60 protein-coding genes and 1 pseudogene (1 of these 61 cut by a window edge) are annotated in these 55476 nt (G+C 61.9%); 31 read left to right on the top strand and 30 right to left on the bottom strand.

The genetic code is table 11. From position 1 onward, the window contains the following. Positions 1–104 precede the first annotated feature (104 nt). Positions 105–1376, bottom strand: a complete 1272-nt coding sequence (locus NKI58_RS18700) for a tyrosine-type recombinase/integrase (RefSeq protein ID WP_352622847.1) — start codon at positions 1374–1376, stop codon at positions 105–107. Positions 1377–2334: 958 nt separating this feature from the next. Here NKI58_RS18700 and NKI58_RS18695 point away from each other — a divergent pair. From NKI58_RS18695 to NKI58_RS18675, 5 genes are all read left to right on the top strand, one after another. Further along, complete coding sequence (locus tag NKI58_RS18695; RefSeq protein WP_352592633.1) at positions 2335–2646, top strand: hypothetical protein; 312 nt, start codon at positions 2335–2337, stop codon at positions 2644–2646. Further along, positions 2646–3692 (top strand): DUF7146 domain-containing protein, encoded by a 1047-nt coding sequence (locus tag NKI58_RS18690; protein ID WP_352622878.1) that lies wholly within the window; start codon positions 2646–2648, stop codon positions 3690–3692. The genes NKI58_RS18695 and NKI58_RS18690 overlap by 1 nt, the downstream gene beginning before the upstream one ends. Before the next feature lie 313 nt (positions 3693–4005). After that, positions 4006–4941 (top strand): SLOG family protein, encoded by a 936-nt coding sequence (locus tag NKI58_RS18685; protein ID WP_352853583.1) that lies wholly within the window; start codon positions 4006–4008, stop codon positions 4939–4941. Between the two features lie 413 nt (positions 4942–5354). Beyond that, the gene (locus NKI58_RS18680; protein WP_352786857.1) at positions 5355–5594 is read left to right on the top strand and encodes a hypothetical protein; all 240 of its coding nucleotides are present in this window, start codon (positions 5355–5357) and stop codon (positions 5592–5594) included. 195 nt (positions 5595–5789) lie between these two features. Continuing rightward, entirely contained in the window at positions 5790–6119 is a 330-nt protein-coding gene (locus NKI58_RS18675; protein WP_023674291.1) for a DUF736 domain-containing protein, read from the top strand. A gap of 192 nt (positions 6120–6311) precedes the next feature. Here NKI58_RS18675 and NKI58_RS18670 read toward each other — a convergent pair whose 3' ends face one another. Beyond that, a complete protein-coding gene (locus NKI58_RS18670; RefSeq protein WP_023674290.1) occupies positions 6312–6527 on the bottom strand; it encodes a helix-turn-helix domain-containing protein in 216 nt (71 codons plus the stop codon). A 126-nt stretch (positions 6528–6653) separates the two neighbouring features. Between NKI58_RS18670 and NKI58_RS18665 the strand changes: the two genes are divergently transcribed. From NKI58_RS18665 to NKI58_RS18610, 12 genes are all read left to right on the top strand, one after another. Continuing rightward, positions 6654–6932 (top strand): DNA -binding domain-containing protein, encoded by a 279-nt coding sequence (locus NKI58_RS18665; protein ID WP_023674289.1) that lies wholly within the window; start codon positions 6654–6656, stop codon positions 6930–6932. Between the two features lie 167 nt (positions 6933–7099). Next, positions 7100–7273, top strand: a complete 174-nt coding sequence (locus tag NKI58_RS18660) for a transcriptional regulator domain-containing protein (RefSeq protein ID WP_352853589.1) — start codon at positions 7100–7102, stop codon at positions 7271–7273. 46 nt (positions 7274–7319) lie between these two features. Beyond that, positions 7320–7844 carry a DUF2285 domain-containing protein gene (locus NKI58_RS18655; RefSeq protein WP_352452158.1) on the top strand — a complete coding sequence of 175 codons (525 nt, stop codon included), beginning with the start codon at positions 7320–7322 and terminating at the stop codon, positions 7842–7844. Positions 7845–7958: 114 nt separating this feature from the next. Next, complete coding sequence (locus NKI58_RS18650) at positions 7959–8249, top strand: helix-turn-helix transcriptional regulator (RefSeq protein WP_352576619.1); 291 nt, start codon at positions 7959–7961, stop codon at positions 8247–8249. A 438-nt stretch (positions 8250–8687) separates the two neighbouring features. Then, positions 8688–9248 carry a S26 family signal peptidase gene (locus tag NKI58_RS18645; RefSeq protein WP_352592625.1) on the top strand — a complete coding sequence of 187 codons (561 nt, stop codon included), beginning with the start codon at positions 8688–8690 and terminating at the stop codon, positions 9246–9248. Positions 9249–9292: 44 nt separating this feature from the next. Next, positions 9293–9619, top strand: coding sequence for a DUF736 domain-containing protein (locus NKI58_RS18640; RefSeq protein WP_352592622.1), 327 nt, complete (start codon positions 9293–9295; stop codon positions 9617–9619). A 4-nt stretch (positions 9620–9623) separates the two neighbouring features. Further along, entirely contained in the window at positions 9624–10601 is a 978-nt protein-coding gene (locus NKI58_RS18635) for a lytic transglycosylase domain-containing protein (RefSeq protein ID WP_352853581.1), read from the top strand. A gap of 66 nt (positions 10602–10667) precedes the next feature. After that, positions 10668–10919, top strand: a complete 252-nt coding sequence (locus NKI58_RS18630) for a hypothetical protein (RefSeq protein WP_156937256.1) — start codon at positions 10668–10670, stop codon at positions 10917–10919. Beyond that, entirely contained in the window at positions 10916–12658 is a 1743-nt protein-coding gene (locus tag NKI58_RS18625; RefSeq protein ID WP_352592617.1) for a relaxase/mobilization nuclease domain-containing protein, read from the top strand. The genes NKI58_RS18630 and NKI58_RS18625 overlap by 4 nt, the downstream gene beginning before the upstream one ends. Beyond that, entirely contained in the window at positions 12655–13053 is a 399-nt protein-coding gene (locus NKI58_RS18620; RefSeq protein WP_352592614.1) for an ABC transporter permease family protein, read from the top strand. Before NKI58_RS18625 ends, NKI58_RS18620 begins: the two co-directional genes overlap by 4 nt. A 54-nt stretch (positions 13054–13107) precedes the next feature. Further along, positions 13108–13368, top strand: a complete 261-nt coding sequence (locus NKI58_RS18615; RefSeq protein ID WP_352452153.1) for a CopG family ribbon-helix-helix protein — start codon at positions 13108–13110, stop codon at positions 13366–13368. After that, positions 13365–13673 carry a type II toxin-antitoxin system RelE/ParE family toxin gene (locus NKI58_RS18610; protein ID WP_352592611.1) on the top strand — a complete coding sequence of 103 codons (309 nt, stop codon included), beginning with the start codon at positions 13365–13367 and terminating at the stop codon, positions 13671–13673. Before NKI58_RS18615 ends, NKI58_RS18610 begins: the two co-directional genes overlap by 4 nt. Before the next feature lie 189 nt (positions 13674–13862). Here NKI58_RS18610 and NKI58_RS18605 read toward each other — a convergent pair whose 3' ends face one another. The 10 genes from NKI58_RS18605 to NKI58_RS18560 all read right to left on the bottom strand — a co-directional run bounded on the left by NKI58_RS18605 (position 13863) and on the right by NKI58_RS18560 (position 25861). Further along, the gene (locus NKI58_RS18605; RefSeq protein WP_352592608.1) at positions 13863–14912 is read right to left on the bottom strand and encodes an L-idonate 5-dehydrogenase; all 1050 of its coding nucleotides are present in this window, start codon (positions 14910–14912) and stop codon (positions 13863–13865) included. Then, on the bottom strand, positions 14909–16315 hold the full coding sequence (locus NKI58_RS18600) for a TRAP transporter large permease (protein ID WP_352622855.1): 1407 nt from the start codon (positions 16313–16315) through the stop codon (positions 14909–14911). Before NKI58_RS18600 ends, NKI58_RS18605 begins: the two co-directional genes overlap by 4 nt. Before the next feature lie 3 nt (positions 16316–16318). Further along, a complete protein-coding gene (locus NKI58_RS18595; protein ID WP_352455843.1) occupies positions 16319–16891 on the bottom strand; it encodes a TRAP transporter small permease in 573 nt (190 codons plus the stop codon). Positions 16892–17034: 143 nt separating this feature from the next. Continuing rightward, a complete protein-coding gene (locus NKI58_RS18590) occupies positions 17035–18009 on the bottom strand; it encodes a sialic acid TRAP transporter substrate-binding protein SiaP (protein WP_023717039.1) in 975 nt (324 codons plus the stop codon). Between the two features lie 51 nt (positions 18010–18060). Continuing rightward, positions 18061–18780, bottom strand: coding sequence for a FadR/GntR family transcriptional regulator (locus NKI58_RS18585; protein WP_352452148.1), 720 nt, complete (start codon positions 18778–18780; stop codon positions 18061–18063). 147 nt (positions 18781–18927) lie between these two features. After that, positions 18928–19833: a DMT family transporter gene (locus NKI58_RS18580; RefSeq protein ID WP_352592604.1), complete on the bottom strand. Its 906-nt coding sequence runs from the start codon at positions 19831–19833 to the stop codon at positions 18928–18930. Positions 19834–19921: 88 nt separating this feature from the next. Beyond that, positions 19922–22522 (bottom strand): TRAP transporter permease, encoded by a 2601-nt coding sequence (locus tag NKI58_RS18575; RefSeq protein WP_352622856.1) that lies wholly within the window; start codon positions 22520–22522, stop codon positions 19922–19924. 56 nt (positions 22523–22578) lie between these two features. Continuing rightward, positions 22579–23532: a TAXI family TRAP transporter solute-binding subunit gene (locus NKI58_RS18570; RefSeq protein WP_352592598.1), complete on the bottom strand. Its 954-nt coding sequence runs from the start codon at positions 23530–23532 to the stop codon at positions 22579–22581. Positions 23533–23627: 95 nt separating this feature from the next. After that, positions 23628–24959, bottom strand: coding sequence for an aspartate aminotransferase family protein (locus NKI58_RS18565; protein ID WP_352592595.1), 1332 nt, complete (start codon positions 24957–24959; stop codon positions 23628–23630). Then, entirely contained in the window at positions 24956–25861 is a 906-nt protein-coding gene (locus NKI58_RS18560; RefSeq protein ID WP_352622858.1) for a MurR/RpiR family transcriptional regulator, read from the bottom strand. Before NKI58_RS18560 ends, NKI58_RS18565 begins: the two co-directional genes overlap by 4 nt. A gap of 96 nt (positions 25862–25957) precedes the next feature. Between NKI58_RS18560 and NKI58_RS18555 the strand changes: the two genes are divergently transcribed. Both NKI58_RS18555 and NKI58_RS18550 read left to right on the top strand, forming a co-directional pair. Then, the gene (locus NKI58_RS18555; RefSeq protein ID WP_352592592.1) at positions 25958–26806 is read left to right on the top strand and encodes a beta-keto acid cleavage family enzyme; all 849 of its coding nucleotides are present in this window, start codon (positions 25958–25960) and stop codon (positions 26804–26806) included. Between the two features lie 167 nt (positions 26807–26973). After that, positions 26974–27366, top strand: a complete 393-nt coding sequence (locus NKI58_RS18550) for a GFA family protein (RefSeq protein ID WP_352592589.1) — start codon at positions 26974–26976, stop codon at positions 27364–27366. A 33-nt stretch (positions 27367–27399) separates the two neighbouring features. On the opposite strand, the pseudogene NKI58_RS18545 reads toward NKI58_RS18550, so the two are convergent. Further along, positions 27400–28264: pseudogene (locus NKI58_RS18545) on the bottom strand (tetratricopeptide repeat protein); the annotation flags it as partial. A 257-nt stretch (positions 28265–28521) separates the two neighbouring features. Between NKI58_RS18545 and NKI58_RS18540 the strand changes: the two are divergent. Continuing rightward, positions 28522–28764, top strand: a complete 243-nt coding sequence (locus tag NKI58_RS18540) for a DUF1127 domain-containing protein (RefSeq protein ID WP_352592586.1) — start codon at positions 28522–28524, stop codon at positions 28762–28764. 81 nt (positions 28765–28845) lie between these two features. Here the strand turns inward: NKI58_RS18540 and NKI58_RS18535 are convergent, their stop codons facing one another. Beyond that, positions 28846–29178, bottom strand: coding sequence for a DoxX family protein (locus NKI58_RS18535; RefSeq protein ID WP_352592583.1), 333 nt, complete (start codon positions 29176–29178; stop codon positions 28846–28848). Between the two features lie 30 nt (positions 29179–29208). Continuing rightward, positions 29209–29574, bottom strand: a complete 366-nt coding sequence (locus NKI58_RS18530; protein ID WP_352592683.1) for a VOC family protein — start codon at positions 29572–29574, stop codon at positions 29209–29211. A 287-nt stretch (positions 29575–29861) separates the two neighbouring features. Here NKI58_RS18530 and NKI58_RS18525 point away from each other — a divergent pair, with 287 nt between their 5' ends. Continuing rightward, positions 29862–30632 carry a helix-turn-helix domain-containing protein gene (locus tag NKI58_RS18525; protein ID WP_352592580.1) on the top strand — a complete coding sequence of 257 codons (771 nt, stop codon included), beginning with the start codon at positions 29862–29864 and terminating at the stop codon, positions 30630–30632. A gap of 92 nt (positions 30633–30724) precedes the next feature. Next, on the top strand, positions 30725–31156 hold the full coding sequence (locus NKI58_RS18520; protein ID WP_352592577.1) for a VOC family protein: 432 nt from the start codon (positions 30725–30727) through the stop codon (positions 31154–31156). A gap of 145 nt (positions 31157–31301) precedes the next feature. Here the strand turns inward: NKI58_RS18520 and NKI58_RS18515 are convergent, their stop codons facing one another. Genes NKI58_RS18515 through ehuB form a run of 5 tightly spaced genes read right to left on the bottom strand, consistent with a single transcriptional unit; the run spans position 31302 to position 35113 of the window. Continuing rightward, positions 31302–32033, bottom strand: coding sequence for a GntR family transcriptional regulator (locus tag NKI58_RS18515; protein WP_023674261.1), 732 nt, complete (start codon positions 32031–32033; stop codon positions 31302–31304). Next, positions 32030–32809 (bottom strand): ectoine/hydroxyectoine ABC transporter ATP-binding protein EhuA, encoded by a 780-nt coding sequence (gene ehuA / locus NKI58_RS18510; RefSeq protein WP_023717024.1) that lies wholly within the window; start codon positions 32807–32809, stop codon positions 32030–32032. The genes NKI58_RS18515 and ehuA overlap by 4 nt, the downstream gene beginning before the upstream one ends. Further along, complete coding sequence (gene ehuD / locus NKI58_RS18505; protein ID WP_352592574.1) at positions 32806–33465, bottom strand: ectoine/hydroxyectoine ABC transporter permease subunit EhuD; 660 nt, start codon at positions 33463–33465, stop codon at positions 32806–32808. Before ehuD ends, ehuA begins: the two co-directional genes overlap by 4 nt. After that, entirely contained in the window at positions 33462–34190 is a 729-nt protein-coding gene (gene ehuC, locus NKI58_RS18500) for an ectoine/hydroxyectoine ABC transporter permease subunit EhuC (RefSeq protein ID WP_352592572.1), read from the bottom strand. The genes ehuD and ehuC overlap by 4 nt, the downstream gene beginning before the upstream one ends. Positions 34191–34243: 53 nt before the next feature. Beyond that, on the bottom strand, positions 34244–35113 hold the full coding sequence (gene ehuB / locus NKI58_RS18495; protein ID WP_352592569.1) for an ectoine/hydroxyectoine ABC transporter substrate-binding protein EhuB: 870 nt from the start codon (positions 35111–35113) through the stop codon (positions 34244–34246). A 237-nt stretch (positions 35114–35350) separates the two neighbouring features. On the opposite strand from ehuB, the gene NKI58_RS18490 reads away from it, so the two are divergent. The 6 genes from NKI58_RS18490 (at position 35351) to NKI58_RS18465 (ending at position 42774) form a co-directional block, all read left to right on the top strand. After that, positions 35351–36541: a M24 family metallopeptidase gene (locus NKI58_RS18490; RefSeq protein ID WP_352592566.1), complete on the top strand. Its 1191-nt coding sequence runs from the start codon at positions 35351–35353 to the stop codon at positions 36539–36541. A gap of 75 nt (positions 36542–36616) precedes the next feature. Beyond that, on the top strand, positions 36617–37765 hold the full coding sequence (locus NKI58_RS18485; RefSeq protein ID WP_352592563.1) for a M24 family metallopeptidase: 1149 nt from the start codon (positions 36617–36619) through the stop codon (positions 37763–37765). Between the two features lie 10 nt (positions 37766–37775). Next, positions 37776–39032 (top strand): sarcosine oxidase subunit beta family protein, encoded by a 1257-nt coding sequence (locus NKI58_RS18480; protein ID WP_352592560.1) that lies wholly within the window; start codon positions 37776–37778, stop codon positions 39030–39032. 13 nt (positions 39033–39045) lie between these two features. Further along, positions 39046–39327, top strand: a complete 282-nt coding sequence (locus NKI58_RS18475; protein WP_352622860.1) for a sarcosine oxidase subunit delta — start codon at positions 39046–39048, stop codon at positions 39325–39327. Next, a complete protein-coding gene (locus NKI58_RS18470; protein WP_352853579.1) occupies positions 39324–42278 on the top strand; it encodes a sarcosine oxidase subunit alpha family protein in 2955 nt (984 codons plus the stop codon). Before NKI58_RS18475 ends, NKI58_RS18470 begins: the two co-directional genes overlap by 4 nt. Then, the gene (locus NKI58_RS18465; RefSeq protein WP_352592551.1) at positions 42271–42774 is read left to right on the top strand and encodes a sarcosine oxidase subunit gamma; all 504 of its coding nucleotides are present in this window, start codon (positions 42271–42273) and stop codon (positions 42772–42774) included. Before NKI58_RS18470 ends, NKI58_RS18465 begins: the two co-directional genes overlap by 8 nt. Positions 42775–42839: 65 nt before the next feature. On the opposite strand, the gene NKI58_RS18460 is transcribed toward NKI58_RS18465, so the two are convergent. From NKI58_RS18460 to NKI58_RS18415, 10 genes are all read right to left on the bottom strand, one after another. Further along, positions 42840–43304: a cupin domain-containing protein gene (locus NKI58_RS18460; RefSeq protein ID WP_352592548.1), complete on the bottom strand. Its 465-nt coding sequence runs from the start codon at positions 43302–43304 to the stop codon at positions 42840–42842. A gap of 203 nt (positions 43305–43507) precedes the next feature. Next, positions 43508–44383 carry an aldose 1-epimerase gene (locus NKI58_RS18455; RefSeq protein WP_352592545.1) on the bottom strand — a complete coding sequence of 292 codons (876 nt, stop codon included), beginning with the start codon at positions 44381–44383 and terminating at the stop codon, positions 43508–43510. 5 nt (positions 44384–44388) lie between these two features. Continuing rightward, positions 44389–45189 (bottom strand): FadR/GntR family transcriptional regulator, encoded by an 801-nt coding sequence (locus NKI58_RS18450; RefSeq protein ID WP_245274602.1) that lies wholly within the window; start codon positions 45187–45189, stop codon positions 44389–44391. 2 nt (positions 45190–45191) lie between these two features. Then, positions 45192–46193 (bottom strand): ABC transporter permease, encoded by a 1002-nt coding sequence (locus NKI58_RS18445; protein WP_023674247.1) that lies wholly within the window; start codon positions 46191–46193, stop codon positions 45192–45194. Further along, positions 46190–47710 carry a sugar ABC transporter ATP-binding protein gene (locus NKI58_RS18440; protein ID WP_352592536.1) on the bottom strand — a complete coding sequence of 507 codons (1521 nt, stop codon included), beginning with the start codon at positions 47708–47710 and terminating at the stop codon, positions 46190–46192. The genes NKI58_RS18445 and NKI58_RS18440 overlap by 4 nt, the downstream gene beginning before the upstream one ends. Before the next feature lie 97 nt (positions 47711–47807). Then, positions 47808–48791: a substrate-binding domain-containing protein gene (locus tag NKI58_RS18435; RefSeq protein WP_023674245.1), complete on the bottom strand. Its 984-nt coding sequence runs from the start codon at positions 48789–48791 to the stop codon at positions 47808–47810. A 30-nt stretch (positions 48792–48821) separates the two neighbouring features. Next, positions 48822–49598 carry an SDR family oxidoreductase gene (locus tag NKI58_RS18430; RefSeq protein WP_352592529.1) on the bottom strand — a complete coding sequence of 259 codons (777 nt, stop codon included), beginning with the start codon at positions 49596–49598 and terminating at the stop codon, positions 48822–48824. Between the two features lie 5 nt (positions 49599–49603). Then, entirely contained in the window at positions 49604–50776 is a 1173-nt protein-coding gene (gene dgoD / locus NKI58_RS18425; protein WP_352592526.1) for a galactonate dehydratase, read from the bottom strand. A gap of 182 nt (positions 50777–50958) precedes the next feature. Beyond that, positions 50959–52014, bottom strand: a complete 1056-nt coding sequence (locus tag NKI58_RS18420; protein ID WP_352828113.1) for an alpha/beta fold hydrolase — start codon at positions 52012–52014, stop codon at positions 50959–50961. A 338-nt stretch (positions 52015–52352) separates the two neighbouring features. Further along, positions 52353–52937, bottom strand: coding sequence for a glutathione binding-like protein (locus NKI58_RS18415; RefSeq protein WP_352592520.1), 585 nt, complete (start codon positions 52935–52937; stop codon positions 52353–52355). Positions 52938–53401: 464 nt separating this feature from the next. Here NKI58_RS18415 and petA point away from each other — a divergent pair, with 464 nt between their 5' ends. The 3 genes in view from petA to NKI58_RS18400 are tightly spaced (at most 23 nt apart) and all read left to right on the top strand, a layout consistent with a single transcriptional unit that may run on beyond the window. Next, positions 53402–53878, top strand: coding sequence for a ubiquinol-cytochrome c reductase iron-sulfur subunit (gene petA, locus NKI58_RS18410; protein ID WP_352592517.1), 477 nt, complete (start codon positions 53402–53404; stop codon positions 53876–53878). Between the two features lie 16 nt (positions 53879–53894). Continuing rightward, a complete protein-coding gene (locus tag NKI58_RS18405) occupies positions 53895–55190 on the top strand; it encodes a cytochrome b (RefSeq protein WP_352622865.1) in 1296 nt (431 codons plus the stop codon). Positions 55191–55213: 23 nt separating this feature from the next. Continuing rightward, positions 55214–55476 carry the beginning of a mechanosensitive ion channel family protein gene (locus NKI58_RS18400; protein WP_352622866.1) on the top strand. It continues 1255 nt past the right edge of the window, so 263 of the gene's 1518 nt are visible here — the first part of the coding sequence; the start codon lies at positions 55214–55216; its stop codon lies beyond the right edge, outside the window.

Genomic DNA, 55476 nt, shown 5'->3' with positions numbered 1-55476 from the left:
AGCGGGGTGCGGATGGCAGCTTTGAACGTGCGATCCCATCGTCCCGAACGATGTAGATTTACCAGCAAGTCGTTATTGTTCCTGGGCTCCTTCGCCACGTTCGCTCACGACTGGTCGCGTTTCCTTTCGCCGTTTCTGTGGGAAACCTGTGGGATGAGCACACCGCGTTTGTGCCTTGTGATTTGAGTTATACTCGGAACGGTTTGCGGCGACTTGGAGAAAACTGGCTTCTTCGTGATCTTCTCGGCCGCGTCTGCCAAGAAATTAGGATGATGATGGCCGTAAGTTTCGATCAGGACATCCACTGTAATGCCAAGAAAGCCCGCAGCCTGCCACATATCGGTGCCGGCCTGCATCATCCAAGTCGCCGCGGTGTGGCGGAACACGTGCGGAGTAACGTCGGGCCCTAGGCCGGCGATTTCGCGCGCCGTCTTGAAGCTCTTGTCTATCGACTGCACCGGCTTTCCATTCCATTCCACGACAAAATCCTGCGATATCTTGCGACCGATGTTCGCACTTTTGCCGCCCGATTTGGTCTCGATGTGAAGATCAGTGCGCGCCCAGCGCCGGAGGTGCGCCAGCAGCCGCTCGGGCAACGGTACAGGGGGTTGGCGCTTCTTGGTCTTCCTTGTGCCGGTGGCACCGCGATAGAAGATACCGCGGTCTAGGTCCACATGACCGCGCCCTTTCGTTGGGCGCATGGCGGCACCGCAGATTGCGGCCGAGCGCGTTCCTGTATAAAGTGCGACGAGGATGAAGCGCGCGAGATGTCGCCCAGTGCGCCGGCCGCTCTCTTGGCCCTTCCATGTCTGCTTCATACGCCAAGCTGCCCAGATCAGTGCGGCCGCCTCACTGCGGGTCAACCAGCGTTCGCGGGCGGCGGCCTTGTCTGGCAGGGTGATGACCGGTGCGGCGGTTGTATAACCCTCCTTGCGGTAGTAGTTGATGGCGGCACGAAGATCCTCGAGTTGGCGGCGCGCCGCGGCTTCGGTGGGGCGCGACGCAATGTACTCGCGGCAGAGTTTGCCATTGATGGCGGCGAGAGTTTTTTCCCCGAAGTAATCAAGGACCTTGTCCAGCCGAGCCGCCGTCTCTTCTGGTGTCGCGTGCTTCGGTGCAACCTCTTTAAGGTAGAGGTTGACCACATCGGCAATTAAGACGTCCTCGGCTCCCCGCGCTCGGTGGTATTTGCTTCCGATGTAGGCGGCGAGCGCCTTTTCAGCTTCAGTTCCTGGACGGCCTTTTTCGCCGCCGCCAGCGCTGATGAAGCTGGATCCATCGCGGATAAACCATCCAGCTTTGTTTCGGCGCGTTCCATCTTTTTTCCAGCTTTCGTCACGCCATACCAGGCGTGGCCCTTTCGACGTCCGCGGCATAGTTCCCTCATCCTCGCGATTGCCATCAAGCTCACGTATTCCTTTCCGGCGATTAGCTCCGTTTCAAGTCGACCGGCGTCACGTTCCTTGCGTAGGCCTGCTGCGCTCATCGAGCCGTCGGGAAAGGCAATTCGCGCAGCGATTTCGACGCGCAGTGGTGTGGTCTCGTCGAATTGGTCGGGGATTTTCATAAGAAGTCCTCAGCAGTTCTTAGGTCCGAGCTGTTCGCCGACCTCGTTGAGCACTCCGTCCTGTCTCGCCGTTCTGGACATGGTCCTGCCGGAGAACTCTTCTCCAAAAAACCGGCTGCGAAAACCGCCCGCCGGAGGTGCTGCGGCGAAGAGGCGCCTTCGACCTGTCAATCGGAGTGGTTGCGCAACAAGTCTATGGCTGGCCTCTGCTTCCAGTCCGGCCAGACACACTCCTAAAGGGATCCGACCGTCGTTTCAGTATCAATACTGCCGGCAGGGCCTATTGCGTCGCAACGCCCGCGCGCGCCGCGCCGCCTTCAGGCGAGCAGGGCAGCGGAGTATCTCCTTCGCTTCTTGGCTGGCAGCGTCATTGCTGGCGACGATTAGCGGCAGGCCGCCCGTGATGACCAACCACGTCCAAATCGATTTCCCGTCGCAAAAAGCGCTCTGTTCGCTCTCGAACTCAGCCGCATGCCCTCGGTGTCGCACGCCACAGCGCCGAAGGCGTGATGAAGAACGCAGATGCTTCCAATGGGGCGACCGGCCCCGCTCGTCGTTCATCGCCGCGCTGTGGTCCTTAATCGCTACTGCTGCACGTTTGTATGTTGCAGCCGCGTTTGTAAACAGGAACGCCGTCACTGAGTTGCTACCCCGCGACAACCTCGGTTGGCTGCCAAGCACAAGAGGACGAGGAGTGCCGGGATCTCCATGACGAGTTTGAAGGTCGAGAGAGAGGCTCTCGACTGCCCGTCTCGGAGTACATCCCGATGGCGACTACCCCTCAGAAAATTACCCTTCTGTCCTCGCGAGACATTGCCTTCAAGAACGTGGAGTTCTCCATGTCCCAGGTCCGCGTCAAGGCTGACATCTGGATCGAGGACCTACCTGACCTCGTAGCTGAAGTGACGACCCACTCGCACCTCATCGTGCGCAAGACGACCAGTGGTTGCATCGAGCGCCTTGCCGTCGAGATTCGCGCAGGGTCGGCCAGTCCCACTGAGCCACAGGCGCCCGAACCCGCAATTCTGGGCAAGCTGCTGGAGCGCTATCAGCGCATCGACACGCGGGAGGATGCATGATGCCCCGACACGATGCGTCCGAACTGGCCCACCGCCTGGGCCGACAGGCCGAAGCGGTTTGTCGCCACTATCTTTCGAGCGGACATCGCGAGGGACGCTACTGGCTTGTTGGCGATGTCCGAAACACGCCGGGTCGCTCGATGTTCGTGCGGCTCGTCGGCTCGCAGAGCGGAAAGCGCGCAGCCGGCAAATGGACTGACGCGGCGACCGGGGAGTATGGCGATCTTCTCGATATCATCCGCGAAAGCCGCGGCTTGAGCGACTTCAGGGACGTTGCCCATGAGGCAATAACGTTTCTCGGCCTACCCCATCCCGAACCAGAGCAGACATCAATCCGGTCGAAGTTGCTGGCCGCGCCGTCGGAAATGTCGGAGAAAGCGCGTCGGCTATTTGCGATGTCGCAGCCGATTGCGGGTACGGTCGTAGAGGCGTATCTGCACAACCGCAGTATTGCCGCTTTGCACGGGACCGGAAGTCTGCGTTTTCACCCGCGCTGCTACTACCGGCCCGACGAACAAGCGCCGACTGAGACCTGGCCGGCGATGATCGCTTCCGTCACCGATCTCGACGGCCATTTGACTGGCGTACATCGCACATGGCTTGATCCTTCCGGCAGGGGCAAGGCACCGGTCGGTACGCCGAGGCGCGCGATGGGCGATCTTCTCGGTCACGCGGTTCGCTTTGGCCCGCCGGGCGACGTCATGGCGGGCGGCGAAGGCATCGAGACCGTCTTGTCGCTTCGGTGCATCCTGCCCGATATGGCCATGGCAGCGGCACTCTCGGCCGCCCATCTTGCTGCCATGCTGTTCCCCCCCACACTGAGACGGCTCTACATCGTGCGCGACGCCGATCCAGCCGGTAACGGCGTGCGTGACATCTTGATCGAAAGAGCGAATGCTGCCGGGATCGAGCCGGTCGTGCTCTCGCCGGCACTTGGGGACCTCAACGAAGATCTCTGTACGCTAGGCGTGGATGCCGTTCGAGCAGCAGTCCGTGTTCAGCTCGCCCCCCAGGACATCGCCCGTTTCATGGCAGTGGCGGGATAACTCGGAACGAACAGCCTGTCCGCTGTCGCTTGCATCACTTGGATGCTCCTGAAGTCGAAGAGAACCGCGCCTGCGGGCCTTCCAGAGGGCGATCGGCCAGCAAACGACCCGGACCCGCAATGTCTCCGGCCGACTATTTTCCGGCGCGCTCCCCAAGGGAGCGCTTTCCATCGCGAAGCAAAATAGCCGGCCTTCACCCTCCTCCGCTGACACTCCGGCCCTTCGCTTCGCTGCGGGTGCAGGTCCGTCCCGTCCGCCGGCTTCCGTCGCCATGAAGGCCGCGAGGGTCGCGGTCCAACCGGCGGAGCATCCAATGAGCGAGCATGACGACTACGAACCACAGCACTCGTCTTCACCCATCGACCACGTCCTCACCGAACTCCAGCTCTATGGCTACCGTCCCTTCGTGGATGAGCCTGATCCTCGACCGCTTCCAGAGGGCCACTGCGTCGCCGGCGCGATGGCCGACATCTTCGACGCCCTCATCGTGGCACTGCAAGACACTCGCCTCGAGCCCGATCTCGACGATCTTCTGTCGTCGACCGTCAACATCTTTCACCGCGCCGCAGATCGGATCGAGCGCGAACTCGATCACAACGAGCAGGCGCAACGCCGCAGCCAGCGTGAGCAGGACGGCAGCGAAGTGAAATCGGTCGAGCTGGAACGCCTGACGGCCGAAGGGCAGACGCTGATCGAACGCCAAAGCGCCTTCGAACTGATGCGTGATCAGGCCGCGGAGCACTACGAGCGCCACACCGGATCGAGTTGGCGACCGCGCAGCGGATCGATGGTCAACCATCGCAACATGACCTCTGCGCTCATCGACAGCCGCGATTTTCTCAGCGCCAAGAAACGCGCCTCGCAGGAAGTCCTTCTGCCACCTGGCCCGAAAATCGCCTTCACCGCTGGGCTCGACTTCAATGACCACCAGCTGATCTGGGCCAAACTCGACCAGGTCCACGCCAGGCATCCCGACATGGTATTGATGCACGGGAAATCGCCGAAGGGTGGCGAAAAGATCGCCTCCTGTTGGGCAGACCATCGCAAGGTACCCCAAATCGGCTTTGCCCCTGATTGGACAAAGCATGCCAAAGCCGCCCCGTTCAAGCGCAATGACGCAATGCTGGAGGCGCTGCCGATAGGCGTCATCGTCTTTCCCGGGACCGGAATTCAGGACAATCTTGCAGACAAGGCAAAGAAGCTCGGCATCCCAGTCCTCGACTTCCGCCCCAAGGGAGGCGGCGCGTAAGCGCTGCCCGCCCTACCCTTTTTTCGATTGTACGATACGGCCGCGGTCGGGCAGCGTGTACTGTATTTGCAGTTCGCTGGAGTGCTTGGCCCGGGATGCCGGATCTCCGCCCGGCGCCGCCCGTCTTTTGCGATACTCAGTCCGCGCCCTAGCAAAGGCGCGCGACGCCGTCACGCTTGCCGTCAACGTTTCAGCTGCGTCGCAGCTGGCATCACAGCTGCGAATAACGACGCCCGTTCAACCGAACAGGGGCTGGATCTGGGCGAATTCACCGAACAACCGGCGCGGGCAGGATGTTTTTTTCTGACCGGCCGTCGCATTGTTAACGTTGTCGCTGGCACGGCATCGCGCGACGCACAGTTCGAATCCACGACGGCGTGCCGTCTCGTTCCAAAGATAGCGGATATCCGGTGATGCACGTCAGCCGTGACTTGAACCATCACGTGCGTGCCTTAAGCGCGGTGCCGACAACAGCTTGCGACTTCGCGATGCCTGTACAGAGGAGCATCGAGGCCGGTGATCGTCGTAGCCGGGATTTCGCCAGCGACGGTATCGCCAGGTTCTCCGTTGATGTCTCTATCTGGTGGGCCGCTCCAAACGGCCTCTTTAATGGGCTGATCTGGCCGAAGGTCGGCTGCGCCTCGATCGCCTAAGCCGCAATGGCGCCGATCGACTTTCTTCCCCTGCCGGCTGCGCCGTCATTCCTCGCCAAACAACAAAGTCGCTTGGCTGCCATCCTCCGCTGGCGCTGCGGTCGCAAGCGATGCGGCGTCGATCGCCTCCGGCCCGCGGATCGCCATCGAGGCCGCAATGGTGCGGGCTCGAAACAGAGTTCAAGGAGAAAACTCATGGCGATAATCGGAACCTTCAAGAGGACCGGCAACAACGAGTTCACCGGCGAAATCGTCACCCTCTCGCTCCAGACCAAGAACGTCCGCGTCGTGCCCGAGACCAACCGCTCTGGCGACAGCGCCCCCAGCCACCGTGTCTTCGTCGGGCGGGTCGAGATCGGCGCCGCATGGTCCAAGCGCTCCAATGACGGCCGCGACTATCTCGGCGTGAAGCTGGACGATCCGAGCTTCACTGCTCCGATCTACGCGAACCTCTTCAACGATGAGGAAGGCGAAGGCTACAGCCTCATCTGGTCGCGCCCCAACGGCCGCCGCAACGCGGAGTAAGGCCCCGACCAAGGCTTCGCCCGGACGAACAGGGCGGGGCCGTCCTCCTTTTCACGACAAGGTGAGCGCAGTTGCTGCGCAACGAGCTCCGTCGGACTTGGGGCGACTACCTGTCGTGTTCGCGACTGGAGACTTCATTCCTGCATGTTGCCTCGCCGATCATCGAAAATTGGCGGTGTTTCCCGCGTCAACTCACGGTGCCGATTTTCTGATCAACTCGCATGGGTCCACATTCAGCGCAGTTGCGATCCTCCCAAGAACACTGATGCTGGCCGAGACCCGAGCGCGCTCGATCGATCCGACGTAACGCATGCTCAGTCCAGAGCGGGCGGCCAGTTCCTCCTGCGTCACGTTCTGGTCATGGCGCAGACGACGCATGTTGGCCGCCATGATCTCCTTGAGATTCATGACGGATTAGGGACCAGAAAGGGAACTATCGTTCTAGGAATGATCGTTCCTATTCGCTATGATTGGTGCTCGATCTAAAGGACGGCTCCTTCGAGATCGCGATCGAAATATGAACGGTCAAATACAATGCTTAAACCGCTGCTCGATCCTGATGTCGCCGACATTGCGCCGGATGCCCCGGTCCTGACCGGCTATGACGAGGAGCGTCTGCTCACCTACATTCGCCTGCTTGACGCGGCAGCGGAAGATGCCGATTGGCGAGAGGTGGCCAGGATCGTCTTGCATATAGACCCGGAGCAGGAGCCGGAACGAGCGTTCCGGTCCTGGGAGACCCATCTTGCCCGCGCGCGATGGATGACGACCAGCGGCTACCGATATCTTCTCGCTGGCGGCGCTCCGCACTGACGCGGCCGGCGCTCCATTTTGCTGAATCGGCATAATGGTTTGCCGACTCTCAAACTATCCAACTTCCTTATGCCCCTGAATGTTGACGCCGACGCCTCACATCCGGGTACGCGGAGAGGACAGGAACAGTGCAAGGCGATTGGACCGATCCGGCGGCGTATTCACACATGTGCAGCTACCAGGCTACGGAGTTCGCTGCCGAGTATCTGATCCGGAATGACGAATTCGTGGCAGAGTGCAGCCAGCTTGCATCGCAATTCGCTGGTTCTGGTCAGCCCGATCTCGCCGCCCGTTGGGGCGCGCGATTTCAAAACTGCCGGTGCCGGACTTCCGAAAGCTGACAATATCATCTGGACAGAACAGGCCTCGCCGCGCGTGCTCCGGGTCATGCGGGTATCTGCATCCCATCAAACAGTTCGACCTTCCAGCCTTGCCGGAGCCAGCGTTTGGCCGCAGGACGAAGGCCTTCACATTATTTGGTCTACCTTAATTGGGAAAAGTCATCTCGTCGCTGACGACCGCGCCGGTGAATTCAACGCTATCCTTCTGCCGCTCGACGCTGCATTCGAGACGCGGCTCGATGCAGCGCGCCGGTTCTGGCGCGCACTGAACGGCCGGGCAGCCAGTCCATCTTACGGCGCGCTGCCGCAACAGACCAAGACCAGGCATATCCTCAATTTACGCGCACATGATGGTCACCGCACGGGTGCAACCTATCGTCAGCTCGCGGAGGTGCTGTTTTCGCAGGAGCCGATTGTGCCGCGAGATTGGCGTGATCATCATCTCCGCCACAAGGTCCGAGCTATCTTACGCCGTGCAGCTTTTTTAGTCGCCGGCGGCTATCGCGATCTTCTCTTCTACCCCCACAACCGTAGCGAAAAGTCCGGCCGCCGAAGTCCTTCTTCGGGGTAGCAAAAACGCGCCCCCCAATCTTTGCCCTCCCTCGCCTTTCCTGATTTCGATCATGGTCCACTTCGCGCGTCCCGGCAGGCCAGGACGACAGCAGAACCGAATGGAGATCGAGCGATGTCGAAGGGTCCCGCGGACGCGCCCCAAAAGTATTTGCGCACGAAGGAGGCAGCACCCATCGTCGGGCTCTGCGCCCGCACACTCGAAAAGCACCGGACCTACGGCACCGGCCCAAAATACCGAAAGGTCGGCGGGCGCGTTCTCTACGACATCAACGACCTGCACGCCTGGATAGAGCTGGGGGCACGCACCTCCACCAGCGATGTCAACGCGACCTATGTTCCGCCGGCAAAACCCCATGCAGCCCGCGCGCCCGCCTATGTCGGCAGACGCGACCGCAGCTCCTGATCTGTGGCGCACCGAAAATGCAGTATCGCGAGACCGTTCAGCAGCAATTTGCGCTGCCTCATGTCCCCTCATCCGGCTTCCCTCCACGCGGCACGGAGGACGTCGTGGCGCGGCAGCTCGTCTTATTGGTGAAATCCCGCCGCCTGACACCGATCCACTCTCATGCGCGCGACCTGCGTTGAGGCGGCAAGTGTGCACGGCATGGCAACGATTTGGAATCGCTGCCATCCTGGTCTGGGCTGTGTCGCAAAACATCCACGCGCAAGCCAGGAGATTGCAACCGCGCCGCCTGGTAGCGGCGAAACAGCAGCAAACCCTGACCTTCATGTCGCCGCGTAAACGGCGGCACGTCCACAGCCGGATAGCCGCACGCGAGCAGCCGAGTCCATACACGGGCAAGCGTCTTAAAGCTTGCCTGCTGCGCCCCGGGATCGAGTCATGAGCAAGCGCACAAAGATCATCGCCACCATGGTTGGCGGCGCAGTGCTCGCCGCGGCGCCGGCATGGATTAGCCATCCGCCGATATCCATCTGGAACGCATCGGGGAGCATCCCCGTCGGGCTCTATCGCGTCCAGCCGGCCGACAAAATCGGTATTGCCAATATCGCCGTCATCATGCCGCCCGAGCCCTTGGCGGCCTTCATGGCAAGACGCGGGTATCTGCCGAAAAATGTGCCGCTCCTGAAGCGTATTTTGGCACTCGGGGGCGCAACCGTCTGTCGCCAAGGCACAACCATCATCGTCAACGGCAAGACGTATGGACATGCGCGCGAGCGTGACAGTCGCGGTCGACCCCTGCCCATCTGGCAGGGCTGCCGCGACATTGCAGAGGCCGACGTCTTCCTTATGAACCTGGGTGCAGCCGACAGTTTTGACAGCCGCTATTTCGGCCCGCTCCCGCTCTCATCGATAGTTGGCCGCGCGGTTCCCGTCTGGACCACGGAGCGCACCACTCCGGTGCTGGATATCACCAACGATCCCCTCGCTAGCGAGCCGTGACGGCTTGGCTCGACGCGCACTAACACTCAGAAAGGAGCACTGCAATGACCCAGATCGGAACCTTCACGCGCAACGATGACGGCTTCTTCGGCAATCTCTCCACGCTAACAATCGAGGCGAAGATTGCCATCCTGCCTGCCGAGAAATCCAAAACCGAAAACGCGCCCGACCATCTGATCTATTGCGAAGGGATGGCGGTCGGTGCGGCTTGGGACCGCGCTGGAGACAAGGCTGGGGATTACCTCTCCGTCTCAATTGACGACCCGTCCTTTACGCAGCCGATCCGCGCCAAGCTGTTCCGGTCCGATGCAGAGAACAACGTCTGGAGCCTGCACTGGAACCGATCATCGAAGCGCGACGGGCGAGGCTGAACAGATGCTTCTGGAGCCCTTCGACGAATCTTTCTCGCCAACCCTTTTGATCCATTGCGCGCCGGTCAAACCCTTCGATCTGACCGCCCGCGAGGCAGCCCAGAGGGGGCCGGACACTTGCTTGTGGCTGCGGACGCCGATTTCATCACAGTTTTGGCAAAGCCGGTTCGATTGGCAAGCCCCTGCCCTTAACGGAAGCGAACACCGTCGCAGGCTGGCAGCGCATCGGTTCTGCGGTCTGCGGGATGCAGCCCACAGAGGCATGACGACGTTTGCCGCATGTGTCATGCTCGGCTTCGTGGCGCCCGAAACTGGTGCAGCGGCTTCCTCTGCTGGTGAACGGCCGGCGCACTCCGAGTCGACGATCTTGTCGGCTGGCCCGTGGTCGCAGCATATCCGGGAAGCGTCAAAACGCTTCGCCATTCCAGAGCGGTTGCTGCGCGGCGTCATGCATGTTGAGAGCGTCGGCGATGTTCGTGCGCTTTCAAGCAAGGGCGCAATGGGCTTGATGCAGATCATGCCGGCGACGTGGGAAGAACTGCGCATCAAATACCGTCTCGGTGACGATCCCTATCAACCGCGTGACAACATTCTTGCAGGTGCAGCATATCTTCGCGAAATGCTCGACAGCTTCGGGCGCAGCGGCTTTCTTGCCGCTTACAATGCCGGTCCTGGTCGGTACACGGAACATCTCTTAACCGGCCGTCCGCTGCCACGCGAGACGGTCGACTACGTCAGGAAACTCGCGCCGCTGCTCGATGGTGCAGTTCTCAGTCCGCGGCGCGCGCGGCAAGGAAGGGGCAGAGCCAGCTCTCTCCGTCCAACGATCTTTGCGCATCCCCATGACATTCGGAACGCCACTGCATCGGATGGCAATGGTTATGGCGAGACGATCTTTGCGGCGATTCATTCGTCCGCAATGCGGTCGCCAATGGGCAATCCTTGTTGCGGACCTGACCGCGATCGAGCCACGGCCGGGTGAAACCGATTTCCAATCGAACCACGCTGTTTCCGGCCTATTCGCTCAACCCTCTTTAGCCATATCGCGATGATCGCCACGTTCCTCCTCAATTGCATTCCGGCCTGTTCCGTCGCGGAAATTGCGGCGGAAGGGTTGGCTGTGGATGAGAACAGAGAGATTGGCAGGATAAAGGGCCGCGAGGTGCGGCTCGGTTCGGCCGATTGTTTTCCTTACGATTTTCGTCTCATTTCGCAATGTGCTGGCACAATCAGCGATGTGCGCTATTCCCAATTTTTCAGTCTTTCAATGGAAACCGCACCTCGTGGCCGTCTAGCATGAAGCGTGACGATAGCTTTCGCGTCCGCCCCGGTCGCATCCGCTCCCGCGCCGGCCAGCGCGCACGACCCTTCATCTTCCAGGCTCTTGCGGCCACACAGCGCGCCGGCGGGCACCTTACACGCGAGGGTCGGATCACCTCCCCGCGAGCTTCAACGTTTGGCCGCGGCCGGTCAGCGAGCATCCGCGCCAGTCGCCTCATCTCTGACAGCTCACGCGGCGCCGTCGTCAAGACCCGTGTGGTACGGCAGTTCAGAGGGTCTGCGCCACTCGCCACCCATCTCAAATATCTTCGCCGCGAAGGTGTTACACGTGATGGTGAGAAGGCGAGGATGTTCGGTCCCGACACCAAAGATGCAGATCATGACGCCTTCTGCGACCGCTGCAAGGATGATCGGCATCACTTCCGTTTCATCGTTTCGCCGGAGGATGCAATGGAGCTCGGCGACCTCAAGAACTTCGCTTGTGACCTGATGGTCGACATGGAGCGCGACCTCGGCACGAGGCTCGACTGGATAGCCGTCGATCACTGGAACACCGAACATCCGCACGTTCACATCCTCGTTCGCGGCGTTGCCGACGATGGCGAGAGCCTTGTCATCTCGCGCGACTACATCCGCCAGGGCATGCGCGATCGGGCGAGCGACATTCTCACCCAGACGCTTGGGCTCCGCACGGACCTCGACATCCGCCAGGCCATCGAGCACCAGGTCGACACTGAGCGCTGGACGCAGCTCGATCGCCAGCTTGTTCGTGACGCCGACCGTCATGGTATCATTGATCTCGCGCCACACCCTGATCGCCGGCCCGACGAGTTCCTGGGGCTCAAAGTCGGCCGGCTGCGGCAACTGGAAAGCCTGGGCCTCGCGAACGAGATCCGTCCCGGCCAGTGGATGGTGGTCGAAGAGGCCGAGGCCACTTTGCGCGCCCTCGGTGAACGCGGCGACATCATCAAGCGCATGCACCGCAGCCTCACTGTGCATGGGCTAGAAAAAGGGACGGCCGACTATGTGCTGGCCGCCGAAAAGATTGATGCGCCCGTGATCGGCCGACTGCTCGAACGCGGCCTTGATGACGAACGGCGCGGCGCGGCCTATGCCATCGTCGATGGCATTGATGGACGCACGCACCACATTCGCTTCCATGACCCTGATGCGGCCGGAGACTCCGACCCGGGCTCGGTCGTGGAGTTGTGCCGCGATGCGAGTGCAAATGGCGGTGGCCGGGTCACGCTCGCGGTCCGCTCCGACCTCTCAATCGAACAGCAGGTCCATGCTTCCGGCGCGACTTGGCTCGATCGCCAACTCGTTGCACGCGAGCCTGCCGAATTCGGTGACGGCGGCTTTGGCAGGGACGTAAGACAGGCACTGCAAGATCGGGTCGACCACCTTGTCAGCCGCGATCTGGCCAGGCGCGAGGGACAGCGCGTCATTCTTGTGCGCAATCTGATCGATACTCTACACGATCATGAGGTGGAATCGCTCGGTGCCCGCCTCGCCGCCGAGACGGGCCTCTCATTCACGAAGGCTGCCAACGGCGATCATGTGGCTGGGATTTACCGGCGGCGTTTCTCGCTGGCTTCAGGCCGGCTCGCGATGATCGACAATGGGCTCGAATTCAAGCTCGTGCCCTGGTCGCCGTCGCTCGAAAAGCGATTGGGTAATCAAGTCATCGGGATCGTGTGCTCGGATACGGGGGGCGTGGATTGGAACCTGGGAAAGAAGCGCGGCATCGGGCTATGAAGGTTACAGGCGTATGCTCTATCCTGATGCTGGGAAGCCAGCACGGTCGCACATTCTATTTGTACCCGCGCAGTGAAGCGCCGATTGCCTCGCAAAACAGGGACTTTGCGCATCCTCGATTCAGTCTGGCGCCCGCGATCGCGGCACTGGCGCTGTTTGCCTTCGTCTATCATTGGAACAGCTATCTGTGGCCGCTGACAGTTTTGCAGGGCAATGCAGAGGATTATCCGATCGTCATTAGCCTCAGCCGCCTGCTCAGCTACAACAGAGGCGCCCTCAATACAGGACTGGTCATGGCCGGCGCCACGCTCGCCGTGCTGCCGCCATTGATGCTCTTCGCCTTCCTGCAGCGCTTCTTCGTGGATTCGATCGTCGGCTCGGCGGTCAAGGGATAATGGACCAGCGCGGCGCTCTGTGCTAAGGTGTACACAGATCAACAGGACACCGCTATGGCCGCTAGCACCACTATGACAATTCGCGTCAGTCCCGATGTAAAGGAAAAGCTCGACCGGATCGCAACCGACACCCGGCGTAGCAAGTCGTTCCTCGCAGGTGAAGCCGTCGCAGCGTATGTCGATCGCGAGCTTGAAATCATTGAAGGTATCAAGCGCGGCCTTGCTGATGTCGAAGCTGGGCGCATCGTGTCTCATGATAAGGCCATGGCAGAAATTTATGCCGCGATTGATGCAGGCACGGGCCGCAAGGTGTGACGCGAGCCGTTCAGTGGTCTCGCGGTGCGCTGGACGACATCAAGGAACAGATCGCCTATATCTCGCAGGATAATCCGCGCGCTGCGCGCCTGGTCGCAGACCGGATTCTGGAAGCAGGGGCCGCGCTTGGGGAAATGGCAACCGGGCGACCCGGCCGTGTATCCGGCACCTATGAAAAGCCTTTGAGTCGCCTGCCCTACATCATCGCTTACGCCGTGACCGCCAAGGGCGGCCGGGAAAGCATTTCAATTTTGCGGGTGATCCACGCAGCGCGCGGTTGGCAGGACGAGGAATGGCCGAACTGAGCGAGATCTCGCGACGAAGGGGCTTTAATCGCGAGCGGATTTGCTGCCAACAATTTTGACAGCAAGCTGCCGGGTATTGCTCCCGAGTTTAACCGGAGACCTGGGTGGGAGCATATACGTCGAGCACGTTCTGAGTTTCGTCCGTTCGCAATGAGTTATGGCTGCTAACGATCTGGCAAAAACCACGATTCAGTCCGCGGTCAGCACGACCTTGACACTCTGTGAACGGTCGGCGGCAAGTCGGAAGGCATCGGGGGCGCAAGAAAGCGTGCGCTCCGCTGTCATCAGCTTCAGGACGTCCACCTCCCCCGACACGATGAGATCGACCGCCCGGCCGAACTCCGTGCCGAAGCGGAATGTGCCTTTGAGGTCGATCTCCTTGGCCATCACCGCATTGGCCGGCAGCGGGATCTGGCCACCGGGAAGATTGCCGACCTGGACCACCGTGCCGCCGCGCCGGACACTGGCGATCGCCGCGGCAAGGCCGGCGGCAGTGCCTGAAATCTCGAACGCCACATCAAGCGAACCGCCGGCAGCAAGCGCCTGGAGTTCGGCGTCGCCGCCGGAAAGGTCGATCGTCCTGTCGGCGCCCAAACTGCGGGCGAAGGCGAGCGGCGCGGCGGCGATATCGACGACGGTCAGTTCAGCGCAGCCGGCAAGCCTGGCCGCGAGCATGGTCAAGAGACCGATGGGGCCGGCACCGAACAGGATGACGTTGCGGCCCCTGATGTCGCCCGCCCGCGCGGCGGCGTGCAGGCTCACCGCCAGTGGTTCGGCAAGTGCCGCCGCCTGGTAGGCCACATCAAGTGGAACCTTGAAACATTGCGCGGGCGTGGCGTCGAACAGACTGACGAAGCCGCCCTGCATATGCGGTGTCTTCGATGCCGAGCCCATGAAGTAGATGTTTTCGCAGAGATTGGCCCGCCCCTCCAGGCATCGCGCGCAATGCCCGCACCAGCGCGACGGATTGACCGCGACATGGTCGCCGACGCCCAGGCCGGGCGCGGCGCCGTTGATCTCGACGATTTCGCCCGAGATCTCGTGGCCGAGGACAAGCGGCGAGGTGACGACGAAGTCACCGGTACGGGCATGGCGGAAATAATGCAGGTCGGAGCCGCAGATGCCCCCTGCCCCGAAGCGCACACGCACCATGCCTGGTGCCAGCGGTTCGAGCGGATGCTCCACGACGCGAAGGTCCTGCGGGCCGAACAGCGTCGCGGCAATCACCTGGCCACTCACCGGATCAGTTCCATCTCGGTCGGCAGCCAGAGCGTAATGGCGGGTATGAAGGTGATCAGAAGCAGCGCCACGATCAGCGGCACCAGCCACGGCAGGATCGCCATGGTGGTGCGCTCGACCGAGAGCTTGGCGACGCGCGACAGCACAAAGAGCACCATGCCGAGCGGCGGGTGCAAAAGCCCGATCATCAGATTGAGCGTCATGATCAGCCCGAAATGCACAGGGTTGATGCCGTAGACGGCAGCGACCGGCAGCAGGATCGGCACCAGAATCGTGATCGCGGCGATCGTATCGAGGAAGCAGCCGACCACCAGCATCAGGATGTTGACCAGGATCAGGAAGACCCACTTGTTTTCGGTGAGCGCGAAGATGAAGTTCGAAAACAGCTGTGCTGCCTGGCTGACGGTGAGCAGCCAGGCGAAGATCGATGCGGCGGTAACGATGAACAGCACCGAGGCGGTCGTTTCGATCGTGTCGAAGCTGGCCTTGGCAAGCAAACGCAGCGTCATCGTGCGGTAGCGCACCAGCCCGAGGAAAAGCGACCAGATCACAGCCGCCATCGCCGCTTCGGTCGGCGTGAACCAGCCCATCGTCATGCCACCGATCAGGATGACCGGCGTCATCAGCGCCATGACCGCAGAGAAATCGAAATACCAGTCCGCCACGATCAGCACCAGCAGCGCTATGCCGACCGCGATATTGATCGACAGGCCAAGCTGCACCAGCACATAGCAGCCAATCGGAAAGGCAGCCACCACCAGCACCTCGCCCGCCGCTTCGGCCAGCCGCCGAAGCTCGAAGGATGTGTCGGAGCCCCAGCCGCGCCTGTAGGCGAAGATGGCGACCGTGATCATCATCAGCACGGTCATGACCACGCCGGGCAGGATGCCGGCCATGAACAGCGCGCCAATAGAGACATTGGCCATCATGCCGTAGATGACGAAGGGCAGCGAAGGCGGGAAGATCGGTCCGAGCGTGGCTGAAGCGGCGGTAACCCCGACCGCGGCGTCGATCGGATAGCCGTGGTCCTTCATCGCCTTGATCTCGATGGTGCCAATGCCGGCAGCGTCGGCGAGCGCGGTGCCCGACATGCCGGAAAAGATCACCGATCCGATGATGTTGACCTGCGCCAGGCCGCCTTTCATCCAGCCGACCAGGGCAAGGGCGAAGGAATAGATGCGCCCGGTGACGCCGGCGATGTTCATGAGGTTGCCGGCCAGGATGAAGAACGGAACGGCGAGCAGCGGAAAGCTCTCCACCCCGGCGATCATGCGCTGGGCCGCGATGATATCGGGCGCGACGCCGTAGATGACGAGGTAAAGGATCGACGCGGCCGCCATCGAAACGGCGACCGGCACGCCGATGAGCATCAGGACAAGAAAGCCCCCTACCAGAAGCAGCATCGCTCAGACCCCCGCCGTCTCGAACGCACCAGGACGCTCGAGCACCGAATAGCCGCGCCTGTAATTGCCGATGAAGACCTGGATCGAGCGCAGAAGCATCAGCACGAACCCGGCCAGTACGGCGTAGAAGAACCAGCGCCGCGGCAGGTTGACGGTGACCATGCGCTCATGCGCCACGATCGTGACGTAGCGCCACATCAGCCAAGATCCGTAGGCGAAGAATGCGATGCGGATAACATCGACGGCGAGCGCCAGCCAGCGGCCGACGCGCTCCGGCAGATAGTGGTAAAGCACGTCGACATGGATATGGCGCGAAAGGCGCACGCACATGGCGGCACCCAGAAAAACGACGACGACGAGCGCGTTGATGGCGATCTCCTCGGTCCAGGCAAGGCTGTTGTTCAGCGCATAGCGGGTGAAGAACTGCAGGAAGACACACACGACCATGCCCCAGAAAACGGCAAGCGTGATCCAGTCCTCGATGCCGTGGTCCGACAGGTCGACGTGTACCGGCACCTCCTCGAAGGCGTGCGCGATCTCTTCGACGGTGATCTCGGTGTGGTGTTCCTCGGCCATCGGCGCGGGCTCCCGAAGCTGGTGGGTCGTCAAGGATTGAAAAGGCCGTCCGGCGCAATTTGAAGCCGGACGGATGGGCAGGTTAAAGCGGCGATTCCGATTGCCGCCCTATCCTCTTGATTGAGCATCGGGTTTCCGATGCTCTACTTGATAGCGCGGATCGCTTCCCAATCGGCCTTGTTGTAGCCGAACTCCTCGAAGGTGACCTTCTCCAGCACATTCTTCTCGAAGTCGGCACGGTCGACATCGGTTACGCTGATGCCGCGGTCCTTGAATACCTGCACCAGTTCCTTTTCGCGGGCGACGATCTTTGCCGTGGCGCGGGCGGCAGCCTCCTGCATCACCTCGGTGAAGATCTTCTTGTCCTCATCGGAAAGCGAGGCCCAGCGCGACGCCGATATGATGGTGTTGAGATGATCGACTATATGGCCAGTGAGCACGATGTTCTTCTGCACCTCGTAGAATTTCTTCGCCTCGATGGTGGTCAGCGGGTTCTCCTGGGCCTCCACGGTGCCGTTCTGCAGGGCCAGATAGACCTCGGCGAAGGCAATCGGCGCCGTGTTGGCGCCGCAGGCACGCGGCATGGCCAGATAGGCCGGCACGTCGGGAACGCGCATCTTCAGGCCCTGCATGTCGGAGCACTTGGCGATCGGCCGGTTCGAGGTGGTCTGCCGCGTGCCGTAATAGGTGGTGGCGGCGATATGATTGCCGGTCTTGTCCTCATAGCCCTTGGTCAGGGCCTTGTAGACGTCGCTTTTGGTGTATTTCAGCAGATGGTCGGCATCGCGGAAAGTGTATGGGAAATAGGTGACGCCGATGGGTGGATATTCGCGCGCCGCGAAGCTCGATCCGGAAATGATGATATCGACGGTGCCGAGCATCAGGCCCTGGTTGATGTCTGCTTCCTTGCCAAGCTGCGAGGCCGGATAGACGTCGATGGCGTAGCGGCCCTGGGTGCGCTTCTTGATCTCGTCGGCAGCCCACACGGATTCGGTGTGGAAGGGCTCCGTCGTCTCGTAGACATGTGCCCATTTCAGGACCGTTTCCGCCGAGGCCGACGCCATGGGTATGGCAATTGCGGCGATCGCACCGAGCAGAACTGCGTATTTTCTCAGCATCTAATTCCTCCCTGGTTGAACTTGACGGCCGGATCTCCCCCCGGCCAACTGCTATTCCGCAACCTCCTTGGCTGCGGCTCTCTCATCGAAATTGCGTGAGAATCTGATTTGCGACTGGCGCAGATGCTGCTGCATGGCGGCCTTGGCCCGCTCGGGGTCGCGCGCGGCAATTGCATCGCGCACGGCACGATGTTCCTTTGCCGCGACCTGCCAGGAATCGCTGGTCTCGAAATAGATCGACAGGCGTTCGAAGTACGGGTTCATGCGCTGGTCGAAAAGCTCGCCGATGAAGCGCACCAGCACCGCGTTCTCGAGAATGCCGGCGACAGCGGTGTGGAATTCCCGGTCGAGCGCAATGGTCATCTTGTTGGGGTGACGCATGGCCTCCATCCGGCGCAGCACGTCGTCGAGCCGTTCGATATCTGCAGGCCGGACATGGAGGGCCGCTTCGGCGGCGATCGCGCCTTCGACGAATTCGCGCGCGCGCAACAGCTCGAACGGGCCTTCCTCGACTTCGGGTTCGGAGGCGGCGGCGCTCGGCGGATCGGTGACGTAGATACCCGAGCCGACTCGGATGCGTATGCGGCCTTCGACCTCCAACGCTATCAACGCTTCACGGACCGTCGGGCGGGAAATTCCGAGCTGGTCGGCCAGATCCCGCTCGGTCGGCAGACGGTCGCCGACGGAAAACTCGCCGGCATCGATCAGCTGCCTGAGCTGATCGGCGACCTGTCGGTATAGCCGGCGAGGTTCAACGGCCTGGATCGGCATGCGCGTTTAGTTCCCTCCCGGGCCAACCCTGGTACATTGGTCTGACCCATTGACCGCAGCTTAGACAGAGGATGCGGAGAGTCAAGCTCGATAGAACCGCGGCCCGCACAACCGGAACTCGGCGGCATTGCGCAAGCATTCCATGCGTCAGCGCCGTCCCCCGCGAATGACCAGGACGTTCCCGGCGGCGACGAGGACGAGCCCGGCGATCGCGTAAGCGGTCCAGGCATAGCCTTCCAGCGCCGTGGAGATCAAAAGCGCAAAGACGGGAAATATGACGGTCGCATAGCCGGCGCGGGCGCCGCCAATGCGTCCGAGCAGCGTCAGGTAGGCAGCGAAAGCCACGACGGTCGATATGACGGCGAGGAAGACCAGCGAGCCGATAAAAGAGGCGGTCGTCGCGAACACGAACGGCTCACCAAGCAGCAAGGCCAGGAACGTCGACCACAGAGTGCCATAAAGCATGCCCCAGGCGCTCGTTGAAACGAGCGGCAGGCCGCGGCGCTGGTTTGCGACGGAGACGAGATTGCCGACGCAGAAGCTCAGCGTGCCGCAGAGGCACAGAAGAAGGCCCACCAACGTGCCGCCGGAAAGCCCGTTGGCGGCGATTTCGGGAAAGAACATCAGCGCTATGCCAGCGAAGCCGATGAGGCCGCCGGCGAGAATGCGCGGCGCCGGGCGCTCGCCGATGACCAAGGCACCGAGCAGCATGTTGATTACCGAGGCGAGCGAGAAGACGACCGAGAGCAAGCCGCTGACGAGATAGCCGGCGCCGTAATAGAAAAACAGGAAGTTCGACGAGAAGATGAGGATGCCGAGCACTGCAAAGCGCAGATGATCGGTGATCGAAAAGCGGAGCCGCCGGCCGGAAAAACCTGCCCAGGCAAACATCAGCAGCGTGGCGATGGCGAAGCGCCAAACCAGATTGACCTCGTTCGACACGCCGCTGCCGACCTGAAGCTCGATCGCGAACCACGATGCGCTCCAGGCAATGACCGTCAGCGCGTAAAGCCCGTAGTCGACGGGTTCGAAGGGGCGGTCGCGCGTCGCCATGCGCATTTCCGCGTTAGCCGGCTCCGGGGCGTCGTTTGGTTCTCTGGTTACCGACATGCTGGCCAAGACGCTTCCGCTCACAAGACGTTTACAGACCAACCGCCCGCCTTCGCCGCTTCTGGCCCCAGACGACGAGACCGAGCAACAGCAGAGCCGGAATGGCGAACCAATAGCGCGACGTCCGTTCCGCAGGGACTAGCACCTGGTTGATTTCGTCGCCGGGCTGCAGGCCGAATTTGGCCGCCTGGCTGCCCAGCCGCACCACGCCGATCGTCATGCTATCGCCAAGCGCACTGACGTCCAGGCCCGCGGCCTTCAGGCGTTCTGCCGATGAATTTGCAGGCCCGAGTTGTAGACGTACCAGCTTCGATATCTCATCGCCGTTGAGGTTCAGTGTCGTCAGGCGCAAGCGAACTGCGCCCCCCTCGGCTGTCTCGTCGACGATACGGCTGAGTTGGGAGGCAGGTACTGCCCGATACGGTTCGCTCACCTGATCGAGCAATAATCCCGGCCTGAACAAGATGAAACAGGCCACAAGCAACGCAATCGTCTCGTACCAGCGGTTGCGCACGAGCATCCAATTCTGCGTCGCTGCAACAAACGAGACCATGGCCAGTGTCGATGTCACGACCATCGCGACGAAGTCGAACGGACCTTCGAGATCGATCATCAGCAGCCCGGTGTTGAAGATGAAGATGAACGGCAAGAGACCGGTACGGATCTCGTATTTGAAACCCTGAATTCCGGTCTTCACCGGGTCGGCGCCGGAAATTGCCGCAGCAGCATAAGCCGCCAGGCCCACTGGCGGCGTCACGTCCGCCATCAGCCCGAAATAGAAAACGAACATATGGACGGCGACCAGCGGCACAGCGAGATCGTTCTGCGCCGCCAAATCGACGATGACCGGCGCCATCAAGGTGGCGACGACGACATAGCTTGCGGTGGTCGGCATGCCCATGCCGAGAATGATGCAGATCACCGCGGTGAACAAAAGCATGACGATGAAGCTGCCGCCCGAGATGAATTCGACCAGCTCGGTCATTACCAGCCCGATGCCCGTGAGCAGAACCGTGCCGACGATGATGCCGGCCGTCGCAGTGGCGATGCCGACCGTCGTCATGTTGCGTGCGGCGGCGGACAGCCCACCGACCAGATCGTCGAAACCGTGAAGCCAATGCTGCGCCAGCGCGCGGTCCTTGCGGAAAAAGGCGGTGAGCGGCCGCTGCGTGACGATCAGCGCCATAAGGGCGACAGCGCCCCAGAATGCCGACAGGCCGGGCGACAACTCCTCCACCATCAGGCACCAGATCAGCAGGATCACAGGCAGCAGAAAATGCAGGCCGGTGCGCGCCGTCTCGCCGAAGTGGGGAATCCTGACGATCTCGCCCTCCAGATCCTCCAGCGGCAGGTCGGGATAACGCGCCCGGTAGGCGACAAGGCCGATGTAAACGGCGATCAGCGCGGCAGTGATCATCCAGGTCGCGGCCGCGCCCAAAACGATCTTCGTCCAGCCAATGCCGTAATAGACAAGCCCTGCGAGGATGATGAAACCGCATACGCCCATCAGCCCGCGCAGCGCGCCCTGAAATGCGGAGTGCGTGCTGCGTGACGGCAGGCCCTTCATCCCCGTCTTCATCGCCTCGATATCGACGATGTAGAACAGCGAGCCGTAGGTCAGCAGCGCCGGATAGAAGGCGTGCTTGACCACCTCGGCATAGGAGATGCCGACATATTCCGCGATCAAGAACGCGGCGGCGCCCATCACCGGAGGCATCAGCTGACCATTGACGCCGGCCGCGCATTCGATGGCGCCCGCCTTCACCGCAGAATATCCGACCCGGCGCATCAGCGGGATGGTGAAGGTTCCGGTGGTCACGACATTGGCGATCGACGACCCGGAAATCATGCCGGTCAGGCCGGAAGCCACGACACCGGCCTTGGCCGGACCGCCGCGGTATTTGCCGAGCAGCGAGAAGGCAAGCTGGATGAAAAAGCCGCCGGCGCCGGCGCGCTCCAGCAATGTTCCGAACAGAACGAACATGAAGACGACGTTGGTGGACACACCGAGGGCAACACCGAAGACCCCCTCCGACGTCAGCCACATCTGCGAGGCTGCGCGCGATAACGTCGCGCCCTTGTGGCCGAGCAGGCCAGGTAGGTGAGGCCCGGCGAAGATATAGATCAGCATGATCGCCGCGATGACGGTGATAGCAGGCCCGACGGCGCGACGGGCGGCCTCGAGCAGGATGAGGACGCCGGCGATCGAGACGACCAGGTCAGCCGTAGTAGGAAGGCCCGGCCGATGGGCGATATCGCTGTAAAAGACCAACAGATAGAGGGCGGACGCCGCCCCGGCGATGCCTAGCACCCAGTCGGGCAGCGGCACCCGGCTGCGCGACGAGGTCTTGAAGGCCGGAAACGTCAGCATCGCCAGAAACAGGGCGAAGGCCAGATGGATGGAGCGGGCGATGCCGTCGCTGACGACACCAAAATTGAGCATGAACGGAAGGGGCGAGGCATACCAGAGCTGGAACAGCGACCATGCCAGCGATACGCCGAGGATCAGCTTCGCGGTGCGGCCGGTCGGCTTGCGCCCACCGGTGTCGGCTTCGGCGACGATCTCGCTAAGCTTGTCAATGCCGATAACGGGTTGGTCAGGCCCTGCCGCCCGCTGGCTTTGATCTGTCATCGTTCCCCACAATTATTTGCGATGCGAGGCGCCTGTGGCGCCTCGCATTGAAGGCCTCAGAGCCAGCCCTTCTCCTTGTAATAGCGCTCCGCGCCCGGATGCATTGGCGCCGACAGACCGGTCTTGATCATCTCCTTGGGATCGAGATTGGCGAAAGCCGGATGCAGTTTCTTGAAGTCGTCGAAATTTTCGAAGACCGACTTCACCAGTTCGTAGACCACCTCATCGGGCGTGCTGGCATTCGTCACCACTGTCGCGCGGACGCCGAATGTCGTCACGTCGTCCGGATTGTTGGCGTACATGCCGCCCTTGATGGTGGCGACTGAATAGTACGGATGAGCTGCCAACAGCGCGTCCACTGCCGGACCGGTCAGCGGGATGAGTTTGGCGCCACAGGCCGTGGTCGGATCCTGGATCGCGGCGGAAGGATGACCGACGCCGTAGAAGAAACCGTCGATCTTGTTGTCGCACAGCGCGCTGCCCTGCTCGTCCGCCTTCAGCTCCGCGGCAAGCGAGAAATCGCCGAGCGTCCAGCCCATCTGCTTGAGCAACTCCTCCATGGACGAGCGGGTGCCTGACCCGGGATTGCCGACGTTGAAGCGTTTGCCTTTGAAGTCCTCGAATTTGGTGACGCCGGCGTCCGGCCGCGCTAGCACGGTAAACGGCTCGGGATGGACGGAGAACACGGCGCGCAGATCCTTGAACGACTTGCCGTCGAAATTTCCGGTCCCCTCATAGGCCTGGTACTGGACGTCCGATTGGGTCAAGCCGAAATCGAGGTCGCCGGTCTGGATGGAGTTGACGTTGAAGACCGAACCGCCGGTCGACTCCGTCGAGCATCGGATGCCGGTTTTCTGCCGGTCCTTGTTCATCAGTCGGCAAATGGCGCCGCCAACAGCGTAGTAGACGCCGGTGACCCCGCCGGTGCCGACCGTGACGAAGTGCTGCTCGGCAGCGACGGATGGCAGCGCCAGCAGCATGCAGGCCGCCGCGCCGATCAGGGTTTTCATTGAATTAAACATGGTTGCTACCTCTCTGGTGGTTGTCCCGGCCCCGTCGCCGATGACGCGTTGGAACTGGGTTGAGGCGGTCCGCGTCGTGCAGGTCAGGCCGCTGAAGCGATCGCAGCGTCGATGGCCTCACCGAGCCGTTCGACGATCCGATCGATATCCTGTTTGGAAATAATGAAAGGCGGCGCCACAAGCACATGAACGCCCCGCACGCCGTCAATCGTCCCGGCCATCGGATAAATCATTAGGCCGCGGGCCATTGCTTCGCGCTTGATGCGGGCGTTGAGTTCAAGCCTCTGGTCGAATGGTTCCTTGCTGGCGCGATCAACCACCAGCTCGATTCCCCTAAATAGACCCCGCCCGCGAATGTCGCCGACGTTATGGTGGTTATCGAAGCGGTGGTGCAGGCGTTCGTCCAGCTGCGCGCCCATTGCGCTGACGTTGTCGAGCAGACCGTCACGCCGGATGACCTCCTGCACGGCAAGGCCGGCCGCCGCCGCCATTGGATGGCCCATATAGGTATGCCCATGCTGGAAGAAGCCCGAGCCTTGGGCAAAGGCGTCGAAGATATGCCGGCCGAGCAGCACCGCGCCAATCGGCTGGTAGCCACCGCCGAGTCCCTTGGCGATGGTCAGCAGGTCGGGAGCGATGCCGTCCTGCTCGCACGCATGCAGCGTGCCGGTACGGCCCATGCCGCACATCACCTCGTCGAGAATGAGCAGCACGCCGTAGCGGTCGCAAATCGCGCGAATGTGCTTGAAGTAGTCCGCGACCGGCGGCACCGCGCCGAGCGTGGCACCCACCACCGGCTCGGCGACGAAGGCGATGACCTCGTCCGCGCCGAGTTCGAGGATCTTGTCTTCGAGCTGCTGGGCGGCGCGCGCCGCATAGGCTTCGTCGCTTTCGCCATGCTTTTGATAGCGATAGGCGTAACAGGGGTCGATATGGTGGGTCTCGATCAGCAACGGCCTGAACTGGGCGCGCCGCCACTCGTTGCCGCCGGTGGCGAGAGCGCCGAGCGTATTGCCGTGATAGCTCTGCCGGCGTGCGATGAGATGGCGCCGTTGCGGCTCGCCTTTCTCGACAAAATATTGCCTGGCCATCTTGAGCGCGGCCTCGACCGCCTCCGAGCCGCCGCTGACTAGATAGACGTGGTCCAAGCCTTTCGGCGCGTCCTCGACCAGCCGATCCGCCAAGCGCTCCGCCACCTCGGTGGTGAAGAAGCTGGTGTGGGCGTAGGCGATGCGGTCAAGCTGGGTGTGCAGTGCAGCGATCACGTCGGGATGGCCGTGGCCGAGACAGGACACGGCCGCGCCGCCCGACGCGTCGAAATAGGACTTGCCCTCGGCATCGAACAGTTCGATGCCTTGGCCGCGAATGGCGACCGGCAGCATCGAGTGGATGATTCGATGAAGAATGTGTGTCATCGACGGTCCCTCATGGGCATTTTCTTCGGCGGACGTTGGTTCAGATGGGTCTTGAGAGCGGCGCCCTGCTCATCGAAACGTCGCAGGGACTCAACAGCGCCCTCGCCTGCCTGCCCTGCGACAAGAGCACCGAGGATCTCAGCAACGATGAAAGCTGGCGTCATGGTGTGGAAAAAGGACGGGCTGCCGGTCGGCACGACGACTAGGTGATCGCCAAGCAGCGCCAAGGGCGCTACCCCGCTGTCGGTGATCGCAATGACCGGTACGCCGCGGCCGGCAGCGTACTCGACAAGCTCGATGGTGAAGCGCGTGTAGGGCAGGACGCTGGCGGCGATCAGCACGTCGTCCTTGGTCGCATGGGCCAGAGCGTCGCCATCGGTTCCGCCGATGCCGTGCAGCAGCACCGACTTCTCGCCGATCAGCGACAGGATGTAATGCAGATGCCAGGCGACTGCGTGGCTTGAGCGCAGGCCGAGGCAATAGACGCGCCTTGCCGCACTCAGCGCCCTGGCCGTCTCGACCAGACGGTCGATCGACCTACCTTCGGCCAGATGGGAAAGCTGGCTGGAAATCGAATCCAGAATATCGGCCGCCAGCGCGTGGTCGCCCTTGAGCTTTTGGCTGGCCACCTGGAGGCCCGCCTTGCCGGCGAAACCGATTTCGCCGTCCCGGATCGCGGCGGCGTAAATATCGCGTACGGTCTCGTAGCCATCAAGGCCGAGATGCTGGGCCAGCCGCGTCATCGTCGCCGGCTGCACTCCTGCGTGCCGGGCCTGCTCGCGCATGGACAACAGCGCGACATCATACGGTTTATCAAGGACATACCGCGCGGCGGACCGAAGCTGCGCCGACATGCCGTCGAAGGCACTGATGATCTGTCCAGCAAGCTCTCCCTGGTCCATGGATATTGCTAGCTCGCCAGACCGGCGATTGCAACGTCTGTTTCAATATGGTCAAAGATTGATTCATATGACTCTTATCGCCCGAAAACCGTCTCCATGAAGCCGGCCACTGGTCTCGGCCGCATCGCCATAGCCGTCGCGCCGAACGGGGGGCGTCGCAGCAAGGCCGACCATCCGGCGATTCCGCTCACACCGGCCGAGCTGGCGCGGACGGCCGCGGAATGCGCCGATGCCGGTGCGGCTATGATCCACGTTCATGTCCGCGACAGAAGCGGCAACCATCTGCTCGACGCCGACGCCTACCGCCAGGCAATCGCGGCCATCCGCGGTGCTGCCGGTGACCGGCTGTTAATTCAGATCACTTCCGAAGCGCTCGGTATCTATTCGCCGGTCCAACAGATGGCCGTCGTACAAGATGTGAAGCCGCAAGCGGTCTCCCTGGCGCTTCGCGAAATCGTTCCAGATGCCGGATCGGAACCCGCCTTCGCGCGCTTCATGGCCTGGCTGCATAAGGAGCGTGTGGCGCCGCAGATCATCCTCTATTCGCCCGAGGAGGCTGTCAGGCTTTCGGATATGCAGCAACGCGGACTGATCCCCTGGGCAAGCATACCGGTTCTCTACGTGCTGGGCCGCTACACGCCGGGACAGACGTCCGTCCCTGCCGATCTCCTGCCATTCCTCGCGGCGAACATGCCGCGCTTCGATCATTGGAGCGTCTGCGCCTTCGGCCGCAACGAAGGGGCGTGTGTGACGGCCGCGGCACTGCTCGGCGGTCATGTCCGGGTCGGGTTCGAAAACAATCTTTTCCTTCCGGACGGCAGCATAGCCTCGTCCAACGCCGAACCGGTAGCGACCGTCGCACGCATACTCGCCGACTGCGGCATCAAGATCGCCTCGGCCGCCGAGTTGGCGGCACAATGGAACGCGCCGTTTCGTTCCATATAACAAACCAAAGCCTATTTTCGGCGGTAAGCTCGCGCAAGGCATAGACAGGCGGCTGCAATGTCATCGCCACGGAAGAACGACGTGTCCCCGCCCCCGGCGCGGCGATTGCAACAACAGTGCCGGTCGTTGTAACCATTCCGGCGGCTTGATTTTGGAGGAGACGCAGCATGGACCGAATCACCGGCGGTTGCCTGTGCGGCAACGTTCGAATTATCGCGTCGGGGCGCCCATACCGGGTCGGCCTTTGTCACTGTCTTGACTGCCGCAAGCACCATGGCGCCCTTTTTCACGCTTCCGCGATTTTTCCTGAGGATGCGGTGACGATCGACGGCGAAACACGCGACTACGCCGGGCGGTTTTTCTGTCCCCGCTGCGGCTCGTCCATTTTCGGACGCACCGCCGACGAAATCGAAGTGAACCTGGGATCCCTGGATGCGCCTGACCAGCTGATGCCAACCTACGAAAGCTGGATCATTCGTCGCGAGTCCTGGTTGCCGCCGTTTCCGCTCACCAGACGATACGAGCGCGATCGTGACGCCTCGGGTCGCTTTGAGGAGTAGGTTGCACGAACGGTGCGAAGGCGCCGGCGCGCGTCACTCCGGAAGGCCGGCCTTGCGGAAGCCATCGACGAAATGCTCAAGCGCCGCAGCGTCGCGGAATGGCTCCGTCGTGGCCCAGTGGCGGGTTGTGAAATGCGGGTTGCCGACGAGGAACAGTTCGACCTCTGCGCGCGCCTCGTCGAGCCGCCCCAGTTGGGCAAGGCTTGCCGCCAGGAAACGGCGTGAGCTTGTACGATAAGTCTCGTCCCTGCGCAGTGTCCCGACAGCGGCTTCGTATTCGCCGGCCGCATATTGCGCCTGGCCGAGCGCGAGATAATACCAACTTGCCGGAAACGGATTCAGCCGGAACGCCTTGCGAATGTGCTCAAGACCCTCCTCGACCCGTCCGGCCAGGACCGCGATGTCGGACAATGCCGCCCAGGCATCGGCCTCGTTCGGGTCGAGCTCGATCGCCTTGGCGAATTCCGCATCCGCCTCGGCGAAGCTGCGCTCGTAGGCAAGCAGGTAAGCCAAAACCCAGCGGCAGCCGGCATCGTTGGGGTCGATCGCCACGGCTTTGCGCGCCAGTTCCAAACCAGCGCTACGGGATGCGTCGGTTGGTCCGCCGGAATGCACCCATCCCATCCAGTGGTTCATGGCAAGCCAGCGATAGGCCTCGGCATATTCCGGATCGAGTGAAACCGCGCGGGTCAGCATCAAGATGCGCTTCCTGCGCCGTCTGCGGCGAATCATCCATCAGCTTGCGCGCCCGCACGCAGAGATCGTAGGCCTCGAGATTTTGGGGCCGATTGCGCGGCGACGGTGCACGCAGCCGGCCGAGTAACGCCTCGACGATCTTGCCGGTGACCTCGTCCTGAACGGCAAAAATATCTTCCAGGCTGCGATCGAAGCGCTCCTTCGGAACGATGTCCCCGTTGCCGTCAGCTACCGCGGACTAAAGCTGCTTGCGGCGTTCCCGCACCCGGATCAAGCACGAACGGACCAAAGGCAAAGCGCGGTCCCTGCATACGGCGCATCTATAGCCCGTTTGGAAGTTTTGAGAACTATTTGGGAGATCTTAATTACGACGCCGGTCGTATCCTGCAGAATTCAGCCTCTTTCAGGACGAGGCCCCCCCAAACCGTAAGGGCCCCCTCAAACCATATGGAGGTTGCCATGAGCGATATTCCCACCCTTGCCTCGGCCCCGCTTCAGGCAGCGCGGCCGGCGGAAGCGTCGCGTCGGCGCTACAGCCTGACGACGCTGCGAAGCATTATCGCGGCCGGGCGCGAGCCGACACGCTTTCGCTGGGACCTCAAGCGATTGGCGGAGACCAATCCCCATCTGATCGACGATATCGGTCTGACGAGACGACAGGCCGAGGAAGAGATCGCGAAGCTGCCCTTCTGGCAGCGATAGGCGAATGCTGCAAAGACGCCGGATCGCCAACGACCAGCGGCTGATGGCAGATGAAGACGAAGCCGCCGCCCCGAAACGACGTCACAGGCTACTGGTCGCGGCGACAATCAATCCGCCCAAGACGGCGACATTGATGGTGAAGACGGTACGAAGGGCTTCGCGTTCATCGCCGCTGTAGCGCCAGAAATTGAGCGCCATGAAGGACGCTGCAATGGTGAATACGGCCAATGCCGCGGCGGGAAAGGGCCCACCAAGGCCCGTTGCGAGGCAAAAGCCGCCTGGGATCTCCAGCACCGATCCGGCCGCGAGAAGAGGCCTGGGAGCAGGAAAGGCCGCTCGGCCAGGGACGCTACAATCGCCCGGAATCTGAGGAAAATGCCCGGCGCCCGCCCAGATAAAGACGCCGCCGAGCAAAAACCAATCCGAGGTGGTGGAAGAACGCGATCATTCCTTGCTGCCGTCCTCGGTGTAAACCGCAAGCTCGTAACCATCCGGGTCCGCGAAATGGAAGCGCCTGCCGCCCGGGAATCCATAGATCGGCTTGACGATCTTGCCTCCCGCCTGCTCGACCCGCTTGACCGTTCCCGGCAAATCATCTGCATAGAGGATGACGAGCGGGCCTCCTCCGGACCTCGCTGGGCCAGCGGCGAAGCCACCTGACAAGCGCCCGTCGTTGAACTCGCAATATTGCGGGCCGTAGTCAGTGAAGGTCCAGCCGAAGGCCTTTCCGTAGAAGTCGCGTGACCGCTGAATGTCTTTCACGTTGAATTCGACGTAGTCGATCCGTTGATCGTTGTTGTTGCTCATGATGCATACCTCTCGTGTGATGTACGACGCCGAAAGATAAGCACGCATCTCGCTTGCCGGATTGAACGAAACGGCCATCGCCGTATGAGCCGCACACGGCGCTGCCGATGGCGATGCACGTAGCATCACCCCTCACCTGCCCTCTTCCTTCCGGCCGGAAGAAAACAACCGATTCTTGCAACCGTTCTCGATTGGCAGACGTTGTCGGTCGTGCAGATTCTTGTCTCGAGCGACGGCGGGCGCAGCCACTGCGTCGTAGGTTCACCGCCGGTAATCCGAAGAGGAGCGAGATGAGCGATCCCGTCCCAGCGCAGGCAACGGGTTCATTTCAGCAACGTCCACCGTCGGCGCGGCTTCGCGGATGCTTTGCTTCGGTGTGGGTGCATCGAATGGACCCGGCGGGCGCACCGCCAATCGTCGTCATGCCCGACGCAACGATCGATCTGCAATGGATCGGAGGCAGCTTCCGAGTTGCCGGCCCCGACAAGGAGCCGCAGACCGAGGTTCTGGCGGCAGACGAGGTCGTGATCGGCTTGCGCTTTTATCCTGCCACGGCGGCGGCATGGCTCGGCGTGCCGCAAATCGAGCTTGTCGGCCAGAGGCTGTCCCTCGACGATTTATGGGGAGCGCGAGCCCGGCGCCTCGCCAGCCGCGTGCGCGCTGGTGACAATCTCGAGGATCTCGCCTGTTCGCTCGAACAGGTCGTCGCCGAGGAAATGGCCTCCCACGCGACAGACGTTCCCATGCAGGCGGCATATCGCTTGATCGAGCGCGGGCCGCCACCCGACGCGCCTCTCGTCCCCTGGTTGATGCGCGCGCTCGAGATGAGCGAAAGAACGTTGCGCCGGCGCTTCGACGAGAGCTTCGGCTATGGCCCCAAGACGCTTGACCGTATCCTCCGCTACCAGCGCTTTCTGCGGCTTTCGAGCCAATCGAACAGCGCTACGGCCATCCTGGCAGCCGAGGCGGGCTATTCCGACCAGGCGCATCTTGTCCGCGAGAGCCGCCGCCTGACGGGAAGCACCCCGCGACAGATTCATCACCTGCTGCAGAACGGGTGAAACCACGTCGCGCTCTTCATTGGCCGTTTTGTTCAAGTCTTCACTGTCGCCCGACTTTATCCTGGTGTCTCCGACAACCACAGGAGACTGCCATGAAACCGCGCATTTCGGTTTTGACTATCGCTGTCGCCAACCTCGAGAGTTCTCTCGCGTTCTACCGCGACGGTTTCGGCTTGCCGACGGAAGGGATCATCGGCCGCGAGTTCGAGCATGGCGCCGTCGCGTTCTTCACGCTGTCCGGCGGGTTGAAGCTCGCGATCTGGGCTCAGGACGACCTCGCCTGCGACACCGGCCTGCCCAAGGCGCCGATCAGCTCGACCTCGTTCACAATCGGCCACAACGTTGTGCGCCGCGAAGAAGTCGATCAAGTGATGGATGAGGCCGCTCGCGCCGAAGCCGAGATCATCAAGCCTGCTCGGGACACATTCTTTGGCGGGTATGCCGGATACTTCCGCGATCCGAACGGACACCTGTGGGAGGTCGTCTGGAACCCCGCCAACATACCGAATGAGGACGCTCTCTGAGGGCAGGTATGGGCCTGCAGGATCGGGCCGTTCTGGTCATTCCCGGTGCTGGCAAATTCTGTCGGGATCGGGGCGGGCGGCCTGCTTTCCCTGGCAAACGAAGCCAGTTCGACGGCAGTCCACTAGCACAATCTTACGGGGCTGATTATGTAGCTCTATCCAGATTCGCCTCGCCTGCATGGCGCATCATGCGGCGGAAGCTCATCGAGATATGCGCCCGCCTTATGTGCCCGATGGACTCCCAGTCGCCGATTTCGGCCGCGGCAAGGACCTCTTCCATTTCGCGGCGGAACGCGGTGAATTCCTCGACGAGGCCCAATTGCGGCATCAGCTTCAGGACGACGCGCGCGACCTGAAAATACAGGCGCTCGCTGATCTCGCGCAGTGGCTGGTTGCCGGTCATCGCCGTGAGCTCGTAGAAAAAATCCATGTTGAGGCGCAGGAAAGCGCGCTGGTCGGGATTGAGTATGTCGGAATCGCAGCGCGCGATGAGCGCCCGTATCCGGTCGAGGTCGTCCGCCGTGCGCGGGATCGGCGAAAGCTTGCCGACGAGGAGCGCCAGCTCCAGGCGCAGATGATAGACCTGCTGCAATTCCTCGATGTCGACGTCGGTGACGATCGTGCCGACGCCGTGGACGGATTGAACCAGACCCTCGGATTCAAGGCGCGCCAGCACGCGCCGGACCGGCGTGCGGCTGATCTCGAATTCCTGGGCAAGTTCTTCCTCGGACAGGTGGCTTCCCGGCGCATAATCGAGCAGGCAGATGCGGTCACGCAATATCCGGTAGATGCGCTCGAACCGCTCCCGCGCGGAGAGCGGGCGCGGCGGCGCGGCGGTCACCGTCGTGGGCGGCTTGGCCTCTGTCTCGATCGTCACCCAGCCTCCAGGACAGCGTGCAGGAATTGCCGTGTCCGCTCGTTCTTGGGAGCACCAAACAGTTCGCTTGGCGGCCCCTGCTCGCAGATCTTGCCTTGATAGAAGAAGCAAACGCGGTCGGAAAACTCCTTGGCGAAGCCCATCTGATGGGTGACCATCAGCATGGTTAGATCATGCTCGCGCCCGATCTGCCTTATCACCTGCAGCACTTCGCCGACAAGCTCCGGGTCGAGCGCAGACGTCACCTCGTCGAACAGCATGATCTTGGGCCGCATGGCCAGCGCCCTGGCGATGGCGACGCGCTGCTGCTGGCCACCAGAAAGCTGTGACGGATAGTGGTCCTTCTTCTGGGCCAGACCGACCAGCTCCAGCAGCTCGGCCGCTCGTGCCTCGGCGTCCGCCCGCTTCATTCCGAGCACCGTTATCGGCGCCTCGATGCAGTTCTGCATCGCCGTCATATGCGGAAACAGGTTGAACGACTGGAACACCATGCCGATCTTGGCGCGGATCTTGCGGATGTGGGCGAGATCGGCGGGAACAAGCTTGCCGTTCCTCTCCATATGGGTCAGCGGCTCGCCTTCGACCCAGATGACGCCGTCATTGATCGTCTCCAGCGTCATCAGCATGCGCAGCACCGTCGTCTTGCCCGAACCCGACGGACCGATGACCGAGACTTTTTCGCCGCGCGCTATTTCGAGATTGAGCCCGTCGAGAACGGTTAACGTGCCGTAGCGTTTCGATACATTGTCGAAGCGGACCATCGGTTGTTCAGTCATCGGGTGGTCCTCCGGTTGAGCAGCCCTTCGAGGGAGCGGATGAGCGCCGCCGAAACCAGGCTCATGGCAAGGAAAAACAGGCCGACCAGCGTGATCGGCTCGGTGTAGCGGAACGTTTCGGAGCCGATGATCTTGGCGGTCTGCATCAGTTCCATCACGGCGATTGCGGAAAGCAACGGCGTTTCCTTGAACAAGGCCACCAGATAATTGCCGAGCGCCGGAACGATCGGCGGGACCGCCTGCGGAATGATGATGTCGCGGAACGTCGTCCAGGACGAAAGATTGAGCGCGATCGAGGCTTCCCACTGGCCGCGGTGGATGTTGTCGAATCCGGCGCGATAAACCTCGGAGCAATAGGCGGCGTAGTGGATGCCGATGGCCAGCACCCCGGCGGTGAAAGCGTCGAGCACGACACCGAATTTCGGAAAGACGAAATAGAGAAAGAATATCTGGATGAGCAGCGGGGTCGAGCGGATCAGCTCGACCAGCACCGAAATCGTCCAGCTGGTCCATGGCACGGCGATGCGGACAACGGCCAGCACCAGGCCGAGCGAGGCGGCAAGCGCAAAGCCGATCAGCGTCGCTTCGATGGAAATGACGGCGGCGCGAGCAAGCACCGGCAGGATTTCCAGGGCAAATCCCCAATCCCAGATCATGCCGCCTTCCCCCGCGCCAGTCCGAGCGACGCCCGCCTTTCAAGAAGCCGCATGCCGATGGTCACAACCAGCGACATTGCCAGGTACATCAAAAGAACGAGGGTGAAGATCGGAATGGTCTTGAACGTGTTCTGGTTCATTTGCTGCGCCTTGAAGGCGAGGTCCGAAAGCGTGATCAGCGAGACCAGCGCCGTCGATTTCAGAAGCTCGATGAACAGATTACCCCAGGGTGGGATCATCGCGACAAAGGCCTGCGGCAGGATGATCCGACGCAACATCTGCGGGCGGCTCATGTTCAATGCAGTACACGCTTCCCACTGGCCGCGGGCGACGGACTGGATCGCGCCGCGCACGCACTCCGATCCGTAAGCGCCGACATTCAGGCCGAGCGCGAGCACCGCCACCACGAACGCGTTGATCGTGACGCCGAATTGCGGGAGCACGAAAAACAGCCAGAACAATTGCACCAGTGCCGACGTTCCGCGGAAGATCTCGACGTAAACCGTGGCCAGCCATCTGAGCGGCGTCGGGCCATACATCCTTGCAAGTGCTGCAAGCACGCCCATGATAATTGCGAGCAGGCTGCCGAGGACGGCGATCTCGATTGTCAGGACCGCGCCTTGCAGCAGCCCCGGCATAAACACTTGATATGATTCCTGTGTTGCCAAGGCACCGATCACGACAAGCGCGATGACCAGCATGGCAACGAGCGTACGGATACCCATGCGATTCCCCGAAGGAAAAGGGCGGCGCTTTCGCGCCGCCAGCAGTTGGGAGCCTATTTGCCCGCGCAGAGCTCTGCGGTGGTCTTGTTGGGGAGATAGTCCTTGCCGAAGCCGAGTGGCTCGACCAGCGCGATATGCTCCGGCGAACCGAGGAACTTCTTCAGTTCGGCGTTGAACGCCTCCTGCAGGTCGGTGTCTTCCTTGCGGAAGCCGAAGCCGCCATGGCCTTTCACCGACTTGCCGGCAACCTCGCCGAAGGGCTTGGTCGATTCGACACCGTCGGCTTTCTTGGCCATGTCGGCGATCGAAAGAGCGGTCAGCGCGGCAGCGTCGGCGCGGCCCGACTGGACGGCGGCGACCAGGCTGGACTGGTCAGGCAAGGAGACGATCTGCCCATCGGCAACGCCCGCTTCCTTGGCGAAGCCGCCTTCAACGGCGCCGGCCATCACGGCAAGCTTGAGATCCGGATTGTCCTTGATGCTGGAAAAATCCTTGATGCCTTTCGGATTGCTTTTTGCCACCAGCATAGCCTCGCCGATGCCGTAGGACGGCTCGGAGTAGTTGATCTCGGCGCAGCGCTTCGGAGTGATGAACATGCCGGCGGCGATGATGTCGAAGCGGCCGGCCTTGAGACCCGGAATGAGCGAGCCGAATTCGGTCAAAACACCGTCGACCTGCGATATGCCCATCTTGGCGAGCACCGCCTTGGCGACTTCAGGGGCCTCGCCGGTCAGCTTGCCGTCTGGCGTGGCGTAACCGAACGGCGCCTCGTTGGCGAAACCGACGCGGATGTAGCCGTCCTTCTTGGCCCGTTCGAGGGTGGTTTCCGCGTGAGCGGACAACGACGTCAATGACGTCGCGGCGAGCGCGATGCAGGCAGCCGCCTTCACGACCATACGGCGCGATATCGATGATTTGAGCATGCTTTTCTCCCATTGGACAACTGTGGATGGTTCCCAGGGCGCGGCCTTCTTCGAGGTCGACGCCTGCTTGATCAGACGTATACAACTGCCCTAGACATTTCGCAAGCAGAGATATAAAAACCATGAAAATTCGGCGACAATTCGCAGTTAGCCAGCAAATTGACGTCGAGTTGTGCACAATTTGGCCTAGTTGCCATTTACAAAAGGCAAACGGCGTACCTGGAAGGCAGGATTTCGGTGGCGACCGCGAACGGCTTCGGGACATTCACGCAAGCGGAGTATGGGCAGCGCCTCGCCGGCGTGAAGACACGTATGCAAAAAGCCGGCTTCGATCTCATCGTTTGTCAGGATCCCGCCAACATGTGCTGGCTGACCGGCTATGACGGATGGTCGTTCTACGTTCCGCAGTGCGTGCTCGTCCATCTGGAGGAGGACCGGCCGATCTGGTTCGGTAGGTCGCAGGATGCCAAGAGCGCACGCCTAACCACCGGCCTGCCGGAGAAAAACATCATGCCGTTCTCGGAACGGCTGGTGCAACAGCCCGTCGAGCACCCTTATGACGAACTCGCCCAACTGATCCGGTCGCGTGGTTGGGGAAAAGCCCGCATCGGCGTCGAGATGGACGCGCATTATTATACGGCGCGCTGCCACGCCCATCTGGTCCAAGGGCTGCCCGACGCGCACTTCGCCAACAACCACGATCTCGTCAACTGGGCGCGGCTGGTCAAATCCGAGGCCGAGCTGGTGCTGATCCGCGAGGCGGGTGCGATCTGCACGCATGCCATGAACCGCGCCATCGAGAAAATGCGGCCCGGTGTGCCTCAGAACCATGTCATTGCCGAAATCTATCACGCGCAGATCATGGGGGTGCCCGGAGCGGGCGGCGACTATGCCGCGATCTGTCCGCTGATGCCCGTTGGCGAGGGCACCAGCACGCCGCATCTGACGTGGTCCGACGCGCCGCTGCCGGACAGCGGCCTCGCCATTCTGGAGATCGCCGGCGTGCGCCGCCGCTATCATGCGGCGCTGACCCGGACGGTACATTTCGGAAAGCCGCCGCAAGCCATCCTCGACATGGCCAAGGCGATCGTCGAGGGCGTCGACGCTGGCCTCGAGAAGGCGCGCCCCGGCTACACCGCCGAGGAGGTGGAAGCCGCCTGGCAGGCAGTGTTGAGGAAGAACGGGCTGAAGAAGGAAAGCCGCGTCGGCTATCCGGTCGGGCTCGCATACCCGCCCGATTGGGGTGAACGCACCGCAAGCCTTCGTCCCGGCGACACCACCGAGATGCAGCCTGGGATGTGCTTCCATTTCATGGCCGGCGTCTGGCTCGACGATTTCGGCATCGCCATCTCGGAATCGTTCGTCGTCACGGAACGCGGCGGCGAACGCCTCTGCGATGTGGCGCGCGAACTCATCGTCATCGACTGACATGGTGGCCGGGAAACCGGCTGCCGAAAAGAACCATGCCCGCCACCAACCCGGCAACAAGCACGAGGACGCCCGATGGACCGCAATCCGTTTTCCGAAGCCGAAATCGCCGGCCGCCTGGCAAAGGTCCGTACTGCACTGGTTGAGCGCGAGCTCGATGCGGCGGTCTTCGCCTCGCCGGAGAACGTCTTCTATCTCACCGGGCTCGATCACTGGGGGTATTTTGCCCCTCACCTGCTGATCGTCCCGCTCCGGGGAAAACCTGTTCTGGTCACCCGCTCGATGGAGAAGGTGACGATCGAGAAGCAGGTGAAGGCAGCGGAATTCCGTGGCCATTCCGACAGCGAAACGGCGGCCGAGCTTGCCGCGCGGGTACTTGTGGAGCTCGGCCTGTCCGGCAAGCGGATCGGCCTCGAATACTGGACGGCTGGCCTCAGCCATGGGCTTGCCGTTGCGTTCCAGACGCAGGCGGACGCCAAATGGAGCGATGTCTCCGGTCTGATCGACAAGATGCGGTGGGTGAAGAGCGCCGAGGAACAGGCGCTGATGCGTCGAGCCGCCAAGGTGACGGACGCCGCCGCCGGTGCCGCGATCGCCGCGATCTCCGATGGCGCTTCCGAACAGGAGGTCGCCGCCCAATGTGTTGCGGCAATGATCCGCGCAGGCGGTCATGCGCCGGGCTTCGGACCGTTCATCCGCCCAGCCGCGCGCCTGGGTGAAGAGCACACGACCTGGGGCGACGGGATCTACCGCAAGGGCGAGCCGGTCTTTGTCGAATTGTCCGGGTGCATCTCGCGCTACCACGCCCCGCTCGGCCGGCTCGTTCGCATCGGCCACATCAGCGACGAAGACGCCGCAATGGCGGAAGTGACCGCCAAGGCGTTCAACGCGGTCGTCGAGGCGTTGCGGCCGGGCGCCAAGGCGCGCGATGTCTACGCCGCCTGGCAGGCTGTCGTCGACGAGTCCGGTCTTTCCCACTATCGCCGCCATCACTGCGGTTACCTGGTCGGCGCCGGCCAGCCGCCATCATGGACCGGCGGCAATTCGGTGACGGGCTTGAGGCACGATTCCGACCTCGAGATCGAGACCGGGATGAGCTTCCACATCCTGTCATGGCTGATGGGCACCGGTCGCGGCGATGACTTCGTTTCCAACACGGTGCTGTTGACCGATGCGGGCGCCGAAGTGCTTACCCGCACGCCGGCCGGCCCGATCGTTCGATAGGCCTGCACACATGGCGCGCTACTCGGCATTTTGGATCTTACGCAACGCGCTGTCCGGCCAGAAGAATTGGCAGCGCGCCTGGCGGGCAGCGGAGCCAAAATCGTCCTATGACGTGATCGTTATTGGCGGCGGCGGACACGGCCTCGCCACCGCCTTCTACCTCGCCGAGAACCACGGCATCCGTAACGTCGCCGTGCTCGAAAAGGGTTATGTCGGCGGCGGCAATGTCGGCCGCAACACCACCGTCATCCGCTCCAACTACCTGCTCGACGGCAATACCCAGTTCTACGAATTCTCGATGAAGCTTTGGGAGGGCATGTCGCGGGCGCTGAACTTCAACGTCATGTTCTCGCAGCGCGGCCAGCTCGTCACAGCGCATTCGGCCGATCAGCTCGACGGCTTCAGCCACCGCGCCAATGTCATGCGGCTGAACGGCATCGATGCCGATATCCTCGACCGGGAAGACGTGCGCCGGCTGGTGCCTTATCTCGACTTTTCCGACACCGCCCGCTTCCCGATCCATGGCGCTATCTTCCAGGGCCGGGCGGGCACGGCGCGCCACGACGCCGTCGCCTGGGGCTATGCGCGCGCCGCCGACGGCCATGGCGTCGACATCATCCAGAACTGCGAAGTGACCGGCTTCCTCCGCGACCGCGACAGTATCGTCGGCGTCGAAACGACGAAAGGCCGGATCGGCGCCGGCAAGGTCGGCCTCGCTGTTGCCGGTCATACATCCGTGCTCGGTGCCAAGGCCGGCCTTGAACTGCCGATCGAAAGCCACGTCCTGCAAGCCTTTGTCACCGAACCGCTGAAGCCGCTGGTAGATCACGTCGTCGCTTACGGCGCCGACCATTTCTACGTCAGCCAGTCCGACAAGGGCGGGTTGGTCTTCGGCGGCAATCTCGACGGCTACAATTCATACGCCCAGCGCGGCAATCTCGGCGTCGTTCGCGAGGTGGCGGAGGCGGCGATTGCATTGATGCCGTGCATTTCGCGCGTCCGCCTGCTGCGCCACTGGGGCGGCGTCATGGACATGACCCCCGATGCCAGCCCGATCATCTGCCCGACGCCGATCGACGGCCTCTATCTCAATGGCGGCTGGTGCTATGGCGGCTTCAAGGCGACGCCGGCTTCCGGCTGGTGCTTCGCCCACACGATCGCCACCGGCAAGCCGCATCCCTTGATCGCGGCCTACGGGCTCGATCGTTTCCGCGCCGGCCACACGCTCGATGAGGCCGGAGTCGGCCCTTCCGCCTGGCTGCAATAAGAGGCGGGACAAAATGCTGCGCATCGAATGCCCCTGCTGCGGCCCGCGCGACCATGACGAATTCCGCTATGGCGGCGATGCCTCGGTCACGCGTCCGGCCCATGACGATCCCGATCCTGAGGCCTGGTACCGTTATGTCTACGTCAGGAAAAACCCGGCCGGCCAGCATCGCGAATTCTGGCAGCACGTGACCGGTTGCCGGCAATGGCTGGTGGTCGAACGCGACACCCGCAACCACGCGATCGCATCCGTCGACTTCGCCAGGAAATCGACCGTCAGGAAACAACCGGCATGAGTTCGAACCGCAAACGCCTGCCAGTGGGTGGCCGTATCAGTCGCGAGGTGCCGGTCAATTTCACCTTCGACGGCCGCAAGCTGGCTGGGTATCGCGGCGACACACTTGCCTCGGCGCTGCTCGCCAACGGCGTCGCGCTGGTTGGTCGCAGCTTCAAATATCATCGCCCGCGTGGCATTTTTTCCGCCGGGCCCGAAGAGCCGAATGCGCTGGTTACGCTCGGGAGCGCCGGCAGGCGCGAGCCGAACCTGCCGGCGACGACGCTGGAACTCGCCGACGGCATGGTCGTGGAGAGTCAGAACCGCTGGCCGTCGCTTGCCTTCGACGTGCAAAGCGTCAACGGACTGTTGGCACCGTTTCTGTCCGCCGGCTTCTACTACAAGACCTTCATGGGCCCGACGCGCCGCGCCTGGATGTTCTACGAACATTTCATCCGCAAGGCGGCCGGCCTGGGCAGGGCCGGCACCGACCCCGATCCCGACCGCTATGAGGTTCGTCATGCCTTTGCCGATGTCGCCATCGTCGGCGGCGGCCCGGCGGGACTGTCGGCGGCGCGGACAGCCGCCGCAGCCGGCGCGCGGGTCGCGCTGATCGAGCAAGATTTTCTGCTTGGCGGCCAGCTTTTGGCGGAACCGTCCGACAGCGCAGCGGCCGCATGGCTGAGGCAGGCCGAGGCCGAGTTGGAGGACTTCGAAACCGTCGCGCTGATGAAGCGGACGACCGCTTTCGGCAGCTATGACGGCAATGTCCTTGGACTGGTCAAACAGCGCGATCCAACCGATCAGAAGCCGAATGGCGAGGCCCGCCAAACGGTCACTATGCTGCGCGCCCGCTCGATTGTTTTCGCCACCGGCGCCATCGAGCGGCCGATGGTGTTCTCGAACAATGACCGGCCCGGCGTCATGCTTGCCTCGGCCGCCCGGACCTATCTCAATCGTTTCGCCGTCCTGCCGGGCAAGAAAATCATTGTCGCCACCACCAATGACGGTGCCTGGCGCACCGCCTTCGACTATGCCGCAGCCGGCGCGGAGGTGACGGTTGCCGATCTGCGCGCCGTCCCGCCCGCAGCACTTGGCGCGGAAGCCGCACGGCTCGGCGTGGTGGTGCGGGCCGCAACGCGCATCGTCGACCTGCACGGCGGCCATGCCGTCAGGCGCGTAACGCTCAATGGACCGGAGGGACAATCCTCGGCCGCCTGTGACCTGGTCTGCATCTCCGGCGGCTGGTCGCCAACCGTGCATCTCACCTCACACCTCGGTGTCAAACCTGTCTATCGCGACGACATTGACGGCTTCGTGCCGGGCGTCTTTTCAGCCAGCCAGTTCGGCGCCGGCGCAATGATAGGAGCCTATGCGACCGCCGCTGCCGTCGAGGACGGCCATCGCGCCGGCATCGAAGCGGCAGCCTACTGCGGCAAGTCGGCGCCGGTGCCCGCTCCGTCCAAACTCGATCTCGGCGAGACCGCTACGACGCTACTTCGCGAAGCCCCTTCGGTCGGACGTGAAAAAGCCTTCGTCGATTTCCAGATGGATGTGACAACTGGGGATATCGGGCTCGCCCATCGCGAGGGCTATGAATCGGTCGAGCACCTGAAGCGCTACACCACGCTCGGCATGGGCACCGACCAGGGCAAGACCAGCAATTTTCCCGCACTTGCCGCGATGGCAGCGCTGCGCAACGCAACGATTCCTGAGACCGGCACCACGACCTTCCGCCCGCCCTATACGCCGGTTGCCATCGGGGCGCTTGCCGGGCGCGCCATCGGCCATCATTTCAAGCCGATCCGCCGCACGCCGATGCACGATTGGCACATGGCGAACGGCGCCGAGATGCTCGAGGTCGGGCTCTGGATGCGGCCCTATTTCTACCGGCAGTCGGGGCGCCACGTGAACGACGCCTATGTCGCCGAAATGCGGAATGTGCGCCAGGCCGCGGGGCTGATGGACATCTCCACGCTCGGCAAGATCGATGTCCAGGGCTCGGATGCGGCAATCTTCCTCGATCGCGTCTACGCCAACGGCTTTGCCAAGCTGGCGGTAGGCCGCGCCCGCTACGGCGTCATGCTGCGCGACGACGGCATTGTCTTCGACGACGGCACCACGACGCGGCTAGCGGAAAACCGATTCTTCATGACCACTTCGACCGCCAAGGCCGCCGATGTGCTGTCGCGTCTCGAATTCCTGCTCGACACGGCCTGGCCGGATTTGCGCGTGACCGTCACTTCGGTCAGCGACGACTGGGCGGCGATGTCGGTTGCCGGGCCTAACAGCCGCGCGATCCTGAATGCAGCGTTTCCCGCTCTCGACGTTTCCGAGGAGGCGCTTTCGCATATGGGGCTACTCGAAAGCGAATGGGAGGGCCGTGCGCTCCGCATCCTGCGTCTCAGTTATTCCGGCGAGCGCGCTTACGAAATCTATGTCGGCGCCACTGCCGGTGAACAGCTCTGGAGCCGCATGCTCGAAGCCGGCAGACCCTTCGACCTGAAGCCTTACGGTGTCGAGGCGCTTGGCGCGCTGCGGGTCGAAAAGGGCCATGTCGCCGGACCGGAGATCGATGGGCGCACGACGCTCGACGATCTCGGCCTCGGCCGCATGGCCGGCAAGCGCAGCGGCTTCGTCGGCGACGTCCTGCGACGGCGCCCTGCCCTCCGGGCGCCCAACCGGCAGCGTCTGGTCGGACTGGAATGCATCGAGGACGGAAAACGCCTGCGCGGCGGCGCCATCCTGTTCCTGCCGGATGAGAAACCCCATGGCCATGGGCGCGGTCGTGTCACCTCCGTCACTTTCAGCTCCGAACGCGGCCATTATGTCGGGTTGGCTCTGCTTGCCGGTGATGTCGCGGCAGAAGGAAGCGAGGTCGTGGCGGTCTATCCGATGAAGGCCGAAACGGTTCGCGCCCGCGTTGTCTCGCCGGTATTCATCGATCCGCAGGGAGAACGGCTGCATGGCTAGCTTGACCTCTTCTCGGGATTTCAGCCTGTCCGTGGCGGATTGTCCGCTTATCCAGATCGAGGGCTGGGACGCGACACTGAGACAATTCGAAAAGAGCGTCTCGGCGTCGCTCAACACGAAACTTCCCACCTCGGTTGGAGAGACGGTTCGCCACAAAGGTCTACTCGTCGTCCGCGTTGCACCTCGCCGCCTCTGGCTGGTTCTCGATGAGAGCGCGCAAGCGCCCGCGCTTGCCGTCGACCCCGACCTCGGCTGTTCGGTTCCCCTCGGCGAAGGTCGTGTTCGTTTGAAAATGGCCGGCCCTGGTATCGCAAGGCTTCTGTCCGGATGCATTGCCGTCAACTGGCACGCGCCGGCCGCCGCTCCGGGCCGCGCCGTGCAAACATCCTTCCATCACGTGCCCGTGCTCTTCCTGCGCACCGGCGAGACCGCGTGCGAACTCATCGTGCCGCGAAGTTTTGCCCGCAGCCTCTCGGATTGGCTTGCCGGCGGCTAGCCAATACCGGTTCCTCGGGCAAGGGCCGGCTTTAGCGGCGATCCAAGCCGCCATCACGAAGCCATCTACTCTCTTGCCGGCCAGTCCTGCAGAAGCGTAATCCCAAACTTCGGCGCGGCTACTTTGAGCCGCTCGATATCGGCAGGCGTCGGCGGCCCGACCACCTCTCCCTTGCTGCGTTCATGGCCACCTTCGGCGAGAAACTGCTCGAACACACTTGGCGTGTCTATCAGGATATAGCGAACGGGCTGATTGCCGGGATTCATGAGCTGGTGCGGGATGCCGCGCTTCAAAAACATGCTCTCGCCGGGCGAGAGCGTTCGGACCTCGCCGTCCACAATTGCGGTCAAGTGCCCTTCGATGACGTAGACCGTCTCGTCGTCATTCGCATGAACATGGATTGGCGTTTTCGTGTGCCCGTCGCTTCTGTTTTCGAAGAGACTCAACAAGCCTCCCGTCTGTTCGCCGGAGACCAGTCGCTTCATGACGATGCCTGCGAGCACGAATTCTTTTGGTTCAACATCCGTCATTGATCCAATCCTGCCAGGCACATTTGGTGGGCCCTCAAGCAGACGAGCTGCGCAGCGACATCCGGCAAACGTCGACCTGGCTCACGGGTTCCCTGTCGCCGGAGTTCCCTCTTCCCAAGCTCCGTTTGGACGAAAAGCCGGCTTCGTTCTCACCGGACATGCTGGCCGACATCCGCCAATTCGAGGGCGCCGCAGAGGTCCGCCTAACTGACGGCAAAGCTGCAACGGGCTGCCAGGCTCTCGCCAGGCCCAAGCACCGACAGTCCATTCCATTTGTCGATCGAACCACGATTGTGAGCATCGACAGTATGACTGACCGGTTCAAAACAGAAGAAGTCGCTCTCGTCCGATGGCGAATAGACCAGGTAGAAATTCAAGGGCGATGAAGCTTCAATCCGCAGGCTGCAACTGTGCTCCGGCCACGATATGGTAGCGACGCCGTTCCAACCGGCAAACAGATCGTTTATCCATCCGTTCGGCAATACGGCCGGGGCGCCGAAATCCCAGTCGGGACGAGTTTTGATATCGACAAACCGTTCAGGGAGATGGCTGGGCAGTTCGAGACAAACCTGCGAGGCCGGCGCATGAAGCGTGGTCCGTGCCGTTCTTGGGAACCATGGATGGATGCCAAGCCCGAACGGGAGCCTGACCGGCGCCTGATTGACGATGCGAAGCTTCAGCTCGAGCCCCTGCCCGGCCAGCGCGTAGCTCACCTCGGCGCGATATCGATATGGGCCGGGTCCGTTGCTGATGAGCGATAGCTTCGCTTTGTCCTGCGTCAGACTGTCGACGTTCCACGCGCTCGAAAATCCATTGCCGTGAACTGGAAATGGTTCGCCTGCGACGTTGGCAGGCAGTTCGTGGAATTTGGACTCGAATATGAAGCCGCCGCCCGAGATGCGATTTGACCATGGCAAAAGCAGGTTGCAGGCAAGGTCGAACGGTTTGCTGCTCCCGCCGTTTGGCCAAGGCCTGAAGAGCGGCACGCGCCCATAGTCGAACCTCGCAAGACCTGCCCCAAGCGATGGGACGATTTCAGCAGACAGGTCTCCGCTTCTGATCTTGATCGTCCCGACCATCCGCTTCAGACGGTATCGGCCTTGGCAGCGGCGATCGGCTGTTGATGGCGGCCTTTGCGAGCCACTGCAAGAAGGTCGTTCGACGCGATCCCGATGAGCGCCTTCATCTGATCGTGTGCATCGTCGGCCCTGCGCATCCGGATTGCCTCCAGCACGTCGCCATGCGCGCTCAGCGTCTGCTGGTAATTAGCGGTGGCCGATGTGGTCAAGCGGAAGGAGAAGCTGAGGGCGGCCGCAAGCATATTGCCGAGATTGGCGAACACCGGGTTGCGGCTGGCACGAAGGATGGCGGTATGAAACCTGACGTCGGCATCGAGACACGCAGCGAGATCGTCCTGCGGAGCAATGCGCATGGCTTCATAGGCCGCTTCGATGACTGCGAGATCGCCTGACGTCGCCATCTTGGCCGCAAGTTGGGCGGCAGCGGGTTCAATGACCAGCCGCGCCTCGATCAATCCGCGGACGAAATCGAGATCGGGCTCGATATCGCGCATCCATTCCAGAACCTGAGCATCCAGCCTGTTCCATTCACTCGACACGCGCACACGCGTCCCGGCCCGCTTGCGTGCCTCGATCAATCCTTTCGCCGAAAGCGTCAGAAGAGCATCGCGAAGCGCGGTGCGGCTCGCCCCGTAGATAACGCAAAGTTCGGCTTCCGTCGGCAGGACGGAGTGCTGGGCGTAGGAGCCGGCGAGGATGCGCTGTCCGAGATCGCGTGCGATGCGATCCTTGAGCGATGACGTGGTGCCATCTGCGGCAGGAATGTCCTGCTTGCCTTGGCCAGTCGAAGCGATCGCCGCGTCCATCGTCATGTCCTGTTCAAGTGGTACTCGGCAATTACCACAGCAAGTATCAGCAGCGAGCCCTTGGCAAGCAACTGATAGAAGGTTGGCACGGACGTCAGTATCATTCCGTTGTTGAGGACGCCAATGATCGCGACGCCCAGCAGTGCGCCGACGATCGTGCCCTTGCCGCCCTGCAAGGCGCAGCCACCCAGAACGGCCGCTGTGATGGCCTCGAGTTCCAGGCCTTGGGATCCGGATACTGGCTGCCCGGAGCCGGTACGGGCAGCCAACAGAATCCCGGCCAATCCGGCCGCCACTCCACTCATGATATAGATGCCGACGCGGTAGCGGTTGATGTTGATGCCGGAGAAGCGTGCGACAACGGGATTGCCGCCCAGGGCATAGATGTTGCGGCCAACGATCGAGCGGGCAAGGAAGAGATGGAACACGATCGCGGTCAGCAAGAGAATCCAGATCAGCAGAGGCAGGCCGAGGATTCGTCCGATCCCGATGAAGCGGAAAGTGTCGCTGAAAATCGCGATCGATTGCCCATCGGACATGATGAACGCGATGCCGCGGAAGATCGCCATCGTACCGAGAGTCGCGATGACAGCGTTGACCCGCCCATAGGTGATGATGATGCCGTTCACGAGGCCGGCAAGACCGCCCAGGACCAGGCCGGCAAGAATGCCCGCGGCGGGTGATCCGGTGGCCTGGATGGCCATTGCCGTCGATACTGTGGTCAGACCGACAATTGCGCCGACGGCAATATCGAGCCCTCCGGCGACAATAACCACGGTCTGGCTCATCGCCAGAACGCCCAGGATGGTAATGCCTAGACCGATGTTCAGCAGGTTTCGGCTGGAGAAGAACACGTCGCCTCTCAGGGTGCCGAAAATGAGCACGAGAATGGCGAGAGCAACAAGAAGGCTTATGTTGTGAATGCCGATGCGCTCTGCGATGCGCAAGGAAGCGCGCCTTTTGCCGGTTTGCGTTGTTGCTGTCCTGAGCTCAAGGCTGTTCACTGAATTTGTCCTCCAAGCGATGCTGCAGATTGAGGCATGGCATGTCTCAGGATCGTGGCCTCGTCGATGTCAGGGCGGGAAAGTTCGGCCGTGATCCGGCCTCCAGCCATAACAAGCACCCTGTCAGCCAGCCCGATCAGTTCCGGCATTTCCGAGGAAATCAGGATTATGCCGATGCCGCTGGCGGCGAGTTCGTCGATCAGGCGATAGATTTCCGCCTTGGCGCCGATGTCGATGCCGCGGGTCGGCTCGTCGAGGATGAGAAGCATCGGCTGCCGCGCAAGCCAACGCGCGAGAACGACCTTCTGTTGGTTGCCACCCGATAATTTCGAAACCTGTTCGTCGAGGTTGGGCGCCTTGATCGACATCTTTGCTGCAAGCGGTGAGACGATCTCCAGTGCCTTGCGCCGGTTGAAGAAGCCGAAGGTCGACGTTCTGTCGGGCACGCAAAGCGAGGCGTTATCAAGAATGCTTCGGAACAACAGCAGCGCCTCGTGCTTGCGGTCTTCCGGGGCAAAGCCGATACCGGCCACGATCGCTGCATGCGGGCTGTTAGGGCCAACGGGCGCACCATTCATCGTTATGGTTCCGTCGACGCGCCTATCATAGCCGACAATCGCCTTTGCCAGTTCGGATCGACCCGCACCCATAAGGCCGGCAATGCCGAGCACCTCGCCGCGGCGGACCTTGAGGCTCACATCGGTGACGTGGTCGGTGGTCAGGCCTGTCACCTCCAGCAACGGTTGCCCCGATTGCCACATCTCGCGCGTAAACAGATCGGCGATGTCGCGGCCCACCATGAGCTTGGCTATGGTCTGCTCGCTGGCACCGGCAGCGGGGGAATCATCGACCAGCCGGCCGTCCCGCAAGACGACAATGCGATCCGCAAGGTCGATGACCTCGTTCAGCCTGTGAGAGATGTAGACGATCGAAGTGCCCTCGCCGCGCAGCCGGCGAATTACTGAAAACAGACGGCGCGCTTCGTCGTCGGTCAGTGACGAGGTCGGCTCATCAAATGCGATCAGCCGGCCGCCGGCACGTATGGCGCGCATGATTTCGATCATCTGACGCTGTGCCGGACCGAGCGTGCTGCAAAGTTGCCGCGGCCGCATATCCTGCTGCATGCCGAAGGTCGCAAGCACCTTATCGGTCTGGTCCTCGAGCTTGTGCCAGTCGAGCAGGACGCCTGCCAGCCGCGGCAGTTCGCCGACGAAAATGTTCTCGGCCACGGTCAGGTTCGGAACGATCTCCGGCTCCTGATGGATGACCCGTATTCCGGCTCTGTGGCTGTCGCGCGGTTCGCTGAAAACGATCGGCGTGGAGCCATGCAGCACGGTGCCGGTGTCCGGTGCGAACACGCCCTCGAGAATTCGCATCATTGTCGACTTGCCGGCGCCATTCTCGCCAACCAGGGCAAGCACCTCTCCTGGCCGAAAGGCAATCGAGACATTGTCGAGCGCCTGCACGACGCCGAAGCGCTTCGATATCCTGTCGAGCGAGAAGAAATCCGATTGCATCAAAAGCTCACTCCCGAGGATCGATCCCGTGTGCCCGCCGACGAACTGCCGGCCCAAAGAGCGTCATGCGCACTGCGGCGCATGACGCATATCTGGTTCAGTGGCAGAGCTTCGCTTTGTAGTCCGACGCAAAATTGTCGGCGGTGATGTATTCCGGGTCAGTGAAGGATTGAACGGGAAGCTTGGTTCCGTCCTTGATGGAGGCCAAGAGAATCTTCACCGCCAGCGCGCCATGATTTTCCGAATTGAGCCACATCGTACCACGGAACGCCGAGGGCTTTCCGGATCCGAAGGCATCGCAGGCGCGGCTGCCGTCGATGCCGATCCCCATGCCCTGGTCTGCGGAATAGCCGGCATTCTCCAGTGCTCGCGCACCACCCAGCACGCCGTCATCGTTGCATGAATAGAATATCCAGTTCGTGACGCTGGGATTGGCCGTCAATGTGGTGGTCATCACATCGATGGCGTTGACCATCGTATTGTCGTAGGGGACGCGAACGATGCTGCCCGGCTTGAAATCGGGCACCGCCTTCAGGAACGCTTCTTCCGCGCCCTTGTTGCGCTGCATGCAGGTATCGGCCTTGCGGTCCTCGATCGAGGCGATGCGCACCTCTTTGCCCGCCCAGCCTTCAGCCTTGTAGAGCTTGGCAAGCTCTTCGCCCACCCGCGCACCGATATTGTAAGCATTCATGCCGACATAGGGGACCTGGGTGCCATCCTGGTAGTAGATATCGTCGTCCACCGCCACCAAGGGAATTTTTGCGGCCTTTGCTTTCTCAGCGATGACCGGTCCCAGCGCCTTGTCGGGGACGACGATGGCGATGCCTTTCACGCCATCGCCGACCATCGTATCGAAGGTCGTGATCGTCAAATTGGCGTCGAACTGAACGTCCTGCGACACGAACGCGGCCCCTGCCGCCTCAGCCGCTTTCTTGGCGCCGCCGACTTCGGCGACAAACCATGGATGGTCTCCCATCTTGTTGATGTAGCCGATCTTGATGTCGTCTGCGCTTGCTGCGCCACTCATCAGTCCGGCAGCCAGTACCGCAAATGTCGCCAAAGCCTTTGTTGTGGTTTTCATGAAGATCCTCCCTGAGCTCAATGGTGGTTGCTAGTCGTGGTAGAGAACCGAGCGCCCACCATCGATGGTGATCGTCTCGGCATTTATGAACGGCGCTTCGTCCGAAGCGAGGAAAACCGCCGTCATTGCAACCTCGTCCGGCCGGCCAATTCGCTTGGGCGGATGGAGGTCGTAGGCTCGCCGCTTCTCCTCGGCGGGGTTCGGGAATGTGTTCCAGTAGGCTTCCGCGATTGGCGTCTCGATATAGCCGGGGGCGATCGCGTTCACCCGGATACCGCGTGCGGCATATTCGATGGCCAGCGAACGGGTCAGGCCCAAAAGTGCATGCTTGGCGACCGGATACGGGAACGTATGGGGAATGATCTGGAAGGCGTGACAGCTCGCTATGTTGACGATGGACCCCGAGCCCTTCGCCAGCATCGTCGGCAAAACCGCCTTGGCGCAGAACCACGCGGCCTGGAGGTCGAGCTTGAGGCAGCGCTCCCATTCCTCATCCGGCATCATCAATGGTTCGTAGAAGACGTTGGCGCCGGCATTGTTGACGAGAACGTCGACGCCGCCATAGGCCGTGATCGTCCGCGCGATCATGTCCGCGACTGCGGATGCGTCGGTGACGTCCGTCTCGATGAACAGGGCGTCCGCGCCCTGGGCCCGCAATTTGTCGGCGACCGCTTTCCCGCTTGCCGCATTCAGTTCAGCAATGACGGTCTTTGCCCCATGCATCGCAAAAGCCCGGGCGGTGGCGGCACCTATGCCTTGGCCGGCGCCCGTGACGATTGCGACCTTTCCTTGCAGCCGGCCTGCCATTGCATTCACCAGTCAACCACGGTGCCGTCCGGCATGACGGCATTGCGGGCATGCAGCACTTCCTGCTCAAAGGGGTGACGCGCGATCACGTCCTCATTGACGGTGACGCCAAGGCCCGGCAGTTCGGGCAAGTCCCAGCGGCCTGGTTTACGCCGAATTGGCCAGGTAACGACCTCGTCGTACCAGGCGACGGCACCGGACATCTCCTCCTGAATGACGACGTTTGGCGTCGATATGCCGAAGTGAAGAGCAGCGACGCCAGCGATCGGACCGAGCGGGTTGTGCGGCGCAAGGCCGATGCCTGCCGTTTCCGCCATGGCCGCGATCTTCTTTGTCTCCAGCAGACCGCCAGTGTGGCAGATATCAGGCTGGGCAATGTTGAAGGCACGGGCTGCGATCGAGTGCGTGAATTCGCGACGTCCGATCAGCCGCTCGCCGGAAGCGATCGGCACGGCCGATCGCGCCGTGATATGCGCCAGTCCGGCAACATCTTCGGGCGGCACGGGTTCTTCCGCGAACATGATGCGGGCCGGCTCGATTGCCTTGAGGTAATCCATCGCAGCGTTAACGGATGCAGGGCGTCCATGGAAATCGACCATGATGCCGATGTCCGGACCTATGGCCTCGCGAAGTGAGCCAACCATGTTGGCGACAGAATCAACGGCTTTCGCAGGCGATACGTAGTGGGTGTAGGGAATGCAGACGACCTTGACAGCGTCGTAGCCTGCCTGCGTCACGATGCGTCCGCGTTCCACGATCGCGTCCGCGGATCCGGTCTCATAGACCGCCTTCATGTCTCCGAGGCCGAGATGCGTGTAGGTGCGCAGATAGTCGCGAACCTGTCCGCCCAGAAGGCGCCAGACGGGGACTCCCAATGATTTGCCCAGGATGTCCCAGAGCGCGATCTCAATGCCGCTGACGGCAGACATTCCCTCGACGCCAAGACGCCAAAATCCGTGGCGCGTAAGTATCTGGTAGCACTGCTCCACGTTGCGCGGATCCTGCCCGATGAGCAGGGCCTCAAGGTCCTGAAGCGCCCCAACGACGGCTCGGGTCTTCCATTCCAGCGTTGCCTCACCCCAGCCAAACAGCCCGGGCTCGTCGGTTTCGACCCGGACGAAAACCCAGTTGCGCATTTCCGCATTGCAGACGCGCGCCTTGATGGCCGTAATTTTCATTGGTCCTCCCAGACCTGCCGCCTTTTTTTGAAGGCGATATGTATGATTTATTATGGATAATATGGACGAGTCAAGCGCAACGTCGATGTGGAGCAAGGCCGCGCCTCGATGTTCAGCTCGCAACCATCATGTCCTCGCCGCCCATCCAGCGCAGGCATCAGCAGCTCACTCAGCTTGCCTGATCAGTATTCGTCAACGTCGATGACAGCCTGGGCAAAGGCTTGCGGGCTTTCTTGAGGCAAGTTGTGGCCGATACCGCCGGTGATGATCCGGTGCGTGTATCTGCCCGAGAATTTCTTGGCGTAGGAACTGCTGTCGGGACGGGGTGCGCCATTGGCATCACCCTCAAGGGTAATGGTCGGCACTGTGATCACGGGAGCTTCGGCCAGCCGGTTTTCCAGACCGTCATATTCCGGCTCGCCCTGTGCCAGGCCGAGCCTCCAGCGGTAATTGTGAATGACGATGCTGACGTGATCCGGGTTGTCCAAGGCTGCGGCGCTGCGCTGGAAGATTTCATCGTCGAAATTCCACTGCGGCGAAGCGAGTTGCCAGATGAGTTTGGCGAAATCGCGCGTGTATTTCTCGTAGCCGGCGCGGCCGCGATCCGTGGCGAAGTAATACTGATACCACCATTGAAGCTCCGCCTCCGGTGCCAGCGGCACCATGCCGACCTGCTGATTTCCGATGAGATAGCCGCTCACCGAGACGATCGCCTTGCAACGCTCAGGCCAGAGCGCGGCAACGACATTGGCCGTTCGGGCGCCCCAGTCGCAGCCGGCGATCGTGGCCTTTTCGATCCCCAGCGCATCCATCAGGGCGATCGTATCCGCGGCGAGCGCCGACTGCTGGCCATTGCGCATCGTCTCGTCCGACAGGAATCGCGTAGTGCCGTAGCCGCGCAGGTAGGGCACAATCACGCGGTACCCCTTTGCGGCAAGCAGAGGAGCGACGTCGGTGTAGGTGTGAATGTCATAGGGCCAGCCATGAAGCAGGATCACTGGAGCACCTTCGGCAGGCCCCAGCTCCGCATATCCGACGCTCAGTTTTTCGGCATTGACCTGTCTGAGCGAGCCGAATGATTCCGGCCTGGCTTGCGTCGCGGACGCCCTCGCCTCGACCATCCAAGTGGCTGCCGGCGCGCTCAAGCCGAGTTCGGTGGCGGCGAACGTCATTGCTGTCGCACCGACAATGCGCCGGCGGCGATGATCGACCGTGTCGGGAGCCTTACTCGCATTCATGATGAAGCCTCTATGATGACCAACAAGCGGGAACAACTAGACCGGCCGCTGCATCGGCCGACAGGAAATATTGCGCTTATTTCGACGGTGACTGCGGCGAATCCAGTATTGCAACCACTCGGCCAGGGGGCAGTGCGGCGAGCTCTGACTGAACGTCGGTAAGGTCCAGCGTTTCCTCGATTTCCCTCCGGAGAAATTCGAGACGTAGGCCATCCCCGCGCTTGGAAGCGGCTGGATGTAGCATCCGCAGGAACGGCAGCATGAGAATGACTCCTGATCTTCTGTTTGGGCGAGAGGATATGTTGCATCTGGTCTTATGCTCGAAGTCGCCCTCGGCTTCAGACGAGGCCCTCACGATCCATTGCGATGCGCACGGCCGGTCGGGCAGCCATTCGGACGCGAAGGGCTTGCAAAGGCGCGGGAACAGGGACGTGGAAGCGGGCCGCCCAAAGCAGCATCACGAAAAGATAAAAATCCGCGACGCTGGGTTTGTCGCCGAACAGATAGTCGGTCTCGAGCCCGTCAGCGAAGAACTCGAGTTGGCTCGTAATCGTCGCGCTCGCCTTGGCCTTTTCGGCATCGCTGCTTTGGTGCCACATCGGCTTGAAGCTTCGGTGTATTTCAGTTGAGACGTAGGTCAGCGCTTCGAGAAGGCGGGTACGGCCCAACGGCCCCGCCACTCCCAGTGGCGGGTATTGCGACGCAATCCAGTCGAGGACGGCGATATTTTCCGTCAGCGTTTCGCCGCTATCCAGCACGAGGGCTGGAACGTAGCCCTTGCGCGTGACGGTAGTGAAATCATCCCCGGAGCCTGTCCGTTTGGTCTTGAGGTTCACACTTTCGCGCTCGAAGGGAACACCGGCCTCTTCCAGAGCGATGTGGTCCGCCAGGCTGCAGGCGAGAGGGCTGTAGTAGAGTTTCACCGCTTTTCCCTTTTCTAAACCCGATTGAATCCCGCAATTGGTCGTCGCCCGGCGGAAAACCTGCCCCGCGCCACGCGAGACAACCGCTCCAGAAACTCGCACTTGGCGGAGACGACGACTACGACACCGACAGCCAGGCGTGCCTATGCCGAGGTATGGTCGGGCTGAAGTTCGGGATCGCCGTGCGCAATGCCGGGGCGTATGCCAGCTCAGTGGCCAACGTTTATCTGGAGGAATCCAGAACCTTCCATGATGGCATCATCGCCAGCCCTGCCAGTCCTTCGCTCAGGAAATCCTAAACGAAAGTATTGGACGCACGTGCCGTTGGCACGATGGCTCACACCCGGCCACGGCCGGCATATTTCACGCGACGTGAGCAGACTGGAAAGGCGAAAGCCGTGGCCTGCTTTTGCTCGATTGCCACCAACGCGATGACGCAGCTTCCAACAATAGGAGTCGCCATCATGGCCGACCTTTCCGAAACCCCCACAGCCGAGCACACATTGCGCGTCGAAGCGCCCGCCGCGATCGAGGTCGACGTCTCCTCGCTGACGCCGGGAACGTCGCTGATCGTCGACTGGCACGGCAAGCCGGTGGTCGTGCGCAACCGCACCGAAAAAGAGAGGAAGGACGGCCAGGCAGTCAGTCTCGCCGAGCTCAAGGATCCAATTGCCCGCAACGCCAACCTGCCGGCCGATGCGCCGGCAACCGACGCCAATCGAACTATGCCGGGCAAGGAAGCCTGGGTGGTGATGATCCAGGTCTGCACCCATCTCGGCTGCATCCCGCATGGTCAGGAAGGCGATTTCGACGGCTGGTTCTGCCCCTGCCATGGTTCGCAATACGACACCGCCGGCCGCGTCCGGAAGGGGCCGGCGCCGGAGAACATGGCGGTGCCGGTGTTCCAGTTCATTTCCGACACCAAGATCCGTATCGGCTGAGGCAGGGGGCATTTCGATGAGCGGCGACAAACACTCGACCTATACGCCCAAAACCAGAATCGAACGTTGGTTCGATGCCCGCCTGCCGCTGCCGCGGCTGGTCTATGACAGCTTCATCGTCTATCCGGTGCCGCGCAACCTGAACTACGCCTATACGTTCGGCGGTATTCTCACGATCATGCTGGTTTCACAGATCCTGACCGGCATCGTGCTGGCGATGCATTACGCCCCTGATACGGGGCTGGCCTTCAACTCGGTCGAGCAGATCATGCGCGACGTGAATTCGGGCTGGCTGCTGCGCTACCTCCATTCCAACGGCGCGTCGTTCTTCTTCATTGCCGTCTACCTCCACATCTGCCGCGGGCTCTACTATGGTTCGTACAAGGCGCCGCGTGAGCTGCTGTGGGTGCTCGGTTGCACCAACCTCCTGCTGATGATGGCGACGGCCTTCATGGGCTACGTGCTGCCTTGGGGACAGATGTCGTTCTGGGGCGCTACTGTCATCACCAACTTCTTCACCGCCGTCCCACTGATCGGCGACTGGCTCCAGCAGCTTTTGCTCGGCGGGTTCGCGGTCGACAATCCGACGCTGAACCGCTTCTTTGCGCTGCATTACCTGCTGCCATTTGTGCTTGCGGGCGTGGTGACCTTGCATATCTGGGCGCTTCACGTCGTCGGCCAGAACAATCCGACCGGCATCGAGGTCAAATCGAAAACTGATGTCGTGGACTTCACGCCCTATGCCACCGTCAAAGATGCCTTCGGCATCCTCGTGTTCCTGTTCTTCTTCGCCTATTTCGTTTTCTACCTGCCGAACTACCTCGGCCATCCCGACAATAGCAGCATCGCCAATCCGCTGAAGACGCCGGCCCACATCGTGCCGGAATGGTACTTCCTGCCGTTTTACGCGATCCTGCGGGCCATCACCTTCAATATCGGGCCCATCGATTCCAAGCTCGGCGGCGTGCTCGCGATGTTCGGCTCGATCGCGGTGCTGTTCCTGGTGCCGTGGCTCGACACCTCGAAGGTGCGCTCGGCGGTCTATCGGCCCTGGTACAGGGTGCTCTTCTGGCTGTTCGTTGCCAATGCCCTCTTTCTCGGCTGGCTCGGCTCCCGGCCGGCGGAAGGCGCATACGTCGTCATGTCCCAACTGGCGACGCTTTACTATTTTGCGTTCTTCATTATCGCCATGCCGGTGCTCGGGCTGATCGAAAAGCCGCGACGGCTGCCGAATTCGATCACCGAAGCAGTTCTTGAAAAAGACAAGGCCAGCGGCAGAGGCCCGATCGCCGGGCCGGAGACCAAACATTGAACTTGGCATCGCGGGGATCGTTCATGAGCTGGTGGAACTCTCCTCTGGTCTACATCGTGTTGCTCGGCCTCGCCGGGATCGTCGTTTGGTCCCTCATCCCCAGACGCTTCGCCAATGCGAAGCTGGTCGTCCAACTCGGCTTTTTCCTCGCCATGTCGGCCATGGTTCTCGACCTGCGCGTCGTGCCATACGAGACCGCAGGGGACAACGAGACAACCGGAGGAGCGATCCTCATCGGCTCGGTCAAGCTGCTCTGGTGGGTTCACCTTGCCTGGGCGCTAATCGG

The organism is Mesorhizobium sp. M0522, from assembly GCF_040321085.1.
Lineage (GTDB): Bacteria > Pseudomonadota > Alphaproteobacteria > Rhizobiales > Rhizobiaceae > Mesorhizobium.
This window is presented reverse-complemented; position numbering and strand designations above follow the sequence as displayed.

Excerpts from the sequence above, each read along its gene's own strand:
- NKI58_RS18560 (WP_352622858.1), bottom strand. The coding sequence starts at position 25,861 with ATGGACCAGGGAGAGCTTGCTGGACAGATCATCAGTGCCTTCGACGGC.
- NKI58_RS18485 (WP_352592563.1), top strand. The coding sequence starts at position 36,617 with ATGGACCGCAATCCGTTTTCCGAAGCCGAAATCGCCGGCCGCCTGGCA.
- NKI58_RS18550 (WP_352592589.1), top strand. The coding sequence starts at position 26,974 with ATGGACCGAATCACCGGCGGTTGCCTGTGCGGCAACGTTCGAATTATC.
- NKI58_RS18660 (WP_352853589.1), top strand. The coding sequence starts at position 7,100 with ATGTGCAGCTACCAGGCTACGGAGTTCGCTGCCGAGTATCTGATCCGG.
- NKI58_RS18690 (WP_352622878.1), top strand. The coding sequence starts at position 2,646 with ATGCCCCGACACGATGCGTCCGAACTGGCCCACCGCCTGGGCCGACAG.
- NKI58_RS18645 (WP_352592625.1), top strand. The coding sequence starts at position 8,688 with ATGAGCAAGCGCACAAAGATCATCGCCACCATGGTTGGCGGCGCAGTG.
- NKI58_RS18465 (WP_352592551.1), top strand. The coding sequence starts at position 42,271 with ATGGCTAGCTTGACCTCTTCTCGGGATTTCAGCCTGTCCGTGGCGGAT.
- NKI58_RS18615 (WP_352452153.1), top strand. The coding sequence starts at position 13,108 with ATGGCCGCTAGCACCACTATGACAATTCGCGTCAGTCCCGATGTAAAG.
- dgoD (WP_352592526.1), bottom strand. The coding sequence starts at position 50,776 with ATGAAAATTACGGCCATCAAGGCGCGCGTCTGCAATGCGGAAATGCGC.
- NKI58_RS18565 (WP_352592595.1), bottom strand. The coding sequence starts at position 24,959 with ATGACACACATTCTTCATCGAATCATCCACTCGATGCTGCCGGTCGCC.
- ehuD (WP_352592574.1), bottom strand. The coding sequence starts at position 33,465 with ATGATCTGGGATTGGGGATTTGCCCTGGAAATCCTGCCGGTGCTTGCT.
- NKI58_RS18635 (WP_352853581.1), top strand. The coding sequence starts at position 9,624 with ATGCTTCTGGAGCCCTTCGACGAATCTTTCTCGCCAACCCTTTTGATC.
- NKI58_RS18520 (WP_352592577.1), top strand. The coding sequence starts at position 30,725 with ATGAAACCGCGCATTTCGGTTTTGACTATCGCTGTCGCCAACCTCGAG.
- NKI58_RS18665 (WP_023674289.1), top strand. The coding sequence starts at position 6,654 with ATGCTTAAACCGCTGCTCGATCCTGATGTCGCCGACATTGCGCCGGAT.
- NKI58_RS18685 (WP_352853583.1), top strand. The coding sequence starts at position 4,006 with ATGAGCGAGCATGACGACTACGAACCACAGCACTCGTCTTCACCCATC.
- NKI58_RS18435 (WP_023674245.1), bottom strand. The coding sequence starts at position 48,791 with ATGAAAACCACAACAAAGGCTTTGGCGACATTTGCGGTACTGGCTGCC.
- NKI58_RS18590 (WP_023717039.1), bottom strand. The coding sequence starts at position 18,009 with ATGCTGAGAAAATACGCAGTTCTGCTCGGTGCGATCGCCGCAATTGCC.
- NKI58_RS18450 (WP_245274602.1), bottom strand. The coding sequence starts at position 45,189 with ATGGACGCGGCGATCGCTTCGACTGGCCAAGGCAAGCAGGACATTCCT.
- NKI58_RS18640 (WP_352592622.1), top strand. The coding sequence starts at position 9,293 with ATGACCCAGATCGGAACCTTCACGCGCAACGATGACGGCTTCTTCGGC.
- NKI58_RS18600 (WP_352622855.1), bottom strand. The coding sequence starts at position 16,315 with ATGCTGCTTCTGGTAGGGGGCTTTCTTGTCCTGATGCTCATCGGCGTG.
- NKI58_RS18680 (WP_352786857.1), top strand. The coding sequence starts at position 5,355 with ATGCACGTCAGCCGTGACTTGAACCATCACGTGCGTGCCTTAAGCGCG.
- NKI58_RS18650 (WP_352576619.1), top strand. The coding sequence starts at position 7,959 with ATGTCGAAGGGTCCCGCGGACGCGCCCCAAAAGTATTTGCGCACGAAG.
- NKI58_RS18420 (WP_352828113.1), bottom strand. The coding sequence starts at position 52,014 with ATGAATGCGAGTAAGGCTCCCGACACGGTCGATCATCGCCGCCGGCGC.
- NKI58_RS18470 (WP_352853579.1), top strand. The coding sequence starts at position 39,324 with ATGAGTTCGAACCGCAAACGCCTGCCAGTGGGTGGCCGTATCAGTCGC.
- NKI58_RS18630 (WP_156937256.1), top strand. The coding sequence starts at position 10,668 with ATGATCGCCACGTTCCTCCTCAATTGCATTCCGGCCTGTTCCGTCGCG.
- NKI58_RS18480 (WP_352592560.1), top strand. The coding sequence starts at position 37,776 with ATGGCGCGCTACTCGGCATTTTGGATCTTACGCAACGCGCTGTCCGGC.
- petA (WP_352592517.1), top strand. The coding sequence starts at position 53,402 with ATGGCCGACCTTTCCGAAACCCCCACAGCCGAGCACACATTGCGCGTC.
- NKI58_RS18455 (WP_352592545.1), bottom strand. The coding sequence starts at position 44,383 with ATGGTCGGGACGATCAAGATCAGAAGCGGAGACCTGTCTGCTGAAATC.
- NKI58_RS18570 (WP_352592598.1), bottom strand. The coding sequence starts at position 23,532 with ATGAAAACCCTGATCGGCGCGGCGGCCTGCATGCTGCTGGCGCTGCCA.
- NKI58_RS18670 (WP_023674290.1), bottom strand. The coding sequence starts at position 6,527 with ATGAATCTCAAGGAGATCATGGCGGCCAACATGCGTCGTCTGCGCCAT.
- NKI58_RS18700 (WP_352622847.1), bottom strand. The coding sequence starts at position 1,376 with ATGCCGCGGACGTCGAAAGGGCCACGCCTGGTATGGCGTGACGAAAGC.
- ehuA (WP_023717024.1), bottom strand. The coding sequence starts at position 32,809 with ATGACTGAACAACCGATGGTCCGCTTCGACAATGTATCGAAACGCTAC.
- NKI58_RS18430 (WP_352592529.1), bottom strand. The coding sequence starts at position 49,598 with ATGGCAGGCCGGCTGCAAGGAAAGGTCGCAATCGTCACGGGCGCCGGC.
- NKI58_RS18525 (WP_352592580.1), top strand. The coding sequence starts at position 29,862 with ATGAGCGATCCCGTCCCAGCGCAGGCAACGGGTTCATTTCAGCAACGT.
- NKI58_RS18585 (WP_352452148.1), bottom strand. The coding sequence starts at position 18,780 with ATGCCGATCCAGGCCGTTGAACCTCGCCGGCTATACCGACAGGTCGCC.
- NKI58_RS18595 (WP_352455843.1), bottom strand. The coding sequence starts at position 16,891 with ATGGCCGAGGAACACCACACCGAGATCACCGTCGAAGAGATCGCGCAC.
- NKI58_RS18575 (WP_352622856.1), bottom strand. The coding sequence starts at position 22,522 with ATGACAGATCAAAGCCAGCGGGCGGCAGGGCCTGACCAACCCGTTATC.
- NKI58_RS18440 (WP_352592536.1), bottom strand. The coding sequence starts at position 47,710 with ATGCAATCGGATTTCTTCTCGCTCGACAGGATATCGAAGCGCTTCGGC.
- NKI58_RS18555 (WP_352592592.1), top strand. The coding sequence starts at position 25,958 with ATGAAGCCGGCCACTGGTCTCGGCCGCATCGCCATAGCCGTCGCGCCG.
- NKI58_RS18580 (WP_352592604.1), bottom strand. The coding sequence starts at position 19,833 with ATGGCGACGCGCGACCGCCCCTTCGAACCCGTCGACTACGGGCTTTAC.
- NKI58_RS18625 (WP_352592617.1), top strand. The coding sequence starts at position 10,916 with ATGAAGCGTGACGATAGCTTTCGCGTCCGCCCCGGTCGCATCCGCTCC.
- NKI58_RS18405 (WP_352622865.1), top strand. The coding sequence starts at position 53,895 with ATGAGCGGCGACAAACACTCGACCTATACGCCCAAAACCAGAATCGAA.
- NKI58_RS18655 (WP_352452158.1), top strand. The coding sequence starts at position 7,320 with ATGCGGGTATCTGCATCCCATCAAACAGTTCGACCTTCCAGCCTTGCC.
- NKI58_RS18675 (WP_023674291.1), top strand. The coding sequence starts at position 5,790 with ATGGCGATAATCGGAACCTTCAAGAGGACCGGCAACAACGAGTTCACC.
- NKI58_RS18620 (WP_352592614.1), top strand. The coding sequence starts at position 12,655 with ATGAAGGTTACAGGCGTATGCTCTATCCTGATGCTGGGAAGCCAGCAC.
- NKI58_RS18695 (WP_352592633.1), top strand. The coding sequence starts at position 2,335 with ATGGCGACTACCCCTCAGAAAATTACCCTTCTGTCCTCGCGAGACATT.
- ehuB (WP_352592569.1), bottom strand. The coding sequence starts at position 35,113 with ATGCTCAAATCATCGATATCGCGCCGTATGGTCGTGAAGGCGGCTGCC.
- ehuC (WP_352592572.1), bottom strand. The coding sequence starts at position 34,190 with ATGGGTATCCGTACGCTCGTTGCCATGCTGGTCATCGCGCTTGTCGTG.
- NKI58_RS18460 (WP_352592548.1), bottom strand. The coding sequence starts at position 43,304 with ATGACGGATGTTGAACCAAAAGAATTCGTGCTCGCAGGCATCGTCATG.
- NKI58_RS18540 (WP_352592586.1), top strand. The coding sequence starts at position 28,522 with ATGAGCGATATTCCCACCCTTGCCTCGGCCCCGCTTCAGGCAGCGCGG.
- NKI58_RS18475 (WP_352622860.1), top strand. The coding sequence starts at position 39,046 with ATGCTGCGCATCGAATGCCCCTGCTGCGGCCCGCGCGACCATGACGAA.